Source organism: Klebsiella sp. HC6, assembly GCF_022605325.1.
In the GTDB taxonomy this organism is placed as follows: domain Bacteria; phylum Pseudomonadota; class Gammaproteobacteria; order Enterobacterales; family Enterobacteriaceae; genus Klebsiella; species Klebsiella terrigena.
The window spans coordinates 4,885,818-4,943,488 of the sequence record NZ_CP093276.1; the positions used below are offsets into that span (position 1 = coordinate 4,885,818).

50 protein-coding genes, 4 tRNA genes and 3 rRNA genes (2 of these 57 cut by a window edge) are annotated in these 57,671 nt (G+C 55.6%); 16 read left to right on the forward strand and 41 right to left on the reverse strand.

The window, feature by feature from the left end:
- Both MMW58_RS23690 and MMW58_RS23695 read right to left on the reverse strand, forming a co-directional pair.
- Positions 1-376, reverse strand: the 5' portion of a protein-coding gene (locus MMW58_RS23690; RefSeq protein WP_241722240.1) for an NADH:ubiquinone reductase (Na(+)-transporting) subunit B. It extends 863 nt beyond the left edge of the window; the window shows 376 of its 1,239 coding nt (coding positions 1-376); its start codon is at positions 374-376; its stop codon lies off the left edge, out of view.
- A gap of 3 nt (positions 377-379) precedes the next feature.
- Positions 380-1,723, reverse strand: a complete 1,344-nt coding sequence (locus tag MMW58_RS23695) for a Na(+)-translocating NADH-quinone reductase subunit A (protein WP_241722241.1) — start codon at positions 1,721-1,723, stop codon at positions 380-382.
- A 412-nt stretch (positions 1,724-2,135) separates the two neighbouring features.
- On the opposite strand from MMW58_RS23695, the gene dpaA reads away from it, so the two are divergent.
- Entirely contained in the window at positions 2,136-2,876 is a 741-nt protein-coding gene (gene dpaA, locus MMW58_RS23700; protein WP_045854098.1) for a peptidoglycan meso-diaminopimelic acid protein amidase, read from the forward strand.
- Here the strand turns inward: dpaA and MMW58_RS23705 are convergent.
- Entirely contained in the window at positions 2,847-3,614 is a 768-nt protein-coding gene (locus MMW58_RS23705; RefSeq protein ID WP_045854097.1) for a class II glutamine amidotransferase, read from the reverse strand. The two genes, dpaA and MMW58_RS23705, sit on opposite strands and share 30 nt — an antisense overlap.
- A gap of 151 nt (positions 3,615-3,765) precedes the next feature.
- Entirely contained in the window at positions 3,766-4,347 is a 582-nt protein-coding gene (lpcA, locus tag MMW58_RS23710) for a D-sedoheptulose 7-phosphate isomerase (RefSeq protein WP_004133848.1), read from the reverse strand.
- A 238-nt stretch (positions 4,348-4,585) separates the two neighbouring features.
- On the opposite strand from lpcA, the gene fadE reads away from it, so the two are divergent.
- The 3 genes from fadE (at position 4,586) to MMW58_RS23725 (ending at position 9,489) form a co-directional block, all read left to right on the forward strand.
- Positions 4,586-7,030: an acyl-CoA dehydrogenase FadE gene (gene fadE / locus MMW58_RS23715; RefSeq protein WP_241722242.1), complete on the forward strand. Its 2,445-nt coding sequence runs from the start codon at positions 4,586-4,588 to the stop codon at positions 7,028-7,030.
- A gap of 218 nt (positions 7,031-7,248) precedes the next feature.
- A complete protein-coding gene (locus MMW58_RS23720; RefSeq protein WP_133601397.1) occupies positions 7,249-8,019 on the forward strand; it encodes an amidohydrolase in 771 nt (256 codons plus the stop codon).
- A 357-nt stretch (positions 8,020-8,376) separates the two neighbouring features.
- A complete protein-coding gene (locus MMW58_RS23725) occupies positions 8,377-9,489 on the forward strand; it encodes an AI-2E family transporter (protein WP_241722243.1) in 1,113 nt (370 codons plus the stop codon).
- Positions 9,490-9,861: 372 nt separating this feature from the next.
- On the opposite strand, the gene MMW58_RS23730 is transcribed toward MMW58_RS23725, so the two are convergent.
- A tRNA-Asp gene (locus tag MMW58_RS23730) sits at positions 9,862-9,938 on the reverse strand.
- A 134-nt stretch (positions 9,939-10,072) separates the two neighbouring features.
- Entirely contained in the window at positions 10,073-10,804 is a 732-nt protein-coding gene (gene dnaQ, locus MMW58_RS23735; RefSeq protein WP_200851558.1) for a DNA polymerase III subunit epsilon, read from the reverse strand.
- Here dnaQ and rnhA point away from each other — a divergent pair.
- Positions 10,758-11,336: a ribonuclease HI gene (gene rnhA, locus MMW58_RS23740; RefSeq protein WP_166646242.1), complete on the forward strand. Its 579-nt coding sequence runs from the start codon at positions 10,758-10,760 to the stop codon at positions 11,334-11,336. The genes dnaQ and rnhA overlap by 47 nt on opposite strands.
- On the opposite strand, the gene MMW58_RS23745 is transcribed toward rnhA, so the two are convergent.
- A complete protein-coding gene (locus MMW58_RS23745; protein ID WP_041144164.1) occupies positions 11,333-12,055 on the reverse strand; it encodes a class I SAM-dependent methyltransferase in 723 nt (240 codons plus the stop codon). The genes rnhA and MMW58_RS23745 overlap by 4 nt on opposite strands.
- Before the next feature lie 33 nt (positions 12,056-12,088).
- Between MMW58_RS23745 and gloB the strand changes: the two genes are divergently transcribed.
- Both gloB and mltD read left to right on the forward strand, forming a co-directional pair.
- Positions 12,089-12,844, forward strand: coding sequence for a hydroxyacylglutathione hydrolase (gene gloB, locus MMW58_RS23750; protein WP_159237678.1), 756 nt, complete (start codon positions 12,089-12,091; stop codon positions 12,842-12,844).
- A 71-nt stretch (positions 12,845-12,915) separates the two neighbouring features.
- Positions 12,916-14,283: a murein transglycosylase D gene (gene mltD, locus MMW58_RS23755; RefSeq protein ID WP_133601331.1), complete on the forward strand. Its 1,368-nt coding sequence runs from the start codon at positions 12,916-12,918 to the stop codon at positions 14,281-14,283.
- Between the two features lie 44 nt (positions 14,284-14,327).
- Here the strand turns inward: mltD and MMW58_RS23760 are convergent, their stop codons facing one another.
- The 3 genes from MMW58_RS23760 to MMW58_RS23770 all read right to left on the reverse strand — a co-directional run bounded on the left by MMW58_RS23760 (position 14,328) and on the right by MMW58_RS23770 (position 17,272).
- A complete protein-coding gene (locus MMW58_RS23760; RefSeq protein ID WP_241722244.1) occupies positions 14,328-15,098 on the reverse strand; it encodes a class I SAM-dependent methyltransferase in 771 nt (256 codons plus the stop codon).
- Between the two features lie 85 nt (positions 15,099-15,183).
- A complete protein-coding gene (locus MMW58_RS23765) occupies positions 15,184-15,981 on the reverse strand; it encodes an endonuclease/exonuclease/phosphatase family protein (RefSeq protein ID WP_133601396.1) in 798 nt (265 codons plus the stop codon).
- Between the two features lie 103 nt (positions 15,982-16,084).
- Positions 16,085-17,272, reverse strand: a complete 1,188-nt coding sequence (locus MMW58_RS23770) for an MFS transporter (RefSeq protein ID WP_159237679.1) — start codon at positions 17,270-17,272, stop codon at positions 16,085-16,087.
- A 104-nt stretch (positions 17,273-17,376) separates the two neighbouring features.
- On the opposite strand from MMW58_RS23770, the gene yafC reads away from it, so the two are divergent.
- Positions 17,377-18,279 carry a DNA-binding transcriptional regulator YafC gene (yafC, locus tag MMW58_RS23775; RefSeq protein ID WP_241722245.1) on the forward strand — a complete coding sequence of 301 codons (903 nt, stop codon included), beginning with the start codon at positions 17,377-17,379 and terminating at the stop codon, positions 18,277-18,279.
- Between the two features lie 34 nt (positions 18,280-18,313).
- Here yafC and dkgB read toward each other — a convergent pair whose 3' ends face one another.
- The 8 genes from dkgB to gmhB form a co-directional block, all read right to left on the reverse strand.
- Positions 18,314-19,117, reverse strand: a complete 804-nt coding sequence (gene dkgB, locus MMW58_RS23780) for a 2,5-didehydrogluconate reductase DkgB (RefSeq protein WP_159237685.1) — start codon at positions 19,115-19,117, stop codon at positions 18,314-18,316.
- A gap of 162 nt (positions 19,118-19,279) precedes the next feature.
- Positions 19,280-19,356: transfer RNA gene (locus MMW58_RS23785), tRNA-Asp, on the reverse strand.
- A gap of 191 nt (positions 19,357-19,547) precedes the next feature.
- Positions 19,548-19,663, reverse strand: a 5S ribosomal RNA gene (gene rrf / locus MMW58_RS23790).
- 95 nt (positions 19,664-19,758) lie between these two features.
- A 23S ribosomal RNA gene (locus MMW58_RS23795) occupies positions 19,759-22,666 on the reverse strand.
- 205 nt (positions 22,667-22,871) lie between these two features.
- Positions 22,872-22,947 (reverse strand) — tRNA-Ala (locus tag MMW58_RS23800).
- A 110-nt stretch (positions 22,948-23,057) separates the two neighbouring features.
- Positions 23,058-23,134: transfer RNA gene (locus MMW58_RS23805), tRNA-Ile, on the reverse strand.
- Between the two features lie 71 nt (positions 23,135-23,205).
- A 16S ribosomal RNA gene (locus tag MMW58_RS23810) occupies positions 23,206-24,747 on the reverse strand.
- Together the 16S, 23S and 5S rRNA genes with 3 tRNA genes alongside form the textbook arrangement of a ribosomal RNA operon.
- Positions 24,748-25,117: 370 nt before the next feature.
- Complete coding sequence (gene gmhB / locus MMW58_RS23815) at positions 25,118-25,684, reverse strand: D-glycero-beta-D-manno-heptose 1,7-bisphosphate 7-phosphatase (RefSeq protein WP_041144156.1); 567 nt, start codon at positions 25,682-25,684, stop codon at positions 25,118-25,120.
- A 188-nt stretch (positions 25,685-25,872) separates the two neighbouring features.
- Between gmhB and metN the strand changes: the two genes are divergently transcribed.
- The 6 genes from metN to proS all read left to right on the forward strand — a co-directional run bounded on the left by metN (position 25,873) and on the right by proS (position 31,502).
- Positions 25,873-26,904 carry a methionine ABC transporter ATP-binding protein MetN gene (gene metN / locus MMW58_RS23820; protein WP_133600590.1) on the forward strand — a complete coding sequence of 344 codons (1,032 nt, stop codon included), beginning with the start codon at positions 25,873-25,875 and terminating at the stop codon, positions 26,902-26,904.
- Positions 26,897-27,550, forward strand: a complete 654-nt coding sequence (locus tag MMW58_RS23825) for a methionine ABC transporter permease MetI (protein ID WP_041144154.1) — start codon at positions 26,897-26,899, stop codon at positions 27,548-27,550. The genes metN and MMW58_RS23825 overlap by 8 nt, the downstream gene beginning before the upstream one ends.
- 85 nt (positions 27,551-27,635) lie before the next feature.
- The gene (locus MMW58_RS23830) at positions 27,636-28,451 is read left to right on the forward strand and encodes a MetQ/NlpA family lipoprotein (protein ID WP_133600591.1); all 816 of its coding nucleotides are present in this window, start codon (positions 27,636-27,638) and stop codon (positions 28,449-28,451) included.
- Positions 28,452-28,559: 108 nt separating this feature from the next.
- Complete coding sequence (gene rcsF / locus MMW58_RS23835; RefSeq protein ID WP_128879023.1) at positions 28,560-28,967, forward strand: Rcs stress response system protein RcsF; 408 nt, start codon at positions 28,560-28,562, stop codon at positions 28,965-28,967.
- On the forward strand, positions 28,964-29,671 hold the full coding sequence (tsaA, locus tag MMW58_RS23840; protein WP_241722246.1) for a tRNA (N6-threonylcarbamoyladenosine(37)-N6)-methyltransferase TrmO: 708 nt from the start codon (positions 28,964-28,966) through the stop codon (positions 29,669-29,671). The genes rcsF and tsaA overlap by 4 nt, the downstream gene beginning before the upstream one ends.
- 112 nt (positions 29,672-29,783) lie before the next feature.
- Positions 29,784-31,502, forward strand: a complete 1,719-nt coding sequence (gene proS, locus MMW58_RS23845) for a proline--tRNA ligase (RefSeq protein WP_133600593.1) — start codon at positions 29,784-29,786, stop codon at positions 31,500-31,502.
- A gap of 63 nt (positions 31,503-31,565) precedes the next feature.
- On the opposite strand, the gene nlpE is transcribed toward proS, so the two are convergent.
- From nlpE to MMW58_RS23860, 3 genes are read right to left on the reverse strand one after another with little or no spacing between them, the layout of a single operon-like run.
- Positions 31,566-32,264: an envelope stress response activation lipoprotein NlpE gene (gene nlpE / locus MMW58_RS23850; protein WP_095103618.1), complete on the reverse strand. Its 699-nt coding sequence runs from the start codon at positions 32,262-32,264 to the stop codon at positions 31,566-31,568.
- Positions 32,265-32,306: 42 nt separating this feature from the next.
- On the reverse strand, positions 32,307-32,720 hold the full coding sequence (gene arfB / locus MMW58_RS23855) for an alternative ribosome rescue aminoacyl-tRNA hydrolase ArfB (protein ID WP_095103620.1): 414 nt from the start codon (positions 32,718-32,720) through the stop codon (positions 32,307-32,309).
- The gene (locus MMW58_RS23860; protein WP_241722247.1) at positions 32,717-33,262 is read right to left on the reverse strand and encodes a YaeQ family protein; all 546 of its coding nucleotides are present in this window, start codon (positions 33,260-33,262) and stop codon (positions 32,717-32,719) included. The genes arfB and MMW58_RS23860 overlap by 4 nt, the downstream gene beginning before the upstream one ends.
- A gap of 196 nt (positions 33,263-33,458) precedes the next feature.
- On the opposite strand from MMW58_RS23860, the gene MMW58_RS23865 reads away from it, so the two are divergent.
- Positions 33,459-33,659: a YaeP family protein gene (locus MMW58_RS23865; RefSeq protein ID WP_041144146.1), complete on the forward strand. Its 201-nt coding sequence runs from the start codon at positions 33,459-33,461 to the stop codon at positions 33,657-33,659.
- The gene (rof, locus tag MMW58_RS23870; protein ID WP_041144145.1) at positions 33,646-33,906 is read left to right on the forward strand and encodes a Rho-binding antiterminator; all 261 of its coding nucleotides are present in this window, start codon (positions 33,646-33,648) and stop codon (positions 33,904-33,906) included. The genes MMW58_RS23865 and rof overlap by 14 nt, the downstream gene beginning before the upstream one ends.
- Positions 33,907-33,921: 15 nt before the next feature.
- Here rof and tilS read toward each other — a convergent pair whose 3' ends face one another.
- The 20 genes from tilS to rpsB form a co-directional block, all read right to left on the reverse strand.
- Positions 33,922-35,229: a tRNA lysidine(34) synthetase TilS gene (tilS, locus tag MMW58_RS23875; RefSeq protein WP_241723774.1), complete on the reverse strand. Its 1,308-nt coding sequence runs from the start codon at positions 35,227-35,229 to the stop codon at positions 33,922-33,924.
- Positions 35,230-35,292: 63 nt separating this feature from the next.
- The gene (locus MMW58_RS23880; protein ID WP_041144144.1) at positions 35,293-35,682 is read right to left on the reverse strand and encodes a VOC family protein; all 390 of its coding nucleotides are present in this window, start codon (positions 35,680-35,682) and stop codon (positions 35,293-35,295) included.
- A 62-nt stretch (positions 35,683-35,744) separates the two neighbouring features.
- Positions 35,745-37,883: a lysine decarboxylase LdcC gene (locus MMW58_RS23885; protein ID WP_241722248.1), complete on the reverse strand. Its 2,139-nt coding sequence runs from the start codon at positions 37,881-37,883 to the stop codon at positions 35,745-35,747.
- Between the two features lie 113 nt (positions 37,884-37,996).
- A complete protein-coding gene (accA, locus tag MMW58_RS23890; RefSeq protein ID WP_041144142.1) occupies positions 37,997-38,956 on the reverse strand; it encodes an acetyl-CoA carboxylase carboxyl transferase subunit alpha in 960 nt (319 codons plus the stop codon).
- Positions 38,957-38,968: 12 nt separating this feature from the next.
- On the reverse strand, positions 38,969-42,451 hold the full coding sequence (gene dnaE, locus MMW58_RS23895; protein ID WP_159237392.1) for a DNA polymerase III subunit alpha: 3,483 nt from the start codon (positions 42,449-42,451) through the stop codon (positions 38,969-38,971).
- Positions 42,452-42,485: 34 nt separating this feature from the next.
- Complete coding sequence (gene rnhB, locus MMW58_RS23900; RefSeq protein WP_045859735.1) at positions 42,486-43,082, reverse strand: ribonuclease HII; 597 nt, start codon at positions 43,080-43,082, stop codon at positions 42,486-42,488.
- A complete protein-coding gene (lpxB, locus tag MMW58_RS23905) occupies positions 43,079-44,227 on the reverse strand; it encodes a lipid-A-disaccharide synthase (protein WP_241722249.1) in 1,149 nt (382 codons plus the stop codon). The genes rnhB and lpxB overlap by 4 nt, the downstream gene beginning before the upstream one ends.
- Positions 44,227-45,015: an acyl-ACP--UDP-N-acetylglucosamine O-acyltransferase gene (gene lpxA, locus MMW58_RS23910; protein ID WP_045859740.1), complete on the reverse strand. Its 789-nt coding sequence runs from the start codon at positions 45,013-45,015 to the stop codon at positions 44,227-44,229. The genes lpxB and lpxA overlap by 1 nt, the downstream gene beginning before the upstream one ends.
- Before the next feature lie 3 nt (positions 45,016-45,018).
- Positions 45,019-45,474: a 3-hydroxyacyl-ACP dehydratase FabZ gene (gene fabZ / locus MMW58_RS23915; RefSeq protein WP_004098761.1), complete on the reverse strand. Its 456-nt coding sequence runs from the start codon at positions 45,472-45,474 to the stop codon at positions 45,019-45,021.
- Positions 45,475-45,625: 151 nt separating this feature from the next.
- Entirely contained in the window at positions 45,626-46,651 is a 1,026-nt protein-coding gene (gene lpxD / locus MMW58_RS23920) for a UDP-3-O-(3-hydroxymyristoyl)glucosamine N-acyltransferase (RefSeq protein WP_041144137.1), read from the reverse strand.
- Between the two features lie 3 nt (positions 46,652-46,654).
- Positions 46,655-47,140, reverse strand: a complete 486-nt coding sequence (gene skp / locus MMW58_RS23925; RefSeq protein ID WP_041144136.1) for a molecular chaperone Skp — start codon at positions 47,138-47,140, stop codon at positions 46,655-46,657.
- Positions 47,141-47,262: 122 nt separating this feature from the next.
- Positions 47,263-49,692 carry an outer membrane protein assembly factor BamA gene (gene bamA, locus MMW58_RS23930; RefSeq protein WP_041144135.1) on the reverse strand — a complete coding sequence of 810 codons (2,430 nt, stop codon included), beginning with the start codon at positions 49,690-49,692 and terminating at the stop codon, positions 47,263-47,265.
- 31 nt (positions 49,693-49,723) lie between these two features.
- A complete protein-coding gene (rseP, locus tag MMW58_RS23935) occupies positions 49,724-51,079 on the reverse strand; it encodes a sigma E protease regulator RseP (protein WP_241723775.1) in 1,356 nt (451 codons plus the stop codon).
- An 11-nt stretch (positions 51,080-51,090) separates the two neighbouring features.
- Positions 51,091-51,948 carry a phosphatidate cytidylyltransferase gene (cdsA, locus tag MMW58_RS23940; RefSeq protein WP_241722250.1) on the reverse strand — a complete coding sequence of 286 codons (858 nt, stop codon included), beginning with the start codon at positions 51,946-51,948 and terminating at the stop codon, positions 51,091-51,093.
- Between the two features lie 12 nt (positions 51,949-51,960).
- On the reverse strand, positions 51,961-52,719 hold the full coding sequence (gene ispU, locus MMW58_RS23945; RefSeq protein WP_041147522.1) for a (2E,6E)-farnesyl-diphosphate-specific ditrans,polycis-undecaprenyl-diphosphate synthase: 759 nt from the start codon (positions 52,717-52,719) through the stop codon (positions 51,961-51,963).
- A 239-nt stretch (positions 52,720-52,958) separates the two neighbouring features.
- Positions 52,959-54,161 (reverse strand): 1-deoxy-D-xylulose-5-phosphate reductoisomerase, encoded by a 1,203-nt coding sequence (ispC, locus tag MMW58_RS23950; RefSeq protein ID WP_241722251.1) that lies wholly within the window; start codon positions 54,159-54,161, stop codon positions 52,959-52,961.
- 238 nt (positions 54,162-54,399) lie between these two features.
- Positions 54,400-54,957 (reverse strand): ribosome recycling factor, encoded by a 558-nt coding sequence (gene frr, locus MMW58_RS23955; protein ID WP_041144131.1) that lies wholly within the window; start codon positions 54,955-54,957, stop codon positions 54,400-54,402.
- Positions 54,958-55,248: 291 nt separating this feature from the next.
- Complete coding sequence (gene pyrH, locus MMW58_RS23960) at positions 55,249-55,974, reverse strand: UMP kinase (protein ID WP_041144130.1); 726 nt, start codon at positions 55,972-55,974, stop codon at positions 55,249-55,251.
- Between the two features lie 147 nt (positions 55,975-56,121).
- Positions 56,122-56,973 carry a translation elongation factor Ts gene (gene tsf, locus MMW58_RS23965; RefSeq protein ID WP_095103655.1) on the reverse strand — a complete coding sequence of 284 codons (852 nt, stop codon included), beginning with the start codon at positions 56,971-56,973 and terminating at the stop codon, positions 56,122-56,124.
- A 122-nt stretch (positions 56,974-57,095) separates the two neighbouring features.
- A protein-coding gene (gene rpsB, locus MMW58_RS23970) for a 30S ribosomal protein S2 (protein ID WP_041144128.1) crosses the window boundary here: on the reverse strand, positions 57,096-57,671 show its 3' portion. The gene runs 150 nt beyond the window's last position; only the last 576 of its 726 coding nucleotides appear in the window; the start codon falls outside the window, past its right edge; the stop codon is at positions 57,096-57,098.

The window sequence follows — 57,671 nt, forward strand, 5'->3', positions numbered from 1 at the left end:
CGCCGAGGGTCATCATGCTTATCCAGCCCGCATCCGCGGCGAAGCTTACCCCCAGCCACTGCGCCAGGCCGTAGTGCCAGTCGCTGGCAATAACCTGCTGCAGCTGCTCTGCGCCGTACAGCTTGTGCAGCGCCGGGAGCGTTTGCAGGCCAACGTTATACATGCCCCAGAACATCGCCGGGAACACGGCGAGCCACACCAGGATCATCATTCGCTTCAGATCGATGGCATCACGTACGTGAGCGGCACCCCGCGTCACCTGACCGGGAGTGTAGAATAGCGTCGCCGTCGCTTCGAACAGCGGGTAGTACTTTTCCAGCCTGCCGCCGTGCGTGAAGTGCGGCTCAATTTTGTCAAACAGCTGCTTTAAGCCCATGACCTATCCTTCCTGCTCAATCTGGGTTAACACGCTGCGCAGCGCCGGCCCATATTCATACTTGCCGGGGCACACGTAGGTGCACAGCGCGAGATCTTCTTCGTCCAGCTCCAGACAGCCCAGCGCCTGCGCGCTTTCGCTATCGCCCGCCAGCAGATCGCGCAGCAGTACGGTGGGGAGAATGTCCAGCGGCATCACTCTTTCGTAGTTGCCAATCGGCACCATCGCCCGCTCGCCGCCGTGGGTATCGGTCGAAAAGTTGAATAGCTTATGCTTCAGGAAGTGCCCCACGGTGGTCCGGGTGATGGAGAACTTATCTTTCCCCGGCATCACCCAGCCAAACAGCTCTTTGTCGCGCCCCTCTTTAACCACGCTCACCTGCAGGTGGAAACGGCCGAGAAAAGCACGCGGGCCAAAGGCGTGGGTGCCGCTCAGCACCGAGCCGGAAATCACCCGGTTTTCGCCGTCCGCGAGCCCGTCCGCCAGCAGCTCATCAAGGCTGGCGCCGCAGCAGGTTTGCACCAGCCGCGGCGCCTTAACCTGCGGGCCGCCAAGCGCAATAACGCGCTCGCTGTAGAGCTCCCCGTCAAGGAACAGCCGCCCGATAGAGATAACCTCCTGATAGTTCAGGTGCCAGACCTGTTTTGTCAGGCTCACCGGCTCGAGGAAGTGGATGTGGGTTCCCGCCAGCCCCGCCGGATGCGGGCCTGCAAACTGATTAAAGGTAATTTGTCCTGAGCGATGGCCGCCCAGCTTACCGCCGCTGGCCTGGCAGACGTGGATTTTTCCGTCGGTGAGACGGGTCAGCAGCGTAAGGCCGGCGTCAAAGGCCTCGCGCTGGGCGAAGATAATGGGCTGAGGATCGGCGGCCAGCGGGTTGGTATCAATTGCGGTGACGAAAATCGCCGCCGGCACGCTGCCCGGCGCCGGCGTTTTGCTGAAAGGCCGGGTGCGCAGCGCCGTCCACTGGCCGGAGGCCAGCAGCTGACGCTGTACGTCCTCACGCGACAGTCCGGCAAGCTCGTCCGGCGCATAGCGGGGAAACTGCACCGCGTCGCTGCCCTCGACATCAATCACCACCGACTGCAGTACCCGGCGCTCGCCGCGGTGAATCGCAGTGATAACCCCGCTCGCGGGCGCGGTAAAATGGACGCCAGGGTTCTTTTTATCTTCGAACAGCGGCTGGCCTTTCTGCACCCGGTCGCCTTCCTGAACCGCCATTGAGGGGCGCATACCGACGAACTCCTCGCCCAACAGCGCAACGCGTTTGACTGCAATCTGAGAAGTCGTCTGCTGTATTGGCATGCCAGCTATGGGCAAATCCAGCCCTTTTTTTATTTTAATCATATCGTTAGCAGGTGTCCGTAATCTAAACCCCGGCTTGAGGCCGCGGCCAGCAACATTGATGGAAAGTCAGAGAAAGAAAGGAAAAGCGAAGGTCCTGCTCATTCGCAAGACGGGGGAGAAGCATCCTTTCTTACCCTGGTGACTAAGCACCATAAGTGTAACATTTTGTGAGCAGTTGCTGTAGGTAAACCCCGTTACGCGGCTCTAAAATGCGAGCTATTGCGCAAAGTTCTCACTGCGCTTTGCCGCCAGATTCGTTATAAAGGACAACTAAATTGTAAACGCGATACGCCGCGCTTGCGAAAAATTGCCGTGATGCTAATGTGAGCGCTCTAAATCCAGAAAACTCTGATTTTGGGTCTCTCTTGCCGTCCTGGCAATGTGGTTTTTGTTTTATCAAGGAACAAGCAGTATGCGCAAAATCGCATTATTTATTGCGATGCTTCTGTTGCCGTGCGTTTCATTTGCTGGGCTTCTCAGCAATAACAGCTCGACGACGCCGGTTAGCAAAGAATACAAACAGCAATTAATGGGTTCCCCGGTCTACATTGAGATCTTTAAAGAGGAGCGAACGCTCGATCTTTACGTCAAAATGGGCGAAAAATATCAGCTCCTCGACAGCTACCGGATCTGTAACTACTCCGGCGGGCTGGGGCCGAAGCAGCGCCAGGGCGACTTCAAGAGTCCGGAAGGATTTTACAACGTTGCGCGTAGCCAGCTAAAACCGGACAGCCGCTTCTATAAAGCCATTAATATCGGCTTCCCGAACGCCTACGATCGCGCGCATGGCTATGAAGGTAAATACCTGATGATCCACGGTGCCTGCGTCTCTGTCGGCTGCTATGCCATGACCGATACCGGCATTGATGAGATTTTCCAGTTCGTGACCGGCGCGCTGGTGTTTGGCCAGTCAAACGTGCAGGTCAGCATTTATCCTTTCCGCATGACCAACGCCAACATGGAGCGCCACAAGTACTCCTACTACGCGGACTTCTGGAAACAGCTGAAGCCAGGCTACGACTATTTCCAGCAAACCCACAAGCCACCGGTTATCTCGGTAACGGACGGCCGCTACGTGGTCAGCAAGCCGCTTAGCCATGAGGTTATTCAGCCGCAGCTGGCGTCAAACTACACGGTCCCCCAGGCAAAATAGCGCCCACTCGCCCGGCATGATCTTATTCCAGGTCTCATTGCCGGTTAGCGGCTGAGTGGCGATAACGGAGACCACATCGTTCGGTGTGGTCTCGCGTTGAAAGTCGATTTCCACATCCTGATCCAGCAGCGTCGCTACGCCAAACGGCGCCCGCCGCGTAATCCAGTACAGGTTCGTCGAGCAGTACGCCATCACGTAACGCCCGTCGGAGAGCAGCATGTTAAAGACCCCCTTCTCCCGCAGCTCGCCCGCCAGCTCAGCGACATAGCTGAAGACTTCAGGCATCGAGTCAGGGGTGCCGGGATAGCGCTCGGTCAGACGGTGCAGCAGCCAGCAGAAGGCCTTTTCGCTGTCGGTTTCGCCGATCGGATGAAGATTTCCCGTATCGAGAGACTCATATCCCTCCAGCTGGCCGTTGTGCGCGTAGGTCCAGTTGCGCCCCCACAGCTCACGGGTAAAGGGATGCGTGTTTTCCAGCGCGACGATGCCGCGATTAGCCTGGCGAATATGGGCGATGACCGAGCAGGATTTAATGGGATAGTCCTGCACCAGCTTAGCGATGGGCGACTGAAAGCTGGGCTGCGGATCTTTGAAGGTGCGACAGCCTTTGCCTTCATAGAAGGTGATGCCCCAGCCGTCTTTATGCGGCCCGGTGCCGCCACCGCGCTGGACCAGCCCGGTAAAGCTAAAGCAAATATCTGTTGGCACATTCGCGCTCATCCCGAGCAGTTCGCACATATCTCACCTCATACCACGCGGCTTAAATACCAAAGGCGTTACTGCGGCAGCCAGCCTGAACGCGGCCAGCGCGCAAAAACCGGATCGTACCTGAGGTACGCAAGGAGATTGAGCGCTGCCCGGGGTTCAACACCGCCAGCAATACGGCCTGTTAAGCTTTAACCATCTCTTTTTCGATCAGCATAATCAGAATATGAATCACTTTAATGTGAATTTCCTGAATACGGTCGGCATAGCCAAAATGCGGCACGCGAATTTCAACATCGGCGGAGCCGGCCATTTTACCGCCGTCTTTACCGGTCAGGGTGATCACCTTCATCCCCTGCGCGCGGGCGGCCTCGATCGCTTTGATAACGTTACCTGAGTTACCGGAGGTGGAAATCCCCAGCAGCACGTCACCGGTGCGGCCAACCGACTCAACGTAGCGGGAGAAAACGTACTCATAGCCAAAATCATTGCTGACGCAGGAAAGGTGGCTGACGTCTGAAATCGCAATGGCCGGGTAGCCCGGACGGTTTTCACGATAGCGCCCGGTCAGTTCTTCGGCAAAATGCATCGCATCGCAGTGGGAACCGCCGTTACCGCAGGAAAGGACTTTACCGCCCGCCTTAAAGCTATCTGCCAGCAGCACCGCGGCACGCTGGATCGCGTGAATATTGGCTTCGTCCTGCAGAAAGTTAGCCAGCGTTTCCGCTGCTTCGTTCAGTTCGTTACGAATAAGATCCTGGTACATGAGGATAATCCTTCAGTATTGGTGGAATAACCCTGGCAGTGTACCGGATAGCCGCTAAAGCGAGAAGCAGCAGGCGCTGTTATCCCCTGAGGTTTTGCTTTTACGTGCCGCATTTACGCACAACAATGTGAGCAAGGTTGTAATTATTTTGTAAACACATTGCTAAAACAAATTACATCCACTACAACCATATCATCACAAGTGGTCAGACCTCCTACAAGACAGGGAGCATTTCGTTATGATGATTTTGAGTATTGTTGCAACCGTTGTTCTACTCGGTGCGCTCTTCTATCACCGAATCAATCTCCTGCTCAGCAGCGCGATTTTGCTCGCCTGGACCGCCGCGCTTAGCGTGGCCGGGCTGTGGAATATCTGGCTGCTGCTGCCGTTAGCGATCGTTCTGCTGCCGTTTAACTTTGCGCCGATGCGTAAATCTATTTTTTCAGCGCCCGCGTTCCGCGCGTTCCGCAAGGTGATGCCGCCGATGTCGCGGACTGAAAAAGAAGCTATCGATGCGGGTACCACCTGGTGGGAAGGCGATCTGTTTCGCGGTAACCCGGACTGGCAAAAGCTGCATAACTATCCGCAGCCGCGCCTGACTGCCGAAGAGCAGGCGTTTATCGACGGCCCGGTGGAAGAAGCCTGCCGCATGGCGAACGATTTTGAAATTACCCACGAAATGGCCGACCTGCCTCCGCAGCTGTGGGCCTATCTGAAAGAGCATCGCTTCTTTGCGATGATCATTAAGAAAGAGTACGGCGGTCTGGAGTTCTCCGCCTACGCTCAGTCCCGCGTGCTGCAAAAAATGTCCGGCGTTTCCGGTATCCTGGCGATTACCGTGGGCGTGCCTAACTCTTTAGGCCCGGGCGAGCTGCTGCAGCATTACGGCACCGATGAACAGAAAAATCACTATCTGCCGCGCCTCGCGCGTGGTCAGGAGATCCCCTGCTTTGCGCTGACCAGCCCGGAAGCGGGCTCCGACGCCGGCGCCATTCCGGATACCGGCGTGGTGTGCATGGGCGAATGGCAGGGCGAGCAGGTTCTGGGCATGCGCCTGACCTGGAACAAGCGCTACATTACCCTGGCGCCAATCGCCACCGTCCTGGGGCTGGCGTTTAAACTCTCCGACCCTGACCGCCTGCTGGGGGGAGAAGAGGAGCTGGGCATCACCTGTGCGCTGATCCCAACCTCGACGCCTGGGGTTGAAATTGGCCGCCGCCACTTCCCGCTTAACGTACCGTTCCAGAACGGCCCGACCCAGGGTAAAGACATCTTTGTCCCAATCGACTACATCATCGGCGGCCCAACGATGGCTGGCCAGGGCTGGCGGATGCTGGTGGAGTGCCTGTCCGTCGGTCGCGGGATCACCCTGCCGTCAAACGCCACCGGCGGCCTGAAGTCCGTGGCGATGGCCACCGGCGCCTACGCCCATATTCGCCGCCAGTTCAAGATCTCCATCGGTAAAATGGAAGGCATCGAAGAGCCGCTGGCGCGTATTGCGGGTAACGCCTACGTGATGGACGCCGCCGCGTCGCTGATCACCTACGGCATCATGCTGGGCGAGAAGCCGGCGGTTCTGTCGGCTATCGTGAAGTATCACTGCACCCACCGCGGCCAGCGTTCAATCATCGACGCAATGGATATCACCGGCGGGAAAGGCATCATGCTGGGTGAAGGCAACTTCCTCGCCCGCGCCTATCAAGGGGCGCCGATCGCCATCACCGTCGAAGGCGCCAACATTCTGACCCGCAGCATGATGATCTTCGGTCAGGGCGCAATCCGCTGCCATCCGTACGTGCTGGACGAAATGGCCGCCGCGCAGAACAACGACGTTGACGCTTTCGACAAGCTGCTGTTCAAACACATCGGTCACGTCGGCAGCAATAAGGTCCGTAGCTTCTGGCTGGGCCTGACCCACGGGCTGACCAGCAGCACGCCAACCCGCGACGCGACCCGCCGTTACTACCAGCATATGAACCGCCTAAGCGCGAACCTGGCGCTGCTGTCCGACGTCTCAATGGCCGTTCTTGGCGGCAGCCTGAAGCGCCGCGAGCGTATTTCCGCGAGACTGGGCGATGTGTTAAGCCAGCTTTACCTCGCCTCTGCGGTGCTGAAACGCTATGACGATGAGGGGCGTAACGAAGCCGACCTGCCGCTGGTTCACTGGGGCGTTCAGGATGCGCTGTATCAGGCGGAGCAGGCCATTGACGACCTGCTGAAAAACTTCCCGAACCGCTTTGTCGCCGGCGTCCTGCGCATTGCCATCTTCCCGACCGGCCGCCACTACGACGCGCCGTCCGATAAGCTGGACCATAAGGTCGCAAAAATCCTGCAGATCCCGAGCGCAACGCGTTCGCGTATTGGCCGCGGCCAGTATCTGACCCCAAGCGAGCACAATCCGGTCGGCCTGCTGGAAGAAGCGCTGCTGGACGTGATGGCCGCCGACCCGATTCATCAGCGCATCTGTAAGGAGCTGGGCAAAAACCTGCCGTTTACACGCCTTGATGAGCTGGCCCGCAACGCGCTGGCGAAAGGGTTAATCAATCAGGAAGAAGCCACCGTTCTTACCCGGGCAGAGACCAGCCGCCTGCGCAGCATCAACGTTGACGACTTCGCCCCGGATGAGCTGGCCACCCGGCCGGTAAAGCTGCCGGAGAAGGTCCGCAAGATTGAAGCCGCCTGAATAATAAAATAGCCACATCACGATCGGGGCGGGGGTTTTCCTCCGCCTCTTTTTTTGCCCGCTTTGCTCCCTCTACTCTCTTTGTCCTCTGCCCTCTGGCTGCGCACAAATCGTTTCCAGCATTAGCATTTTTTTAACAAAATATTCCGCTGACTATCCAGAGACTGATATGGTGTTAAAGTGACTATAACAGCCTAATGATAATGGAGTTCACCACTGTGCCTGGCCTGAAAATTACGCTACTGCAACAACCGCTGGTGTGGATGGACGGTCCCGCCAACCTGCGCCATTTCGATCGCCAGCTGGAAGGCGTCAGCGGGCGCGATCTGATTGTTTTGCCTGAAATGTTCACCACCGGCTTCGCGATGGAAGCCGCTCAGCAGTCGCTGCCGCAGGAAGAGGTCATTGAGTGGATGCGGGCGAAAGCGCTGCAGACCAATGCCCTCATCGCGGGTAGCGCTGCGCTACAAACCGAACGCGGCCCGGTTAACCGCTTCCTGCTGGTGGAGCCCGGCGGTAAAACCCATTTTTATGATAAGCGGCACCTGTTCCGGATGGCCGAAGAGCACCATCATTATACGGCCGGCAACGAGCGGGTCGTCTTCGAGTGGCGCGGCTGGCGGATCCTGCCGCTGGTTTGCTACGACCTGCGCTTCCCGGTGTGGTCACGCAACCATAACGACTACGATTTAGCGCTGTACGTGGCCAACTGGCCGGCGCCGCGCTCGCTGCACTGGCAGTCGCTGCTGGTCGCCCGGGCCATTGAAAACCAGGCCTACATCGCCGGCTGCAATCGGGTCGGTACCGACGGTAATGGCCATCACTATCGGGGCGACAGCCGCATTATCAGCCCGCAGGGAGAGATTCTGGCAACGGCAGAGCCTCATCAGGCCACGCGCCTCGATGCGGAGCTGTCGCTCACCGCCCTCAACGAGTATCGCGAAAAATTCCCCGCCTGGCAGGATGCCGATCCGTTTAGCCTGAATTAATTCCCCTCCCCCTCGTTATCGGGGGGGGGGCACTCTCCCGTCCCGTTAACACTACGCTGCTGAATACGCGGGCAATAAATTTACGCCCCCACCAGCATCTTGTTTTCCTTTATTATTTATTTCGCCCTAAGCCCCCGGACATTCCCGTTTTGACGCCTTTCCCTGACGATAAATAATATTTTCCTGGCAGGATTATTTTCTGTTCTACACTAATAAAAGGGATAAAATTCAACAATAACTAGCACGATTTTCAAATAACTTTCAGCGATTTCTAAACGATTCCATCTCAAATACTGGCCTGGTTTGTAAAACTGGCCGGGGCGGTTGTGTGCGCATTCTCAGCGAGAACAAACCATCATGGAAAATGATAATCTGCTTATTGTTGAAAAAAGAGTGGTTGCCCGTTTTTTGGATATGTTCATTCGGTTTGGGCTTATCCTGGCATTAGCCTCCTTCTGCTATACCGTATTTTCTCCATTCCTGAATATGATGCTCTGGGCCGTCATTCTGGCGGTCACGCTCTATCCGCTCCATCAATATTTTGCCGCCCGGCTCGGCGGAAAACAGGGCTGGGCCTCCACAATACTGGTCCTGCTTGGCATTCTGCTGATCGTGGCACCGACGGTGCTGATGATAAGCTCTCTGGGAGAGAGCGTCAGCGCGCTGATTGATAAGATGAGCGGCCGCAGCTTCGCCATTCCCCCACCTTCAGCCCATATTGCCACCATCCCCGTTGTCGGGGAGAAGATCAGCGCCCTATGGCTAAAAGCGTCGATGGATTTACCCGGGCTGATAAACAACTACCGCACCCAGCTCGGCGAAATCGCCCGGCAGGTGCTGGGCATCCTGGCCAGCATGGGCGGCGGACTCATCGGCTTTATCCTCTCCTTCATCGTTGCGGGCATTATGATGACCTGGGGTAGCGCTGGCGCCAACAGCGCGAGGCGGATTGCGATTCGTATCACCGATGAGAAGAAAGGCCTGACCTTAACCCGGCTCTGTACCAGCACCATTCGCGCCGTCGCGCAGGGAGTTATCGGCGTTGCGCTTATTCAGGCGCTGCTGGTTGGCATCATCATGATTGTCGCCGGGATCCCGGCGGTCGGGATCTTCTTTATCCTGGCGCTGATCCTCGGGATCGCCCAAATCCCCGTCATTCTGGTGACCGCCCCGGCAATCGCGCTGATGTGGAGCATCGGCGACCACGGCACCGGAATGAACGTCCTCTACTCTATTGTGCTGATCGTGGCCGGCATGGCCGATAACGTCCTTAAGCCGCTGATGCTCGGGCGCGGCGTTGACGCGCCGATGCCGGTGGTCCTGCTGGGCGCATTAGGCGGCATGGCGGCCAGCGGCATTCTTGGGATGTTTATCGGGGCAACCCTGCTTTCCATCGGTTATCGCATTTTTATGACCTGGGTCGACGAGGGCCAGGCCCGCGCCAACCCAGGCAGCAAAGATGCGCAATGAGGGGAGAGCCGAGCGCTTTCTGCTGAGAGGCTAACATGCTGCTACCGCCGCTGGCGGGAGTGCCGATTATCCTGTGCAATATGCTTCTGCAGTCGATTGTTTCAGTGTGGTGTATCCGCTTCTACATCAGGCGATTTCGCAGTAAAGTTCGCCACGTTAGGCTATGGCGATATTGTGATGAGCGCCAGGTGGAAGCTTCCTGGACCGCTGGAAGCGGTAAACGGCGCGCTGATGATTGGCCTGTCCGGGGCATGCATGCTGGCTGTTTTGCAGCATCATACCCGCAAGCAATTGAAATATATGAAATGAATAAGATGGCGTCGCTAAAACGACGAAAGCCTGAATCATTGCTGATTCAGGCTTTCTGAATAGTGGCGGAACGGACGGGACTCGAACCCGCGACCCCCTGCGTGACAGGCAGGTATTCTAACCGACTGAACTACCGCTCCACTTTCACTGTTCCCTTGGGAACGAGGCGAATATTACGGATTACCGCTAACTCCGTCAACGCTTTTTCTTCACTTTTGAACCATTTGCTGTAAAAATCGCCCACCAGCCTATTTTTACAGCGTATTGCGGCCTATCAGCTCCGCCACAGGCAGCTTCCGCCTTTCTTTTGAACCAAATCGAGGCGCGATTCATGGTTTAACAGCTCGTCATCAGAGGCGTAAACGACGCGCAGCCTGCTGGCCGCCCGAACAACGCGCTGTATTCCTATCTCGCCTGCCTGCATCTGCCCTTCGCCTTCCGTCGAAAATGCCAGCGTCGTCTGACCGCCGGTCATCATCAGATAGACATCGGCCAGAATCTGGGCATCGAGCAACGCCCCGTGTAGCGTTCGCTTGCTGTTATCTATTTCATAACGTGAGCACAGCGCATCGAGGCTGTTACGCTTGCCGGGGAACATTTTCCGCGCCAGCGCCAGGCTATCGGTGACCTTGCAGAAGGTATTGGTTTTGGGAATATCGCGCTTGAGCTTGGCGAACTCGTAGTCCATAAAGCCGATATCGAACGATGCGTTATGGATGACCAGCTCCGCCCCGCGGATATAGTCCATAAACTCATCGGCGACCTCAGCAAACGCCGGCTTATCCATCAGAAACTCATCGGCAATCCCGTGAACGCCAAAGGCTTCAGGGTCCACCAGCCGGTCCGGCTTGAGATAAACGTGGAAGTTATTCCCAGTGAGGCGGCGGTTGATCACCTCCACCGCACCAATCTCGATGATTTTATGTCCTTCGTAATGCGCACCGAGCTGGTTCATACCAGTGGTTTCAGTATCGAGAACAATCTGTCGCGTAATTGCAGTGCTCATATCAGTCATTTATGTCAGACTTGCCGTTTACATATCGATGTCAATTACAGGAAGTCTACCAGAGATGCTTAAACAGGTAGAAATTTTCACCGACGGTTCATGCCTGGGAAATCCAGGACCCGGCGGCTACGGCGCTATTTTACGCTATCGCGGGAAGGAAAAAATCTTTAGCGCAGGCTATAACCTCACGACCAACAACCGCATGGAGATGATGGCGGCCATCGTTGCGCTGGAAGCGCTGAAAGAGCAGTGCGAAGTCGTTCTCAGCACCGACAGCCAGTACGTGCGTCAGGGGATCACCCAGTGGATCCACAACTGGAAAAAGCGCGGCTGGAAAACGGCGGATAAAAAGCCGGTCAAAAATGTGGATCTGTGGCAGCGCCTGGACATCGCGCTTGGCCAGCACCAGATTAAGTGGGAGTGGGTCAAAGGCCACGCCGGCCATCCGGAAAACGAACGCTGCGACGAGCTGGCGCGCGCTGCCGCCTCCAGCCCTACCCAGGACGATGTCGGTTACCAGCCGGAACGTTAATTCTGCCCGTTTCGCGACTGTCGCGTGGCCCCTACCGTCTGACGCAGCCGGGTCTTCGCTTTTCCCGACTTCAGCGGGTTGAGCGTGAGCGGGATCGTGCGCTTGCGGGCAACAATCAGCTGCAGGCAGCCCAGCGCCGGCAGGTGGGTACTGAGCATCTTGCCGCCGTGTCGGGACCAGGGCAGCACCTGATAACGGCCGTAGTGCAGCACCTCAAAATTGAGCAGCGCCAGCCAGTCCAGCTGGCGCGTTAGCGTAAACATCCGGCTGCTGTACGGCACCGTTTTGCGCAATACCGGCATCAGCTTGCGCAGGCCCATCAGGCTCACGGGGTTAAACCCGGTCATAATTATCCAGCCGTCATCAATCAGCACCCTGTCGGCTTCGCGCAGCAGGCGGTGGGGATCGCTACACCAGGGCAAGGTATGCGCCAGCAGGCAGGCGTCAACCGACTTTTCGGCAAAAGGCAGATGGAGGGGATCGGCCTGAACCTGAATCGGCGTGCCCTGAAGCGAAACGTTCACCTGATGCGAGATAGCGCAGGATTCGGTATTGATTTCCGCGCTCAGATTGCCAATCTTAAGTAAATGAAAGCCATATAGCTTGGCCAGCCACGGTTTCATCTGCCGCTCCAGCGATTCGCGATAGTATTCGCCCCAGGGCATACTGGACCAATGCTCTGGCGCTGTGACTATCTGAGATATCCTTGCCGGCTTCATCGCAACCTTCCGCTACGCTTTTAGGGGTAATAAATGAATCTTATCAGCATTCCTGCATTTCAGGACAACTACATCTGGGTTCTTAGCGCGGATAACGGCCGCTGTCTGATCGTCGATCCTGGCGAAGCGGCGCCCGTGCTGGCCGCTATCGCGGAGCACGGCTGGCAGCCGGAGGCCATTTTTCTCACCCACCACCACCACGATCACGTTGGCGGCGTGAAACAACTGTGCGAAAAATTCCCCGACATCGTGGTTTACGGACCGGCAGAAACCCAGGATAAGGGAACGACGCGTCTCGTTGCCGACGGCGATCGGGTCGTTGTTTTAGGCCACGAATTTTCTATTTTCTCCACGCCAGGTCACACTTTAGGACACATCTGTTTCTACAGTGAACCTTATCTATTTTGTGGCGATACAATGTTTTCCGGCGGCTGTGGCAGACTCTTCGAAGGGACGGCGGAGCAGATGTATCAATCATTTAAGAAAATAGCGGCGCTCCCAGACGATACGCTGGTATGTTGCGCACATGAGTATACTTTAGCAAATATGAAGTTTGCTCTGAGTATCCTGCCACAGGATATGGCTATAAATGATTACTACCATAAAGTTAATGAGTTACGTGCAAAAAACCAAATGACACTACCGGTAACTCTCAAAAATGAACGCCGTATAAATTTATTTTTACGCACGGATGATGATGATTTAATTAAAGAAATATCCAAAGAAACAAATTTGCAACACTCTACGCAGCGATTCGCGTGGTTAAGGTCAAAGAAAGATGACTTCTGACATTTAACTCTTGTCATTCGCGAACTTCACCGTTATTCTTGCTCGTCTTTTAAGCAACTATTGACACACACATGAAGGCACGAGCGATTTTACTCGTCTCTGTCCTGCTGGCGGGGTGCCAATCGTCTAAGCACGATGGCAACGTTCAACAGCACGCACAGAGCCTTTCTGCAGCTGGTCAAGGGGAAGCAGGTAAGTTCACAAGTCAAGCGCGCTGGTTAGATGATGGAACCTTCTACGCGCAAGACCAGGATCTGTGGACTTCCATAGGCGACGAGCTAAAGATGGGAATTCCGGAAAATACCCGGATTCGCGAACAGAAACAGAAGTACTTAAGTAATAAGAGCTATCTCCACGATGTAACTTTACGGGCAGAGCCGTATATGTACTGGATAGCCGGGCAAGTTAAGAAACGTAACATGCCAATGGAACTGGTATTACTACCCATAGTGGAGAGCGCTTTTAACCCGCATGCAACGTCTGGCGCCAATGCCGCAGGCATCTGGCAGATCATTCCGAGCACCGGGCGCAATTATGGTTTGAAGCAGACCCGCAGCTACGATGCGCGTCGTGACGTTGTCGCCTCTACTACGGCGGCGCTGAACATGATGCAGCGTCTGAATAAGATGTTTGACGGCGACTGGCTGTTGACCGTCGCAGCTTATAACAGCGGTGAAGGCCGGGTACTGAAGGCAATGAAAGCGAATAAATCACGCGGCAAGCCCACTGATTTTTGGTCGCTTTCATTACCACAGGAAACCCGAATTTACGTACCTAAGATGCTGGCTTTGAGCGATATTCTCAAAAACAGCAAGCGCTATGGCGTGAAGCTGCCGACGGCAGACGAAAGCCGTGCGCTGGCGCGAGTTCGCCTCGATAGTCCGGTTGATATTAGTCAGCTGGCCGATATGGCAGGAATGCCCGTCGGCAAGCTGAAAACATTCAACGCCGGAGTAAAGGGCTCAACCCTGGGTGCGAACGGGCCGAAGTACGTGATGGTGCCACAGAAACATGCCGCTCAGCTGCGTGAGTCTCTGGCCTCTGGCGATATTGCCGCCGTACAGCCAACGCAGCTCGCGGCCAACGCGCCGTTGACCAGCCGCAGCTATAAGGTTCGTTCAGGCGATACGATTTCCGGGATCGCCTCACGTCTCGGCGTATCGACGAAAGATTTGCAGCAGTGGAATAATCTGCGCGGATCCGGGCTGAAAGCGGGCCAGGAGCTGGTAGTTGGCGCCGGCAGCAGCGCGACGCGTCTTGCGAACAACAGCGATAGCATTACCTATCGCGTACGCAAAGGCGACTCGCTGTCGAGCATCGCAAAACGACATGGCGTGAATATTCGTGATGTGATGCGCTGGAACAACGGCACCGATGACCTGAAGCCGGGCGATCAGCTCACGCTGTTTGTGAAAAATAGCGACCGGCCGGATTCCTGATATACCTGATAAAAAAAGGCACCGTCTCCCGGTGCCTTTTCTTTTTATACCGCTTTATGCGCTTCAAACATGATGGTATCGCTGGTAAAGGAGCCGTCGTCCTGTAAGGCAAAGTAGGCTTTTACCTCCGCCGATGCGCTATCCTGATAGAGGCGAATCGCTGCTACCAGCGCCTCCGGCGTACGCATACGCGCCACCCATGAGCTGAACTCCAGCGGCAGGCGATCGGTCGATAAACTATTGGTGACCAGCCCGGCATCGTTCGCCAGCGCCAGCCACTCTCCGCTGGAATAGTTGCGAACGTGAGAGGTATCGCGCAGCGCTTCAACCGTTTGCAGCCACACGTCACGAACCGGATGTCCCGGTGACATGACGTCCATAATAATCAGCACCCCACCCGGCTTGAGAACGCGTTTGACCTCGCGCAGCGCCTGGCCGACATCATGCCAGTGATGGGCAGAATAGCGGCTAATCACCACGTCAAAGCTGTCCGCCGCAAAGGGCAGAGTTTCCGCATAGCCCTGCTGGGTCTTTATATTCGCAAACCCCTTATCCTGAGCGGCCTGCGCCACAACGTCCAGCATCTGGCTGGATAAATCATATGCCGTTACTCCTGCCACCTGCCCGGCCGCAGCAAAGCTGGCATGCCCGGCGCCGCAGCCCATATCGAGAACCTGTGCAGCAGGGAAATCAGCCAGCCGCTCGGCCAGCCGCTGCAGATCGCGTCCCGATGCGTGTACGGCGCTGGTCAGGTAAGCGCTGGCCTGTGAGCCAAACTGCTTTTCGACGTTGTCATGGTGAGAGCGTGTTGTCATTGTGTTGTCCTTCGGTTGTTTTGAATAATAAAGGCAGCACCTTGCTTGCGCAGGCCCGCCCCATGGCAGGCCTGACGTACCTTAATTAATCAGGCTTGCCGGGACTGAATTCGACTAGTAGCGGGTTGTGATCGGAGGCGCGGGTGACCAGCACGGAGGCATCGTGCACGCTTAATCCCCGGTAGAACACAAAATCGAGCGGGCGACCAAAAGTGCGGCGGCGCTGATCGTCGGAAAAACGAACCTCGCGCAGCGACATTTCGCGGGCAAAGCGATAGAGCGCATTCATGCGCGGTCGGCTCCATGCATTAAAATCACCGGCCATAATAACCGGGCCGCTGTGGTGCGCTATCTGGTCGCCGATAGGTAACAGCTGCTTGCTGTAGACATCAACCCCAAGGCTGAAGTTAACCGCATGGATGTTCACCACCATCAGCAAACGCATATCCGGCAGCGGGTAGACGGTCACAAGCGCCGATTTAGCCAGACGCAAAATGGGTTCGCGTTCGCGCAGAGGGCAGCAGTAGACCGGATGAGTTGAAGCCAGCGTCATGACGCCAGAGGGGTGCTGAGGTAGAACGAGTGCGGGAACCTGATCGGCGGCCAGATAGTTGGTCGTGGCGAATCTGACCAGCTCGGGCGTCGTTTGCGCCTCTTGTAACAGCACCAGATGGGCATCTTTACCGAAATTATTCAGCACAGACTTCCACTCGGCCCGCTGCTGTTTAAAGATATTCCACACCAGCACGCGGATCTTCTCATCGCTGCTTAAAGGGATGCCAGGCGGGAAACCATGGCTAAGGCTTGCAAACGACCCCGGAGGCAAAATTCTCTCCGCAGGCTGTCCGGCGACATAGCGCATAGCATAAGTATTCTTTCGCAATTTAGGCATCAAACCTCGATAACATGAAACCGGCCTGACTGCGGCCGGTTATTCTGTTATAGGGATTTTCGTATGCACTTTCAATGCAATTCGCGAGAAACCTTTATCCTTCGACGGAAACCGCCTTTGCCGGGCGAGATTTATCCAGGCGACCGCTCAGTATGACCAGCAGCAGCGCAGCCAACACAATCACCGCGCCAATCCACGGCGTCTCGGCCAGGCCATAGCGCGCTACGGTTTGTCCGCCAATAATCGAGCCTAAAGCGATACCGACGTTAAAAGCGGCGATGTTAAGGCCGGAGGCAACGTCTACGGCGCCGGGAGTATACTGTTCCGCTTTCTGTACGACATAGACCTGCAGGCCCGGCACGTTGCCGAAGGCAAAGATTCCCATCACCAGCACCGTTGCCAGCGCGGCATACTGGATACTGGCCGTCAGCTGGAACACCAGCAGCAGCACAACCAGCGCAGCAAAGATAATCTTCAGTGCGGCCACCGCTCCGTGCCTGTCGGCCAGCCTGCCGCCCCAGACGTTACCCAACGCCACTGAAACACCGTAGCCCAGTAAAATCCAGCTCACCGCAGATGGACTGAAACCGGCAAGGTCCTGCATCATTGGCGCGAGGAAGGTAAACGCCGTGAAGACGCCGCCATATCCCAGGGCGGTAATGGCATAGATGATTAGCAAGCGCGGATGGGTTAACACCTGCACCTGATCGCGCAGGCTGGCGCTGGACCGACCCGGAATATTGTTCGGCACCAGAATCAGGCTGCTCACCAGCGCAATCACGCCAAGAATGGAAACCGCAAGGAAGGTTTCACGCCAGCCGAAATGCTGGCCGATAAAGGTACCAATCGGCACCCCGGTAACCAGCGCGACGGTCAGACCGCCAAACATGATGGCAATCGCCGACGCGGCCTTCTCTTTAGGCACCAGGCTGGTCGCAATGGTAGAACCAATCGAGAAGAACACGCCGTGCGCCAGGCCGGTAAGCAGGCGGGCGAAAATCAGCGTTTCATAACCCGGCGCTTGCCAGGCAAGCAGGTTACCGGCAGTGAACAGCACCATTAGCGCCAGCAGCAGCTGCTTGCGCGGCATGCGGCCGGTCAGCGCCGTCAGCACCGGGGCGCCGATCGCGACGCCCAGCGCGTAGATAGAAACCAACAGACCCGCTGAAGGCAGTGAGATTGCCAGCTGCTCTGCGATCGTCGGCACCAGGCCAACAATGACAAATTCGGTGGTACCAATCGCAAAGGCACCGATAGTTAAGGCAAGTAGCGCCAGTGGCATAATTTACTCCGTAGCATCAGGATTAAGATGACACGTAGTATGCAGGGATGCTTAAATAACAAAAACCATCAAAGTCTCAATAGAATTTTGCTACAGGTGCAATAATGAGAGCAACATCAGAAGAGATTGCCATCTTTGTCGCCGTGGTGGAAAGCGGAAGCTTTAGCCGGGCGGCGGAACAGCTGGGACAGGCAAACTCCGACGTCAGCCGGGCGGTAAAAAAGCTGGAATCAAAGCTTAGCGTCAGCCTGCTTAACCGAACAACTCGCCAGCTAAGCCTGACCGAGGAGGGAGAACGCTACTTTCGCCGCATGCAGGTGGTGCTTCAGGAGATGGCGGCGGCGGAAAATGAGCTTCTGGAAACACGGACGACGCCAAGAGGATTACTGCGGGTAGATGCCGCCACCCCGGTGATGCTCCACTTTCTGATGCCGCTGGTGAAGCCTTTTCGCGAGCGCTATCCAGAAATGACCCTCGCGCTGGTGTCGTCGGAAACCTTCATCAACCTGATTGAGCGTAAGGTTGATGTTGCGATCCGCGCGGGTACGTTGACGGATTCCAGCCTGCGCGCCCGGCCGCTGTTTAACAGCTACCGCAAAATCATCGCCTCGCCTGACTACCTCTCCCGCCACGGCACGCCGCAGGATGTAGCCAGCCTTAAAGATCATCAGTGCCTGGGTTTTACTGAGCCCCTTTCACTAAATACCTGGCCAGTCTCCTGCTGCGATGGTCAGCTGCTGGAAGTCAGCTGCGAGATATCCTCCAATAGTGGGGAAACCATCAAGCAGCTGTGCCTGGCCGGTAACGGCATCGCCTGTTTATCGGATTATATGGTGAATCAGGAGATTGCGAGCGGGGAGTTTGTCGAGCTTCTTGCCGACAAGCGGCTGCCGGTAGAAATGCCCTTTAGCGCCGTTTATTACAGCGACAGAGCGGTCAGTACACGGATCAGGGCGTTTATTGATTTTCTCAGCGAGCACGTAAAACAGCTCCCGAAGGAGCTGTAGAGGGTTAAATAAGGGTTACAGAGGGTGGGTTATTTTAATCCCACTCGGGGGCAAGACCTTCCGGGCTAACCAGACGATCGTTGCAATCCAGCGCGGCGATCGCTTTACGATCTTCCTCATCCAGCTGCAGATCCTGAGCTTTCAGGTTGCTCGCCAGATTTTCACGTTTAGTTGAAGACGGGATCACCGCGTAGCCTTCTCCCAAAGCCCAGGCCAGTATCACCTGTGCAGGCGTTGCGCTGTGCTTCGCAGCAATACCTGAAATGACTTCGTCTTTCAGTGCCTTACCATATGCCAACGTCATGTACGACGTGATATGGATACCGTGCGCTGTCGCCCAATCCACAGTCTTGCGATTCTGCAGGTAGGGGGATAGCTCAATCTGATTGGTAGCAATGTTTTCAGCGCCGATGGCAGCAATTGCGCGTTCCATCAGCGGAATCGTGAAGTTTGAAATCCCGATCTGGCGAGTCAGCCCCAGCTTTTTAGCTTCCAGCAGCGCCGGCATAAACTCTTCAACGGCGACGGCATCACCCGGCGAAGGCCAGTGGATCAGCGTCAGATCGACATAATCAGTACGCAGCTTTTTCAGGCTCTCTTTCAGACTGGTAATAAGCGAGTCTTTGCTCAGGTTTTCGATCCAGATCTTGGTGGTGATAAACAGCTCATCACGCGCCACGCCGCTTTCGGCGATGGCCTGGCCAACGGCCGCTTCATTATCATAGATCTGAGCGGTATCAATCGTACGGTAGCCCAGTTCCAGCGCCGTTTTTACCGATGCGATAACCACATCATCTTTCAGACGGAAGGTTCCAAGACCAAATGCAGGGATTGCCATAAATTCCTCTTTTTTACTTAGTGTTAACTCATTGAGAACATTATGGCTGATGCAGCAGAGGGGAAAAAGATCGATAAATGCAGAGGATTTTTGCTGAAACAGCAATAATAGTACGACGGAAAAAGAAAAAGCCCTGAGCAAATGCTCAGGGCTTTTAATAAGTGGCGGAACGGACGGGACTCGAACCCGCGACCCCCTGCGTGACAGGCAGGTATTCTAACCGACTGAACTACCGCTCCACCGAATTTCTTTACAACAACCGGTTTATTGCCCCGGTTTACTGCTAATTTGATGCCTGGCAGTTTATGAATCACTTTGTGATTCACCCTTCGGGCCGTTGCTGCGCAACGTTCAAAAGCATTCGCTTTTGTCCTACTCTCTGTCGAGTAGTGAACTGCCTCGAAAGTCATTGCCATACTGCTAATTTGATGCCTGGCAGTTCCCTACTCTCACATGGGGAGACCCCACACTACCATCGGCGCTACGGCGTTTCACTTCTGAGTTCGGCATGGGGTCAGGTGGGACCACCGCGCTGTTGCCGCCAGGCAAATTCTGTTTACCAACACGCCTTAAGGCCTGTCAGTTAATCTGTATCAGCTGAAAATCTCTCAAATCACCACACCAAACAGCTTTGGCGTTGTAAGGTTAAGCCTCACGGTTCATTAGTATCGGTTAGCTCAACGTATCGCTACGCTTACACACCCGACCTATCAACGTCGTCGTCTTCAACGTTCCTTCAGGACTCTCAAGGAGTCAGGGAGAACTCATCTCGGGGCAAGTTTCGTGCTTAGATGCTTTCAGCACTTATCTTTTCCGCATTTAGCTACCGGGCAATGCCATTGGCATGACAACCCGAACACCAGTGATGCGTCCACTCCGGTCCTCTCGTACTAGGAGCAGCCCCCCTCAATTCTCCAGCGCCCACGGCAGATAGGGACCGAACTGTCTCACGACGTTCTAAACCCAGCTCGCGTACCACTTTAAACGGCGAACAGCCGTACCCTTGGGACCTACTTCAGCCCCAGGATGTGATGAGCCGACATCGAGGTGCCAAACACCGCCGTCGATATGAACTCTTGGGCGGTATCAGCCTGTTATCCCCGGAGTACCTTTTATCCGTTGAGCGATGGCCCTTCCATTCAGAACCACCGGATCACTATGACCTGCTTTCGCACCTGCTCGCGCCGTCACGCTCGCAGTCAAGCTAGCTTATGCCATTGCACTAACCTCCTGATGTCCGACCAGGATTAGCTAACCTTCGTGCTCCTCCGTTACTCTTTGGGAGGAGACCGCCCCAGTCAAACTACCCACCAGACACTGTCCGCAACCCGGATCACGGGTCTACGTTAGAACATCAAACATTAAAGGGTGGTATTTCAAGGTTGGCTCCACGCAGACTGGCGTCCACGCTTCAAAGCCTCCCACCTATCCTACACATCAAGGCTCAATGTTCAGTGTCAAGCTATAGTAAAGGTTCACGGGGTCTTTCCGTCTTGCCGCGGGTACACTGCATCTTCACAGCGAGTTCAATTTCACTGAGTCTCGGGTGGAGACAGCCTGGCCATCATTACGCCATTCGTGCAGGTCGGAACTTACCCGACAAGGAATTTCGCTACCTTAGGACCGTTATAGTTACGGCCGCCGTTTACCGGGGCTTCGATCAAGAGCTTCTCCTTACGGATAACCCCATCAATTAACCTTCCGGCACCGGGCAGGCGTCACACCGTATACGTCCACTTTCGTGTTTGCACAGTGCTGTGTTTTTAATAAACAGTTGCAGCCAGCTGGTATCTTCGACTGATTTCAGCTCCACGAGCAAGTCGCTTCACTTACCATCAGCGTGCCTTCTCCCGAAGTTACGGCACCATTTTGCCTAGTTCCTTCACCCGAGTTCTCTCAAGCGCCTTGGTATTCTCTACCTGACCACCTGTGTCGGTTTGGGGTACGATTTGATGTTACCTGATGCTTAGAGGCTTTTCCTGGAAGCAGGGCATTTGTTACTTCAGCACCGTAGTGCCTCGTCGTCACACCTCAGCGTTAACAAGAGTCCGGATTTACCTAAACTCTCCGCCTACATGCTTAAACCGGGACAACCGTCGCCCGGCTAACATAGCCTTCTCCGTCCCCCCTTCGCAGTAACACCGAGTACAGGAATATTAACCTGTTTCCCATCGACTACGCCTTTCGGCCTCGCCTTAGGGGTCGACTCACCCTGCCCCGATTAACGTTGGACAGGAACCCTTGGTCTTCCGGCGAGCGGGCTTTTCACCCGCTTTATCGTTACTTATGTCAGCATTCGCACTTCTGATACCTCCAGCAACCCTCACAGGCCACCTTCAACGGCTTACAGAACGCTCCCCTACCCAACAACGCCTAAGCGTCGCTGCCGCAGCTTCGGTGCATGGTTTAGCCCCGTTACATCTTCCGCGCAGGCCGACTCGACCAGTGAGCTATTACGCTTTCTTTAAATGATGGCTGCTTCTAAGCCAACATCCTGGCTGTCTGTGCCTTCCCACATCGTTTCCCACTTAACCATGACTTTGGGACCTTAGCTGGCGGTCTGGGTTGTTTCCCTCTTCACGACGGACGTTAGCACCCGCCGTGTGTCTCCCGTGATAACATTCTTCGGTATTCGTAGTTTGCATCGGGTTGGTAAGTCGGGATGACCCCCTAGCCGAAACAGTGCTCTACCCCCGAAGATGAATTCACGAGGCGCTACCTAAATAGCTTTCGGGGAGAACCAGCTATCTCCCGGTTTGATTGGCCTTTCACCCCCAGCCACAAGTCATCCGCTAATTTTTCAACATTAGTCGGTTCGGTCCTCCAGTTAGTGTTACCCAACCTTCAACCTGCCCATGGCTAGATCACCGGGTTTCGGGTCTATACCCTGCAACTTAACGCCCAGTTAAGACTCGGTTTCCCTGCGGCTCCCCTATACGGTTAACCTTGCTACAGAATATAAGTCGCTGACCCATTATACAAAAGGTACGCAGTCACCTGACAAATCAGGCTCCCACTGCTTGTACGTACACGGTTTCAGGTTCTGTTTCACTCCCCTCGCCGGGGTTCTTTTCGCCTTTCCCTCACGGTACTGGTTCACTATCGGTCAGTCAGGAGTATTTAGCCTTGGAGGATGGTCCCCCCATATTCAGACAGGATACCACGTGTCCCGCCCTACTCTTCGAACTCACAGAATGTGCATTTTAGTGTACGGGAGTATCACCCTGTACCCTGCGACTTTCCAGACGCTTCCACTAACACACAAACTGATTCAGGTTCTGGGCTGCTCCCCGTTCGCTCGCCGCTACTGGGGGAATCTCGGTTGATTTCTTTTCCTCGGGGTACTTAGATGTTTCAGTTCCCCCGGTTCGCTTCGTTAAGCTATGTATTCACTTAACGATAGTGTGTCGAAACACACTGGGTTTCCCCATTCGGAAATCGCCGGTTATAACGGTTCATATCACCTTACCGACGCTTATCGCAGATTAGCACGTCCTTCATCGCCTCTGACTGCCAGGGCATCCACCGTGTACGCTTAGTCGCTTAACCTCACAACCCGAAGCTGTTTCGTAAAACAGTCGTGTTGTGAAAATTTGAGAGACTCGAACACACCGCTTTTCCTTTCTTATTACGGAGAAAGGAAACAGTGCGTCGTTTCAATTTTCAGCTTGATCCAGATTTTTAAAGAGCAAAACTTCGCAGTGCACCTTTTCAGGAACACTCTGAAGTTTTCTTATTTTGTGCAGTAAAAGGATGGTGGAGCTATGCGGGATCGAACCGCAGACCTCCTGCGTGCAAGGCAGGCGCTCTCCCAGCTGAGCTATAACCCCATCGTAAAACTAATCTCTTGTACCGGTAATTCAGACTGAGACAAGGCGTGGGAGGACGAAGCATACTGAAGTATGCGAGTCGTTTCACAACGCAGTATTCAGGATGAATTTGGTAGGCCTGAGTGGACTTGAACCACCGACCTCACCCTTATCAGGGGTGCGCTCTAACCACCTGAGCTACAAGCCTGCAGAGATTTTTTACTGCTTATTTTTCATCAGACAATCTGTGTGGACACTACAAAGGCAGGTTCTTTCAGGTAAGGAGGTGATCCAACCGCAGGTTCCCCTACGGTTACCTTGTTACGACTTCACCCCAGTCATGAATCACAAAGTGGTAAGCGCCCTCCCGAAGGTTAAGCTACCTACTTCTTTTGCAACCCACTCCCATGGTGTGACGGGCGGTGTGTACAAGGCCCGGGAACGTATTCACCGTGGCATTCTGATCCACGATTACTAGCGATTCCGACTTCACGGAGTCGAGTTGCAGACTCCGATCCGGACTACGACATACTTTATGAGGTCCGCTTGCTCTCGCGAGGTCGCTTCTCTTTGTATATGCCATTGTAGCACGTGTGTAGCCCTACTCGTAAGGGCCATGATGACTTGACGTCATCCCCACCTTCCTCCAGTTTATCACTGGCAGTCTCCTTTGAGTTCCCGGCCGAACCGCTGGCAACAAAGGATAAGGGTTGCGCTCGTTGCGGGACTTAACCCAACATTTCACAACACGAGCTGACGACAGCCATGCAGCACCTGTCTCAGAGTTCCCGAAGGCACCAAAGCATCTCTGCTAAGTTCTCTGGATGTCAAGAGTAGGTAAGGTTCTTCGCGTTGCATCGAATTAAACCACATGCTCCACCGCTTGTGCGGGCCCCCGTCAATTCATTTGAGTTTTAACCTTGCGGCCGTACTCCCCAGGCGGTCGACTTAACGCGTTAGCTCCGGAAGCCACTCCTCAAGGGAACAACCTCCAAGTCGACATCGTTTACAGCGTGGACTACCAGGGTATCTAATCCTGTTTGCTCCCCACGCTTTCGCACCTGAGCGTCAGTCTTTGTCCAGGGGGCCGCCTTCGCCACCGGTATTCCTCCAGATCTCTACGCATTTCACCGCTACACCTGGAATTCTACCCCCCTCTACAAGACTCTAGCCTGCCAGTTTCGGATGCAGTTCCCAGGTTGAGCCCGGGGATTTCACATCCGACTTGACAGACCGCCTGCGTGCGCTTTACGCCCAGTAATTCCGATTAACGCTTGCACCCTCCGTATTACCGCGGCTGCTGGCACGGAGTTAGCCGGTGCTTCTTCTGCGAGTAACGTCAATCGACAAGGTTATTAACCTTATCGCCTTCCTCCTCGCTGAAAGTACTTTACAACCCGAAGGCCTTCTTCATACACGCGGCATGGCTGCATCAGGCTTGCGCCCATTGTGCAATATTCCCCACTGCTGCCTCCCGTAGGAGTCTGGACCGTGTCTCAGTTCCAGTGTGGCTGGTCATCCTCTCAGACCAGCTAGGGATCGTCGCCTAGGTGAGCCATTACCTCACCTACTAGCTAATCCCATCTGGGCACATCTGATGGCATGAGGCCCGAAGGTCCCCCACTTTGGTCTTGCGACGTTATGCGGTATTAGCTACCGTTTCCAGTAGTTATCCCCCTCCATCAGGCAGTTTCCCAGACATTACTCACCCGTCCGCCGCTCGTCACCCAAAGAGCAAGCTCTTCTGTGCTACCGCTCGACTTGCATGTGTTAGGCCTGCCGCCAGCGTTCAATCTGAGCCATGATCAAACTCTTCAATTTAAGTTTGATGCTCATGAATTAAACTTCGTAATGAATTACGTATGTTCACTCAGAGACTTGGTATTCATTTTTCGTCCGAGGACGTTAAGAATCCATGTCACTTTGAGTGCCCACACAGATTGTCTGATAAATTGTTAAAGAGCAGTGCAACGCGGCTTTCGCTCACCGTTGCGAGGTGGCGTATATTACGCTTTCCTCTTTCAGAGTCAACCCTTTAATTCAGGATTTTTCTCTTCAACCGAACCGGCTAGCTGCTGTGAAGTGATTCACATCCGCCGTGTCGATGGAGGCGCATTATAGGGAGCCCGCCGGGAATGACAAGCGGAAAAATACAATTTTATTTCAACCGCTCATCTTTTATACGTAACGCTTATTTTTGCTGCTTTTTGATGGCTGCCGGCAGGTCTGCGAGGCTATTAAGCACCCAGTCAGCGGCACTTTCCGCATCAGCCGTGACCGGCTTGCCGGTGCGCACCAGCACTTTAGTGCCAATATCCGCCGCCAGAGCTGCCTGCATATCTTCAACTTTGTCGCCTACCATATAAGAAGCGGCCATATCTATATTAAGGTAGTCACGCGCGGAGATGAGCATCCCCGGATGCGGCTTACGGCAATCGCAGGTCTGGCGGTATTCTTCAACGGTGCCCTGCGGGTGATGCGGACAATAGTAGATACCGTCCAGATCGACGCCGCGGTCGGCCAGCGACCAGTCCATCCATTCAGTCAGCGTTTCAAACTGCGCTTCGCTAAACTTACCGCGAGCGATACCGGACTGGTTGGTGACCACCACCAGGGCGAAGCCCATCTCCTTTAATTGACGCATTGCATCAATTACGCCATCGATAAACTCAAAATTATCGATTTCGTGGACATAGCCGTGATCGACATTAATCGTGCCATCACGGTCGAGAAAAATTGCGGGTACTGACTGTGCCACCGGTTTACTCCTGATAAAGGCTAGTCTGATTAGTATCGCATGTTTCCTGATGCAAGAAAGTGCTCATTATACAGAGTCGGATTGATTTAGACGTCTGGATGCCTTAACATCCATTTCATTGACAGGCATCGCCTGGACACGGCAGAAGAAAATGCCACGGCAAACGGCTAAACGATAATAAATAACTGATGATTAAACTTTCGAATATCACCAAAGTGTTCCAGCAGGGGAACCACACCATACAGGCGCTGAACGACGTCAGCCTGCATGTTCCTGCCGGGCAGATTTACGGCGTTATCGGCGCATCCGGCGCCGGTAAGAGTACGCTGATTCGTTGCGTAAACCTCCTCGAGCGCCCCACCCAGGGCAGCGTACAGGTGGGTGGGCAGGAGCTTACCGCGCTTTCTGAAAAAGAGCTCACCCGCGCACGCCGCCAGATAGGCATGATTTTCCAGCACTTTAACCTGCTGTCATCGCGTACCGTTTTCGGCAACGTGGCGCTCCCCCTCGAGCTCGACAATACCCCGCCGGCAGAGATTAAACGTCGCGTGACCGAGCTGCTGGATCTCGTCGGCCTGTCCGACAAGCATGATAGCTACCCCGCCAACCTCTCGGGCGGACAGAAGCAGCGCGTGGCGATTGCCCGTGCCCTGGCCAGTAATCCGAAGGTTCTGCTGTGTGACGAAGCCACCAGCGCGCTGGATCCGGCGACCACCCGCTCTATTCTGGAGCTGCTGAAGGATATCAACCGCCGCCTCGGCCTGACGATCCTGCTGATCACGCACGAGATGGACGTCGTCAAACGCATCTGCGATTGCGTCGCGGTCATCAGCAACGGGCAGCTGATCGAGCAGGATACGGTGAGCGAAGTCTTCTCTCATCCGAAAACCCCGCTGGCACAGCAGTTTATTCAATCAACGCTGCATCTGGATATTCCGGATGACTATCAGGCACGCCTGAAGCCAACCGCGCTCCCCGATAGCGTCCCGATGCTGCGCATGGAGTTTACCGGCCACTCCGTCGATGCTCCGCTGCTCTCTGAAACCGCCCGTCGCTTTAATGTGAATAACAACATTATCAGCGCGCAGATGGATTACGCCGGCGGCGTGAAGTTCGGCATTATGCTGACCGAGATGCACGGCACGCAGGAAGATACCCGGGCGGCAATCGCCTGGCTGCAGGAAAATCATGTAAAAGTAGAGGTACTGGGATATGTCTGAGGCAATGATCTGGCTGCTGTTGCGCGGCGTGTGGGAAACGCTGGCAATGACCTTTGTCTCCGGCTTTTTCGGTTTTGTCCTCGGTCTGCCGGTGGGCGTGCTGCTGTACGTCACCCGCCCGGGGCAGATTGCCGCGAACGCCAAGCTCTACCGAACCCTGTCGGCGCTGGTGAACATCTTCCGCTCGATACCTTTTATTATCCTGCTGGTGTGGATGATTCCCTTTACCCGCGTGATTGTCGGTACATCCATCGGCCTGCAGGCGGCCATTGTGCCGCTGACGGTTGGCGCCGCGCCGTTTATCGCCCGCATGGTGGAGAACGCGCTGCTTGAGATCCCAACGGGTCTTATCGAAGCATCCCGCGCGATGGGCGCCACGCCGATGCAGATCGTGCGTAAGGTCCTGCTGCCTGAAGCGCTGCCGGGTCTGGTAAACGCCGCGACGATTACGCTCATTACCCTGGTCGGCTATTCCGCCATGGGCGGCGCGGTCGGTGCCGGTGGTCTGGGGCAGATTGGCTATCAGTACGGCTACATCGGCTACAACGCCACGGTAATGAATACCGTGCTGGTATTACTGGTAATTCTGGTTTATTTAATTCAATTCTCTGGCGACCGTATCGTCCGGGCTGTGACTCACAAATAACATTATCGACACAACATCGTTCAGGGCGCCTCCGCGCGGCCTGGACGACGCGTGTACACACAGACTCTTACAGGAAGGAAATAGCATGGCCTTTAATTTTAAAACCTTTGCGGCAGTAGGCGCGTTGATCGGTTCTCTGGCTCTGGTGGGCTGCGGCCAGGATGAAAAAGATCCGAACCATATTAAAGTCGGCGTCATCGTCGGTGCTGAGCAGCAGGTTGCTGAAGTGGCGCAGAAAGTCGCTAAAGAGAAATATGGTCTCGACGTTGAGCTGGTCACGTTCAACGACTACGTTCTGCCGAACGAAGCGCTGAGCAAAGGCGACATCGACGTTAACGCCTTCCAGCACAAGCCTTACCTCGACCAGCAGATTAAAGACCGCGGCTATAAGCTGGTTGCCGTCGGTAACTCCTTTGTTTATCCGATTGCCGGCTACTCCAAGAAAATTAAAACCCTCGACGAACTGCAGCCGGGCTCCCAGATTGCCATTCCTAACGATCCAACTAACCTCGGCCGTTCCCTGCTGCTGCTGCAGCAGGCGGGTCTGATCAAGCTGAAAGAAGGCGTTGGCCTGCTGCCGACCTCTCTGGATATCATTGATAACCCGAAAAACCTGAAGATTGTTGAGCTGGAAGCACCGCAGCTGCCGCGCTCCCTCGACGATGCGCAGATTGCCCTGGCGGTTATCAATACCACCTATGCAAGCCAGATTGGCCTGACCCCGGCAAAAGACGGTATTTTTGTCGAAGATAAAGACTCTCCGTACGTAAACCTGATTGTTGCTCGCGAAGACAACAAGGACGCGGAAAATGTTAAGAAATTTGTTCAGGCTTACCAGAGCGATGAAGTTTACGAAGCCGCGAATAAAATCTTTAACGGCGGTGCAGTGAAAGGCTGGTAATCTTTTTTCACCGTAATATCATTCAGGACGGGCTTTATGCCCGTCTTGTCATTTATGCAAGCACCTGATTCAATAGCGCCCTGTTTTATTATTCATTGAGGAAATACTATGCGTGCTTTACCGGTCTGTTTGTTAGCACTCATGTTAAGCGGTTGCTCTATGCTAAGCAGATCTCCCGTCGAACCTGTACAAAGCACGGCAACGGCACCTGCCAAATCGGAACCGGCAAAACCCAAAGCCGTACGCCCGGCACCGGTAAGGATCTATACCGATGCGTCAGCGCTGGTCGGCAAGCCTTTCCGCGACCTGGGTGAAGTCACCGGTGAGTCATGCCAGGCCTCAAATCAGGATTCACCGCCGAACATCCCTACCGCCCGCAAGCGTCTGCAAATTAACGCCGCGAAAATGAAAGCTAACGCGGTCCTGCTGCACAGATGCGAAGTCACCAGCGGTACGCCGGGATGCTACCGCCAGGCCGTTTGCCTTGGCTCTGCGCTTAACGTTTCGGCGCAATGAGTTCTTTTGAGTTTGCGCAGATAGGCGTTATTCGCTCGCCGTATAAAGAAAAGTTTGCCGTACCTCGCCAGCCCGGGCTGGTTAAAAACGGCGGCGGCGAGCTGCATCTTCTGCCCCCCTATAACCAGGCCGACGCCGTGCGCGGCCTGGAAAACTTCAGCCATCTGTGGGTATTGTTTGTTTTTCATCAAACCATGGACGGCGGCTGGCGGCCTACCGTGCGCCCTCCTCGCCTCGGCGGCAATGCGCGAATGGGCGTTTTCGCCACGCGCTCAACCTTCCGGCCAAACCCCATCGGCATGTCGCTGGTCGAGCTCAAGGGCGTTCGCTGCCAGAAAGATCGGGTGATACTTGAGCTAGGTAGCCTCGACCTGGTCGACGGTACGCCGGTCGTTGATATCAAACCCTATCTGCCGTTTGCCGAAGCGCTGCCGGATGCCAGCGCCAGCTACGCCCAGCAGGCGCCGCTGGCGGAAATGACGGTCAGCTTTACGCCGGAGATGGACGCGCAGCTTACGCTGCTGGAAAAGCGCTACCCGCGGCTTAAAGCGTTCATTCGCGAAGTTCTGGCGCAGGACCCGCGCCCGGCCTATCGTAAAGAGGAAGAAGCAGGAAAAACTTACGCCGTCTGGCTGCTCGATTTTAACGTGCGCTGGCGCGTGATTGCGTCCGGTTTTGAAGTCTTTTCTCTGGAACCACGCTAATTTTATTTTCCTCTCTTTTGGCATCTTTGCCACACTGGTAAACTAAACCACTTTTTTTGTTTCAGGCTGGCCCTCCAGCCTGTTCCGATCGTCCAAATGGAACCGTAACAACATGCGTACTAGCCAATATCTGCTCTCCACCCAAAAGGAGACACCTGCCGACGCCGAAGTCATCAGCCATCAGCTGATGCTGCGCGCCGGGATGATCCGCAAGCTGGCCTCCGGATTATACATCTGGCTGCCAACCGGCCTGCGCGTTCTGAAAAAAGTCGAAAACATCGTGCGTGAAGAGATGAACAACGCCGGTGCTATCGAGGTGTCTATGCCGGTCGTTCAGCCGGCAGACCTGTGGCAGGAGAGCGGACGCTGGGAGCAATACGGTCCGGAGCTGCTGCGCTTCGTCGATCGCGGCGATCGTCCGTTCGTCCTCGGCCCAACGCATGAAGAGGTGATCACCGACCTGATCCGCAACGAGCTGAACTCTTATAAGCAGCTGCCGCTTAACTTCTTCCAGATCCAGACCAAGTTCCGCGATGAAGTTCGCCCGCGCTTTGGCGTGATGCGTTCGCGCGAGTTCCTGATGAAAGACGCCTACTCTTTCCATACGACTCAGGAATCGCTGCAGGAAACCTACGATGCGATGTATGCCGCCTACAGCAAAATCTTCTCCCGCATGGGTCTCGATTTCCGCGCGGTACAGGCTGACACCGGCTCTATCGGCGGTAGCGCATCGCACGAGTTCCAGGTTCTGGCGCAGAGCGGCGAAGATGACGTGATCTTCTCCGACAGCTCCGACTTTGCCGCCAATATCGAATTTGCCGAAGCCATCGCGCCGAAAGAGCCGCGCGCCGCCGCCGCTCAGGAAATGACGCTGGTCGATACGCCGAACGCCAAAACCATCGCCGAGCTGGTTGAACAGTTTAATCTGCCGGTTGAGAAGACCGTGAAAACGCTGCTGGTTAAAGCGGTGGAAGGCAGCGCTTATCCGCTGGTTGCCCTGCTGGTTCGCGGTGACCACGAGCTGAACGAAGTCAAAGCGGAGAAACTGCCGCAGGTTGCCAGCCCGCTGACTTTCGCCACCGAAGAAGAGATCCGCGCGATCGTCAAAGCGGGCCCTGGCTCTCTCGGTCCGGTCAACATGCCGGTTCCGGTCGTTATCGACCGTACCGTTGCGGTTATGAGCGATTTCGCCGCTGGCGCTAACGTTGATGGCAAACACTACTTCGGCATCAACTGGGATCGCGACGTTGCCACCCCGGAAGTCGCCGACATCCGTAACGTTGTCGCCGGCGACCCGAGCCCGGACGGTCAGGGTACGCTGCTGATCAAACGCGGCATCGAAGTCGGCCACATCTTCCAGCTGGGCACCAAGTACTCCCAGGCGCTGAACGCCTCGGTGCAGGGCGAAGATGGCCGCAACCAGGTGCTGACGATGGGCTGCTACGGCATCGGGGTAACCCGCGTGGTAGCCGCAGCTATCGAGCAGAACTTTGACGATCGCGGCATCATCTGGCCGGAAGCTATCGCGCCTTTCCAGGTGGCGATTCTGCCGATGAACATGCACAAATCCTACCGCGTGCAGGAGCTGGCCGAGAAGCTGTACAGCGAACTGCGCGCCCAGGGTATTGAAGTCCTGATGGACGACCGTAAAGAGCGTCCGGGCGTGATGTTTGCCGATATGGAGCTGATCGGTATTCCGCACACCATCGTGCTGGGCGACCGCAACCTCGATAACGACGATATCGAATATAAGCATCGTCGCGTCGGTGAAAAACAGCTGATTAAAACTGGCGATATCGTCAATTACCTGGTTAACGCCATTAAAGGTTAATTCCGCGCCTGAATGCAAAAAGGCCTCGCATCTGCGAGGCCTTTTTTTATCGGAGCGATTCTTTTACTGGCTGCAATCTTTGCCGGGAATAAATTTCACGTCCTTATCCGCCATCAGCGTTTTCACCATTTCACCGCTGTCAGGATTAGGCTCGAGGGTAAAGTGCCCTTCCACCACCAGCAGCACCGGACGCGTATCCGTTCCGCGCGCGGCGGCATAATCACGCTCAAGCTGGGCGTTATTGGCAACCGCAATGCGTTTGCCGGTGGCGCAATCGGTAAAGGTCGCCGCATCCGCCATATAGAAATACATCCCGCGCATCGCCATCGGCGTGGTCGGCAGGCTGGCTTTCACCGACTCGAGGGTATAGTTCAGCGTTGACTCAATCGGATTGCCTTCGCGATCGAGCATCTCCAGCTTGTCCCCTTTCGCCCGATAGTAGGATTTCTCCCCTTTGCTATCGGTCAATACCAGCTTATCTGCGGTTCGGGCCCAGGTACCGTACGACGCGAACGATGACGGCTCGCGGGTCACGCCCTGATAGCGTTCATTCATCACCCAGCTGCCGTCTTTTTCGAGAAACAGCGAGGTTTCGATACCTTCGCAATCGGCGCACGGCAATATCCCGCGCCAGCTCTGCTGCATCGGCTTCAGCTCCGTCATCGCCGCCGGCTGCAGCGTCTCAACTTCTGCCCGATGATTGCAGCCAAACAGCGCAAAGAGCGAACAGGCCGCCGCCACTGAGAATATGATTTTCTTCACTGTAAATTCCTTATAATCCATGCCACCCGTTCGTCGAGTCGCCTACTGACGAACTTTCCCACGCAGCGCTTTGACCGATGACTTTTGCGACTTAGAAGCAAGCCGACGCTCTTTTGATGCTCGGGTCGGCCGCGTTTCCCGGCGACTTTTTTGCGCTACGGTTAATTCTTTTATAAGCGCAATCAGGCGAGCAATCGCGGCTTCGCGATTCATCTCCTGGCTACGGTATTCCTGAGCCTTAATGATAACCACACCGTCGGCAGAAATTAAGTGGTGGCTGGCGCTGAGCAAACGCTCCTTGTAGTACTCAGGCAGGCTTGAAGCCTTAATATCAAAACGCAGGTGGATCGCGGTTGACGCTTTATTCACGTGCTGACCGCCCGCACCCTGCGCGCGGATCCCCGTGAGGGAGATTTCATCATCCGCAATAGAGACGCTGCGGCTAAGGGTAATCATGCCGACGGCTGCCAGGCCGTTAAATGAATTTCCAGATTATTCTTAGCGTCGGATAACCAGATGCTGCCGTCCTGAATTGTCGCCTGCAATATCATCGTGCGATCGGCAAATGCGCTAAGCTGCGCGAGCTGCGCATCGTCCAGATACCAGACCGTCAGTTTGCTGAACTGCGCCATTTTACTCTTATTCTGCTGCCACCAAACCTCGGCCGCCCGGCTATTGTAGGCAAACAATGCCACTTCCTGCGAACGCGAGCAGGCTTTTTTAATCCGCTTGTCGTCCGGTAATCCGAGCTCAATCCATAGATCGACCCCCAGATGGTCGTTGAGCAGCCACAGCTCGGCCTCGTCATCCGAGGAGAGGCCGCGGGTAAACTGCAGCCGCTCGTCGGCATACTTAATCCACGCCAGCAGGCGCAGCATCATGCGCTCCTGGGTTTCAGACGGATGCTGCGCCAGCGTCAGGCTGGCATCAATAAACCGGTTGCGATCCATATCGGCTACATTTACCGTCGCTTTATAAATCGTCGCTTTCAGCGCCATGAAAAAACTCCTGAAAAAAATGGCGTACATTGTAGCGAAACTGGCGACAAAAGGCTGTCGACAATCGAGGGATCGCTTTTCATCCTGCTGATATTGCTTAAATGACTATGGTATAGTCACCTTGCTAAACAGAGTTTATCTTCGTAGGCTTAAACTTGCATCCCACGGTTGAGTCAGAATACTGACAGGAGGGCATGTGGACCAATATTGTGAGTTAATACGCAAGCGGTATGCGGAAATAGCCAGCGGAGACCTGGGGTATATCCCGAATGCGCTGGGTTGCGTGTTGAAAGTATTGAATGAAATTGCGGCGGATGAGGCCCTTTCGGAGTCAGTCAGGGAAAAGGCCGCCTATGCGGCAGCAAACTTACTGGTGAGCGATTATGTCAATGAATGATACTTATCAACCCATCAACTGCGATGATTATGACAATCTCGAACTTGCCTGCCAGCATCATCTGGTGCTGACGCTGGCGCTCAAAGATGGTGAGCAGCTGCAGGCGAAGGCAAACGATCTTATCTCGCGCAAAAATATCGAGTATCTGGTGGTGGAACTTGGCGACAACAGTCGCGAGCTACGCCTCGATACCATCGCCAGCTTCAGCCACCCGGAAATCGGTACCGTGGTGGTGAGTGAGTCCTGAATAAAAACGGGTGGCCTAGCCGCCCGTTTTCCTCCATACCAGCCGTACGCCCTCGCTATCCTGCGCTTCCCCTTCACGGGTAATAAACAGCAAATCCGCGGCAGCAATGAGCGTTTCGCCGTAAAACAGCAGCGGCGTGGTATCGCGGCGCCAGGGCGCGATACCCAGCTCCTGCCAGATTTTCTTCAGCTTGCGCCCGCCGTGGCGCCCGACGATATGCAGATTCCCGCCGGCGCGAAAGCGCACCGTCACCGCTTCGCCGGCGAGCGGAGCGCGCAGCGGCCCTCCGGCAAGCAGCGCCAGCTCCCCCATCCCCTCCGGCAGCCGCAGCGGCTGCCGGCTATCGGGCCATGAGAGCACCGCCTCCGCCTGGCCGGGAAGATATTTCACCCACCACAGCCGCTGCCGGTAGCGGCGAACGGTAAAATCGCCGAGACGCAGGCAGGGAAACGCATCCTCCCGCGCCTGAGCAACCTCACGCCAGATCCGTTCCGGCATCTCGCGGGATGGCATCGGCGCGTTGTGCCACGCCAGCCAGCGGCGCAGCAGAGCGGCGCGGCGCGCGGCGCTGGCGGCGGCCAAAGGTTCAATCGCTAAGGTTCCGTCATCCGCCATCAGCGACGCCAGCTCTTCTGCCAGCATCTCGTCCAGCAGGCTCTCCTGTTCAGCGCAGAGGTCGGCGCTGCGGGCTACCGACTCGGCGAAGTGCGGCCAGCGGGCGCTAAGCCGAGGAATAATCTGCAAACGCAGAAAGTTGCGATCGTAGGTATCGTCCTGGTTGCTCTCATCCTCAATCCAGCTGAGCTGATGGCGCAGCGCCCACTGACGTAGCGCTTCCCGGCGGGTATTGAGCAGCGGACGCAGCAGCAGAGTATCAGAAAAGGCGGAAGACGCGGCCATCGCCGACAGCCCGGTCGGGCCGCTGCCGCGCTTGAGCGCCAGCAGGAAGGTTTCACACTGATCGTCGAGATGCTGGGCCGTCACCAGCACCTCCCCCGGCTCGAGCGCCGTGCGGAAGGCCAGGTAGCGCGCCTCCCGGGCGTGCGCCTCGACTCCCAGACCGGTATCCGCCAGCACCACGCGCTCGACCACCAGCGGGACCTGCCACTGCTGGCACAGCTGCTGGCAGTGCGCGACCCAATCGTCGGCGTTGGCGCTCAGGCCATGATGAATATGGATAGCTCGCAGCCTTAACGTCGGATCCTGCGCGCGCCAGCAGACCAGCTGGTGGAGTAGAACCGTTGAATCGAGGCCGCCGCTGAAGGCCACCAAAAACTGGCGGTGCGGCTGAAGGTTTTGCGCAATATCTGGGGTCATCTTCATGATAGTGCTGGCTGAGGGGAGATAGCCCGGCACGTTACCGGCCGGGGCCATCTCTGGCAAGGACTACTGCTGATAAATTTCCAGCGGCAGGCCGTCAGGGTCGTTAAAGAAGGTAAAGCGCTTATCGGTGAAGGGATCGATACGTATCGCTTCACACTTCACGCCGTGGGCCTCGAGGTGGGCCACCGACGCGTCAATATCATCCACGCTGAAGGCCAGGTGACGCAGGCCGCAGGCCTCAGGGCGCGACGGGCGGGCCGGAGGCGAAGGAAAGGAGAAGAGTTCAATGACATACTCCCCGTTCAGCGCCAGATCCCCCTTCCACGAGTCGCGCTCTTCGCGGTAGAACTCGCTCTGCAGCGTAAACCCGAGAATATCGCAGTAGAAGGCTTTGCTCTGCGCATAGCTGCTCGCAATAATCGCAATATGGTGAACCCGTTTTAGACCCAGCATAGTAAACATCCTCGTATTGATATCAGCCAGGTTACCCGCACCGCCCGCCGCGGCGCAAGCACCTAATCGTTTTTTAAGACCCGTACCCGATAGACGCCATCCTCGTCGCGCTTCGCTCCGTGAATGTCGGTTTCAAAGCCCGGATAATGGCGCCCAATGGAGCACAGCATCAGCAGGAAATCGAGCACCGCGCGGCTCTCCTCGGTAATCATCTCCCCGGGCATCAGCAGCGGCACGCCCGGCGGATACGGCAGGATCATGTTAGCGGATATCCGTCCGACCAGATTTTCCAGCTCAATGGTCTCCACCTCGCCTTTGATTTGCCGCTGCCAGGCCTGGTGCGGCGTCATCTTCATTTCCGGCAGGACGTCGAAGGCGCTTAGCATCAGCTGCGAAAGCTGGTGCTGACGGATCAGGCGATGGATCCCCTGGGCCAGATCCTGAATGCGCATATTGCGGTAGAAATCCGGATCTTCGGCGTAGAGATCCGGCAGCATATTCTTCACCCGCAGATTAAGATCGTAGGCGCGTTTAAACTCCGTCAGGCCGCGCAGCAGCCCCATCGCCCGGGTCTTGTCGATGCCGATGCTGAAAAGAAACAGCAGGTTGTAGGGCCCGGTTTTTTCCACCACCACGCCGCGCTCATCGAGGAATTTCGCCACCAGCGCGGCCGGGATGCCTTCGTCATCCATATTGCCCTGCTCATCCATACCCGGCGTCAGGATCGTCACCTTAACCGGATCGAGGAACATATGGTCGTCATCGGCATCCTGAAAACCGTGCCACTGCTCGCCGGCAGCGACCGGCCAGCATCGGGTCTCGGCAATATCTTCCGGCTGCCAGATATCAAAGAACCAGCCGTCTGCCTCTTCGCGCAGGCGCTGTACCTCTTTGCGGAAATCCAGCGCCCGCTCTATCGAGCGCTGGATCAGGCGCCTGCCCGAGTTCCCACGCAGCATTGCCGCGGCGGTTTCAATCGAGGCGACGATGGGATAGCTCGGCGAGGTAGAGGTATGCATCATAAAGGCTTCATTGAAGGTCTCTTCATCATAGCTACCTTTAATATGGATCAGCGAAGCCTGCGACAGCGCCGCCAGCATTTTGTGCGTCGACTGGGTTTCAAAGATAACCTTGCCCGGGACGCGATCGCCGCTCATGCCGCTCTTCCCCTGATAAATCGGGTGGAAATGAGTATAGGGCACCCACGCGGAGTCAAAGTGGATAGAGGGGACGTCGAGCGTCTCTTTTATCCAGGTGGTGTTATACAGCAGGCCGTCGTAGGTGGAGTTGGTGATCACCGCATGTACCGGCCACTGCGCCCCGCCCGTGGTGTTCACCTTGTGCTGAATGCTGTCGCGGGTAAACTCCCGCTTCGGGATGCCGCCGAGGATCCCCAGCGCATTGCGCGTCGGCTTCAGCCACAGCGGCACGACGTCGCTCATCATCAGCAGGTGCGCCAGCGACTTATGGCAGTTGCGATCGATAAGCAGCGTGCTCCCCGCCGGGGCAGAGTACATGCCGACAATTTTGTTCGACGTTGAGGTGCCGTTAGTCACCATATAGCTCTGCTCCGCACCGAAGGCGCGGGCGATATACTCTTCCGCCTCCAGGTGCGGCCCGGAGTGATCGAGCAGCGATCCCAGCTCCGTCACGGAAATAGAGACGTCGGCCTTGAGCGTATTGCCGCCAAAGAAATCATAAAACAGGCAGCCTACCGGGCTTTTCTGGTAGGCGCTGCCGCCCATATGTCCCGGCGTGCAGAAGGTATATTTACCCTCCTGGACGTAGTTGAACAGCGCTTTGGTAAACGGCGGCGTGATGTTGTCGAGATACTCGCGGGTGTACTGGCCGATGCGGGTGGCAATCTCCTGCGCCAGGCCGAGAGCATACTCGAAGAACCACAGCGTCATGCGCAGATCCTGGCCGCTGACGTCCATCGTCGAATGCGCGTTGATAAACGCGTACAGCGGCAGATATTCGTTGAGCTGATTAATATCGCTGCACAGCTCGACGTTATACTCATCCCAGTCAAAAATGACGCCGCAGATCCGCGGATTGTGTTCGATAAACTGCAGCAGGTCGGCGCTATTCTGCGGCCAGATGGTCTGAAAGCCTTGCTGTTGCAGAGCGGCTTCCAGTTCTTTAATCGGTTCGTCTTTGTGATAGACGCCGTGGGGACCCATGATGGCAATGATATTCACGCATTCCTCCTGGAATTGACCTAAGGCAGGCATCATAGCAACCGCGCCTGCGTATCGCACATAAAAAAGGGCCGGAAAGTCCGGCCCTTTTTACTGCATAACGCAAGGAATAATCAGGCGTAGCCGTAGTTCATCAGCCGCTGATAGCGACGGTTTAACAGCTCTTCTTCGCTCAGGATATCGAGGTCCGCCAGATCGGCCAGCAGCTGCGCTTTCAGGCTTGCAGCGATGGCTTCCGGATTGCGATGCGCGCCGCCCAGCGGCTCCGGAATAATGGAGTCGATAAGCTTCAGCTCTTTCAGGCGCGGGGCAACGATCCCCATGGCTTCAGCCGCCAGCGGGGCTTTGTCCGCGCTTTTCCACAGAATGGACGCGCAGCCTTCCGGTGAAATAACGGAATAGGTGCTGTACTGCAGCATATTCACTTTGTCACCGACGCCAATCGCCAGCGCGCCGCCGGAGCCGCCTTCACCGATAACGGTGCAGATGACCGGTACGCTCAGGCGCGACATTTCACGCAGGTTACGGGCAATCGCTTCCGACTGGCCGCGCTCTTCCGCGCCCACGCCCGGGTAGGCACCTGGGGTGTCGATAAAGGTGATGATCGGCATTTTAAAGCGCTCGGCCATCTCCATCAGACGCAGCGCCTTACGGTAGCCTTCCGGTGCCGGCATGCCAAAGTTGCGACGAATTTTTTCTTTCGTCTCGCGCCCTTTCTGGTGGCCGATAATCATCACCGGACGCCCGTCCAGACGCGCAATACCGCCGACGATAGCTTTATCATCAGCGTAGGCACGGTCGCCGGCCAGTTCGTCAAACTCGTCGAACGCCAGGCGGACATAATCCAGGGTGTATGGGCGACGTGGATGGCGTGCCAGCTGAGCAACCTGCCATGCGCCGAGATCGGCGAAGATTTTACGCGTCAGCTCTACGCTTTTTTCGCGCAGACGATGCACTTCTTCATCGATGTTAATATCGAGTTTCTCATCCTGACGGCTTACTGCAGTCAGGGAATCGATTTTCGCTTCCAGCTCTGCAATCGGCTGTTCAAAATCAAGGAAATTCAGACTCATAGTATTCCTGTATTAGTCAAACTCCAGTTCCACCTGCTCCGAGCCGATAAGGCCACGCAGATCGTTGAGTAAACGATCGCTCGGAGAGACGCGCCATGTTGCGCCGAAGCGCAGCCGCGCGCGCGCATCCGCCCTCTGATAGTAGAGGTGCACTGGAATAGTTCCCGAACGGTGGGGTTCCAGAGACTGACGGAGTCGGTTTAAAAGCTGGTCATCAATTTGCCTGTCCGTCAGCGAGATAGCAAGCCCGCGAGCATATTTTTCCCGGGCTTCGTCAATGTCCATCACTTCACGGGCGGTCATTTTAAGCCCCCCGCTGAAGTCATCAAAGCTGACCTGTCCGCTGACGATAAGTATGCGGTCTTTTTCCAGCAATTGCTGATATTTATCCAGAGCGTCGGTGAATAACATCACCTCCAGACGCCCGGAACGGTCATCCAAAGTACAGATGCCGATACGATTGCCGCGCTTGGTGACCATTACCCGCGCAGCAATAACGAGCCCCGCCGCCGTGGTCACTTTACCACGATCGGTCGGATGCATGTCTTTGAGCCTGACGCCACCTACGTAGCGCTCAATCTCTTTCAAATACTGGTTGATCGGGTGACCGGTCAGATACAGCCCCAGGGTCTCCCTTTCGCCATCGAGCACCACCTGCTCCGGCCACGGCTGGCAGTTCGCGTAGGATTGCTCGATTTGTTCCGGCTCTTCCGCCAGCACGCCGAACATGTCGGCCTGGCCAATGGCCTCGGCTTTTGCGTGCTGATCGGCGGCCTTCAGGGCGTCGCCAAGCGAATTCATCAGCGCCGCACGATGCGGCCCGAGGCGGTCAAACGCCCCGGACATAATCAGTTTTTCCAGCACCCGCCGGTTGAGCTTTTTGGTATCGGTGCGGGCGCAAAGGTCGAAGAGCTCGCGGAAATAGCCGCCTTCGTTACGCGCTTCAATAATCGCCTCGATCGGACCTTCGCCGACGCCTTTAATGGCCCCAATGCCGTAGACGATTTCACCCTCGTCATTAACGTGGAAATGGTACAGGCCGGAGTTAATGTCAGGCGGCAGGATTTTCAGCCCCATCCGCCAGCACTCATCCACCAGCCCAACCACCTTCTCGGTGTTGTCCATATCCGCCGTCATTACCGCGGCCATAAACTCCGCCGGATAGTGCGCCTTCAGCCACAGCGTCTGGTAGGAGACCAGCGCATAGGCCGCGGAGTGCGATTTGTTAAATCCGTAACCGGCGAATTTCTCCACCAGGTCGAAGATTTTCATCGCCAGCTCGCCATCAACGCCGTTTTTCTTTGCCCCTTCCTCGAAGGTGCCGCGCTGCTTGGCCATCTCCTCCGGCTTTTTCTTACCCATCGCACGACGCAGCATATCCGCGCCGCCAAGCGTATAGCCGGAAAGCTCCTGTGCGATCTGCATGACCTGTTCCTGGTACAGGATAATGCCGTAGGTCGGCTCAAGCACCGGCTTCAGACACTCATGCTGCCACTGCACGTCCGGATAGGAGATCTCCTCCCGCCCGTGCTTACGGTCGATAAAGTTATCCACCATCCCTGATTGCAGCGGACCGGGACGGAACAGCGCCACGAGGGCGATCATATCTTCGAAGCAGTCCGGCTGCAGACGTTTGATCAGGTCTTTCATGCCGCGCGATTCAAGCTGGAAAACCGCGGTGGTTTCCGAGCGCTGCAGCATATCAAAACTTTTCTTATCTTCCAGCGGAATGGCGGCGATATCCAGCGGCTCTTCGCCGTTCTTCGCGCGCCGCTTGTTGATCATCTCCAGCGCCCAGTTGATGATCGTCAGCGTACGCAGGCCGAGGAAGTCAAACTTGACCAGCCCCGCATATTCCACGTCGTTCTTATCAAACTGGGTCACCGGATGCAGCCCGGCCTCATCGCAGTACAGCGGGGCAAAATCGGTGATTTTGGTCGGAGCGATAACTACCCCGCCCGCGTGCTTGCCGGCGTTACGCGTGACGCCTTCCAGCTTGCGCGCCATATCGATCAGCGCCTTGACCTCTTCGTCAGCTTCGTAGATTTCCGGCAGCTGCGGTTCGGCTTCAAAGGCTTTCGCCAGGGTCATCCCCGGATCCGGCGGCACCAGTTTTGAGATGCGATCGACGAAGCCATACGGATGGCCCAGCACGCGGCCGACGTCGCGGATAACCGCTTTTGCCGCCATCGTACCGAAGGTAATAATCTGCGATACCGCATCGCGGCCGTACATGTCCGCGACGTGCTCGATAACCTGATCGCGCTTCTCCATACAGAAGTCGACGTCAAAGTCGGGCATCGACACGCGCTCCGGGTTCAGGAAGCGTTCGAACAGCAGATCGAACTCCAGCGGATCGAGATCGGTAATTTTCAGCGCGTAGGCCACCAGCGAGCCGGCGCCGGAGCCTCGTCCAGGACCAACGGGTACGCCGTTATCCTTCGACCACTGGATAAATTCCATTACGATCAGGAAGTAGCCAGGGAAGCCCATCTGGTTGATAACCTGCAGCTCAATATCCAGACGTTCATCATATTCCGGGCGCTTCTCTTTGCGCACGGCTTCGTCGGGGAACAAGAATTCCAGGCGCTCTTCCAGACCCTCTTTCGATTTCAAGACCAGGAAATCTTCAGTCGTCATCTCGCCGGTCGGGAACTGCGGCAGGAAGTATTCGCCAAGACGCACGGTGACGTTGCAGCGTTTGGCAATTTCTACGCTATTTTCCAGCGCCTCGGGGAGATCGGAGAACAGCTCGCACATCTCATCTTCGCTGCGCATATACTGCTGCGGCGAATAGTTACGCGGGCGCTTCGGATCGTCGAGGGTAAAGCCGTCATGGATCGCCACGCGGATTTCATGCGCGTCGAAGTCGCCGGTCTCGAGGAAGCGCACGTCGTTCGTCGCCACCACCGGCAGCCCGCGCTCCTCCGCCAGCTGGACGGCAGCGTGCAGATAGGTCTCTTCGTCCGCCCGACCGGTGCGGATCAGCTCCAGATAGTAGCGATTGGGGAAGTGCTCTTCGTAGAAGTCGACGCACTGTTCAACCAGCGCCGCGTTGCCGCGCGTCATGCACACGCCGACGTCGCCTTTGCGCGCGCCGGAGAGCAGAATCAGCCCTTCCTGATGCTCAACCAGCCACTCCCTGTCGATCCACGGCCCGAGAGCACCGTAACCGCGCTGATAGGCGCGGGAAATCAGCAGGGTGAGGTTTTGGTAACCGGCGTTATCGGCCGCCAGGACGGTAATTTCGGTCAGCTCATCGCCCAGCAGATCGCACTGGACGTGAAAATCTGCGCCGACGATCGGCTTGATCCCGGCTCCGTGTCCCGCTCCGTAGAACTTCACCAGCCCGCACAGGTTGGTAAAATCGGTGATCGCCAGCGCCGGCATGCCTAACGCGGCCGCCTTTTTCACCAGCGGCCCGGTTTTCGCCAGCCCATCGATCATGGAATAGTCGCTGTGCACCCTGAGGTGTACGAAACGTGGTTCAGCCATCTTCAGATTCCGCGTTACTTGATTGCGTATTGATTCAGGACGCGAGGCCCAGCGCGCGTTTTACCGGGCCGAAACTGCGCCGATGATGCTCTGTTGCGCCATGCTCTATCAGCTTTTCCAGATGGAAAGCGGTGGGATAGCCTTTATGCTGCGCAAAGCCGTATTGAGGAAATTGCCGATCCAGCGTCACCATCTCCGCATCGCGCGTGACTTTAGCCAGAATAGACGCCGCGCTGATTTCCGCCACCCGGCTATCGCCTTTAACAACCGCCAGCGACGGGGCCGGCAGCGGCGGACAGCGGTTACCGTCAATCAGCACGAACTCCGGCGCGATGTGTAAGCCGGCGACGGCGCGCTGCATGGCCAGCATCGTTGCGTGCAGGATATTCAGCTCGTCAATCTCGTGCGGCTCCGCGCGGCCAAGGCTCCATGACAGAGCCTTCTCTTTGATCTCATCGAACAGCGCCAGGCGACGCTTTTCGCTTAATTTTTTGGAGTCATTCAGGCCAATAATCGGCTTTGCCGGATCGAGGATCACCGCTGCGGTGACGACCGCACCCACCAGCGGCCCGCGTCCAACTTCATCAACGCCGGCAACAAGGTGGGTATGCGGATAGACAAACTCAATCATTTTACTAACTCCAGTACCGCGTCCGCCGCCTGCTCATCAGCATTGCAGCGAATTTGTTGATGCAGCGCGCGGAAGGTGTCGTGCATTTCATGGCTGGTTTTGCCGTCGGCCAGCAGCGGCCTCAGCGCATCGGCGAGCAGCTGCGGCTGACACTCATCCTGCAGCAGCTCTTTAACCAGCTCGCGCCCGGCCAGCAGGTTGGGTAGCGAAACGTAATCGGTTTTCACCAGCCGCTTCGCCAGCCAGAAGGTAAACGGCTTCATGCGGTAGCCAACGACCATCGGACATTTGGCCAGCATGCACTCCAGCGCCGCCGTCCCGGAGGCGAGCAGCGCGGCATCGCTGGCGATCATCGCATCACGCGCCTGACCATCCAGCAGGTGAACCGGGAGATCCGGCGCCGTTTCGGCTTTGATACGTTCAAACTGTTCGCGCCTTTTGGCGTTCACCAGCGGGACCAGCACCTGCAGATCGGGATAGCTGTCGCGCAAAATCTGCGCGGTTTTGAGGAAGTCCGCGCTGAGCATTTCAACTTCTGCCCCGCGGCTCCCCGGCAGCAGCGCCAGGCAGTGCGCGTCCCGGGCAATGCCCAGGCGGTCGCGCGCGGCGCCTTTATCCGGATCCAGCGGCATCGCATCCGCCATAGTGTGGCCGATGAAGCGGCAGGGAACGTTAAATTTGTCGTAAAACGCTTTTTCGAAAGGCAGAAATGCCAGCACCAGATCGGTCGATCTGCCAATTTTGAAAACGCGTTTTTGTCGCCATGCCCAAACGGACGGGCTGACGTAATGGATAGTCCTGATGCCCTGCTTTTTCAGGTTGCCTTCGAGGGTGATATTGAAGTCCGGCGCGTCGATGCCAACAAAAACGTCGGGACGCAGCTCGCCGAAGCGGCGGGTGAGATCGGAGCGAATGTGCAGCAGGCGGCGTAAGCGACCGAGCACTTCAACAATGCCCATCACCGCCAGCTCTTCCATTTCATACCAGGCTTCGCAGCCCTCGGCCTGCATTAGCGGCCCCGCCACGCCAACAAAGCGCGCATCGGGAATGCGCGCCTTGAGCGCGCGGATCAGACCGGCACCAAGAATATCGCCGGAGGTTTCTCCGGCGACCAGGGCAATAGTCAGGGGACGCTGTACAGCCATTAACGAATCAGGCCGCGGGTTGAGCGGGCAAAGAAGTCGTAAAATGGCTGAACTTCAGGATGCTGAGCCGCCAGTTCGGCGATTTCCGGCTTGGCTTCGTCCAGCGTTTTGCCGCTGCGGTAGAGCAGCTTATACGCGTTACGAATTGCGGTGATCGCTTCACGGCTGAAGCCGCGGCGTTTCAGGCCTTCGATGTTAACGCCAAACGGCGTCGCGTGGTTGCCCTGAGCAATAACGAACGGCGGAACGTCCTGCGCAACGCCGGAGCAGCCGCCAACCATCACGTGGGCACCGATGATGCAGAACTGATGCACCGCGGTCATACCGCCGATGATAACGTAATCATCCAGCGAGACGTGCCCGGCAAGGGTCGCGTTATTGGCCAGAATGCAGCGATCGCCAACCGTACAATCATGCGCCACGTGGGCGTTGATCATCAGCAGGTTATCGCTGCCCACCTTCGTTAATCCACCGCCCTGTACTGTACCGCGATGAATGGTGACGCTTTCGCGGATGCGGTTGCGATCGCCAATTTCCACGCGCGTCGGTTCGCCAGCATATTTCAGATCCTGGTTAACTTCGCCGATGGAAGCGAACTGATAGATCTCATTATCGCGGCCAATCGTGGTATGACCGTTAACAACAACATGAGACTTCAGTACGGTACCTTCGCCAATCACGACGTTAGCACCAACAATACAAAACGGACCAATGTGAGCGTTAGCACCGATAACGGCACCTTCTTCTACAATGGCTGAAGGATGAATAAAGGCGGTTTTATCAATCACGTATCAGGCCTCCCGGCTACGCGCACACATCATCGTTGCTTCGCAAACCACTTTCCCGTCAACCGTCGCGACGCCTTTAAAACGCGTCAGGCCGCGGCGAGTTTTCTCAAAAGTGACTTCCATAATCATCTGATCGCCTGGCACTACCGGACGTTTGAAACGCGCTTCATCAATCCCGGCAAAATAGTACAGTTCGCCCGGCTCGAGCTTACCCACGCTTTTGAATGCCAGAATGCCGGTGGCCTGGGCCATAGCTTCCAGAATCAGTACGCCTGGTAAAATCGGTTTACCAGGGAAATGCCCCTGGAAAAACGGCTCGTTAACAGAAACATTTTTTACTGCGCGCAGAAAACGACCTTCTTCAAAATCCAGCACGCGGTCTACCAGCAGGAACGGGTAACGGTGAGGCAGAAGTTCCAGAATCTCTTCAATGTGCAGAGTATGAGTGTCAGTAGTCAAAATACTCTTCCTGTCTAAATATACTAAAAGGCAATAATAACACGGCCTGCGGCAATCTTATGAATGCAACAGGCCGAAAATTTTCACGCTTCACCTTCCAGGCAGCCGCTTTATCGGCTACGTGGCATGATTTCGCGTTTGGCTGGGTGCGCTAATCTTGTTGATTAACCTTGCGCTCAACTGCTTTGAGTCGCTTGCTCATATCATCAATATTCATCACCAGCGCGGCTGTTTTACGCCAAACCTTATTCGGTTGCAGCGGGATACCCGAAGAGTAAACGCCAGGTTCGGTGATAGGACGCATAACCATCCCCATCCCCGTGACGGTCACTTTGTCACAGATTTCCATATGGCCGTTGATCACGCTGGCACCGCCAATCATGCAGTAGCGGCCGATTTTCAGGCTGCCCGCCATGATAACGCCGCCAGCAACGGCGGTATTGTCGCCAATCACGACGTTGTGCGCAATCTGGCACTGGTTGTCGATAATGACGCCATTACCGATCGAGGTGTCATCCAGCGCACCGCGGTCGATGGTAGTACAGGCGCCGATCTCCACGCGATCGCCAATAATGACGCGACCCAGCTGCGGGATCTTCACCCAGTTACCGCGATCGTTGGCGTAACCGAAACCGTCTGCACCGATCACCGTGCCGGACTGGATCAGGCAATTTTCGCCGATCTCAATCTCGTGATAAACGGTGACGTTGGCCCATAAACGCGAGCCGGCACCAATTTTTGTCTTTTTACCAACGAAGCATCCGGCGCCGATAACCACGTTATCACCGAGCTCTACGTCGGATTCGATAACGGCGTTAGGACCGATCGCTACGTTCTTACCCAGCTTCGCCGTGGCATCGATGACCGCGCTGGGCGCGACATTCTGCGCCGGCTGCGGCGTGGTATCAAGTATTTGAGCCATGCGGGCGTAGGTCAGGTAGGGATTACGCACTACCAGCGCGGCGCCGTGGGCAAAAGGTAAATCATCCTGCGTCATAACAACGGCAGAAGCCTGGCAATCGGCCAGGCGATCACGGTATTTAGGATTTACCATGAACGTAATATGGCCCGCTTTTGCGGCCTGCATGGATGCAACGCCGGTGATGACGATATCGCCATCACCGTGTAATTCTGCATCCAACTGCTGCGCAAGATCAGCCAGTCGAATTGAAGGCATTACTTAGTTAACCTGTTTCAGCACATCAGCGGTGATGTCTTTTACATCGCTGCTGTTGTATGCAACGGCATTAGAATCTACAACCAGATCGATGCTCTGGCTGTTCGCTACGCTTTTCACAGCGGTCTGGATACGGGTAACCAGCTTGCCACGTTCTTCGTTAGAACGACGTGAACGATCCTGCTCAAAAGACTGTGCCTTCTGAGAGAAAGTCTGGCGCTGAGCCATTACGTCTTTTTCCAGCTTGGTACGATCGGCGCCCGGCTTCATGGACTGCAGACGCTGCATTTTAGACTGCAGGTCACCTTCCATACGCTGCAGCTCGCTCGCGCGGCCTTTGAACTCGTTTTCCAGCGTATTAGAAACGCCTGTTTTCTGGGCAACCTGTTGGAACAGGCTGTTCATGTTTACCATTGCAATTTTATCTGCCGCCTGTGCGGAAGTTACCATTGCTAAACCCAGACCTGCAGCTAATAACCACTTTTTCACAATTAACTCCTTACCATCCCATGAGTACCCAGGGGTACCGTTATTTGCGTGGCCAGGCGACAACCGAAGTTATCGCCTAAAGTCAGCGCGATACTGCACTTACATTCCTTTGTCGCCCACAGTTACCAGGTTTTACCAATGTTAAACTGGAACTGCTCGGCTTTGTCTCCCTCGTACTTTTTAAACGGTTGGGCGTAGGAGAATACCAACGGCCCCAACGGCGACATCCACTGTACCGCAATACCTGCGGACATACGGATGTTGCTCGGATCGCCATAATCCGGATAGCCACCGTACGCGCTCGAATCCCAGTGCGTATCCCACACGGTACCCATATCCCAGAAGAAGGAGGTACGGACCGAGTTAGCATACTTATCGCTGATAAACGGCGTCGGAGCAATCAGCTCCAGGCTGGCAACCGCCATGGCGTTACCGCCGACCGCATCATCAGACTTACAAGGTGCAGATTCGGTGCTCTTACAGTTGCTGTCATAGTTGTCATCGCCATCGTGACGACTATTGGCCGGGAAATAAACCGCTTTCGGACCAATGGTGTTCGACTGGAACCCGCGCACGGTGCTTGAACCACCGGCGTAGAAGTTCTCGTAGAACGGCATCTCTTTGCCGCCAAGGCCGTCACCGTAACCGAAGCGGGTACGTCCCAGCACAACCCATTTGTGATCGTTATCGATCGGCACGTAGGTCGCGGTATCCAGCGTGGCTTTGTAGTATTCGTTGTCTGAACCCGGAATGGTCACTTTACCATTCAGGTTAACGCGTGAACCTTCCGTCGGGAAGAAGCCGCGGTCCAGCTTGTTATACGTCCAGCCGTAGTTAAAGGTGAAGTCGTTGGCGCTGAATGAGTTTTTATCGTCCGTGTTGCTCGGATATTGACCCATTGAGTTCAGGTAGCGCCACATCGACACCTGCGGCTGCATGTTAGACAGGGAGTTATGGACATAACCCACGCCCGCACGCAGCGTATTGTATTCGTTAACCGGGAAGCCCAGCGTAACGTCCGTACCGTAGCTCTTGTTGGTATAGTCGGACAGGTCCGCATCGTTCGCATCGAAGTCGTTATAGAACACACGACCACCGAGGCTAACGCCATCAACGGTGAAGTACGGGTTAGTGACCGACAGTTCAGTATAGGTCTGGTAATCGTTTTTGGTGCCGTTAATTCCAACGGAATAGCCGGTACCCAACCAGTTGTCCTGCTGAACGCCCGCCTGGAAGCTTACGCCGCTTTCAGTACCGTAGCCGATACCAAAGTTGAAGCTACCGGTGTTACGCTCCTTGACCTTATAGACCACGTCGACCTGATCCGGACTGCCCGGCACGCGCTGCGTATCGGTATCAACGGTTTCGAAATAGCCTAAACGGTTCAGACGATCTTTACCCTGGTCAACCAGGTCGCTGCCCAGCCACGCCCCTTCCATCTGGCGCATTTCGCGACGCAGAACGGAATCTTTCGAGGTGTCGTTGCCTTCAAAGCGAATTTTACGCACGTAGTAGCGGTTCCCCGCATCGACGTTAACGTGCAGCTTCACGGTCTTGTCGGCGTCGTTGATTTCCGGCTGCGACTGTACGCGCGGATAGGCGTAACCGTAGCGACCGAGGAGTTTCTTAATATCATTCTCCATTTTGGTCACTTTGGCGCCGTTATACAGCTCGCCCGGCTCGACTTTGGTCAACGCTTCGATTTCCGCCGAATGCCCCGCCAGATCGCCCGTCACCTGCACGCCCGAGAGCTTGTACTGATCGCCTTCGGTGATGTTCACGGTGATGTAGATGCCTTTTTTATCCGGCGTCAGGCTCACCTGGGTGGAGTCGATGTTGAAACGTGCGTAGCCGCGATCCAGGTAGTAGCTGCGCAGAGTTTCGAGATCCCCTGCCAGTTTCTGCTTCTGGTATTTGCGATCGCCAACCACGTTCCACCACGGCACTTCATCGCGCAGCTGGAAGGTAGAGATCAGTTCGTCCGTGCTGAATGCATGGTTACCGACGATATTGATTTGCTGGATTTTCGCCGAGACGCCTTCCTGGAACACCAGCTTCAGGTCGACGCGGTTACGCGGCAGCGGCGTGACGACAGCTTTTACGCTGGCGCTGTACTTACCGACGCTATAGTAGAAATCTTCCAGCCCTTTCTCGATATCAGCGAGCGTAGTACGGTCAAGGGACTCCCCAACGCGCACGCCGGATGCCTCAAGGTTTTGCTTGAGCATGTCATCCTTCACCGACTTGTTACCGGAGAAAGTGATGCTGGCAATCGTTGGGCGCTCTTTCACCTGCACCAGCAGGGTATCACCATCGCGCAGGACGCGAACGTCCTCAAAGTTGCCGGTGGCAAACAGAGCACGAATGGTGTTACTGATATCATCATCGGTCACCGTATCGCCAGGACGCACTGGCATACTGAGGAGGGCCGCACCAACAGCGACACGCTGCAAGCCTTCGAAATGAATGTCCTTCACCACGAACCCTTCAGCACCGTATACGGTTGCGCTGCTAAACAGCAGCGACGCTATGAGCAACTTTTTCATCGCCATCGTTATTATGCGTTCTTCCTAACAAACTCTCTTACAACCGAGAGAAATCATTGAAAAGTGCAAGCCCCATTAACAACACCAGCAGTATTGAGCCAATGCGATAACTAAAGTCTTGAACTCGCTCGGATACCGGCCCGCCTTTTAGCTTTTCAATCGCTAAAAACAGCAGGTGCCCCCCGTCCAGGACGGGAAGCGGGAACAGGTTGATTATTCCGAGGTTCACGCTTATCAGCGCAAGGAACATCAGATAGTAAATCAACCCAAACTCCGCTGACATTCCAGCCCCCTGGGCGATAGAGATCGGCCCGCTGAGGTTGTTCAGTTTGACATCACCGGTTATCAATTTACCCAGCATCCTGACCGTTAACGACATCAGTTGCCAGGTTTTATCCGTGGCTTCAGCGATGGCGGCAAACGGCCCGTACTGACGAACTGTCTTATATTCATCGGGCAGCGGGATGACCTTAGGCACAACCCCTGCAAATCCCTCAGCCTGACCTTTACTACCGGACTTCGAATCTGGTGTCAGCGTCACTGACAGAGGACTCCCCTGCCGTTCGATGTCCAGAACCAGCGCTTTACCGGGATTATCACGCACCAGATTAACAAACGTCATCCACTGCGTTAACGGTTGACCATCGACTTTAACGATCCTGTCGCCCGCTTGCAAACCCGCCTTCTGCGCTGCCGAATTCGATTGTACTTCTGCCAGAGCCGTATCAACCTGCGCGCTCCGGGGCTGAATGCCCAGCGATGTCACCGGATCCTGTTTGTCCGGTTCGAACGCCCAGTGGCGTAAATCGAGGATTTTATCCTGGCGTTGGCTGGTCCCGAAAGGGGCGACCGAAACTATTGTTTGCTGGTCTCCGATCTTCGTTACCAGCGCCATACGCACAGCATCCCAATCAGGCGTTTCGATGCCATCTATCGCTTTAAGTTCCGTTCCTTTTGCAATTTGTGCGTGTGCGGCAATCGAATCGGGCACTATTTCGCCAACAACCGGACGAACGCCAGGGACGCCGATGATAAACACCAGCCAGTAGGCAAAGATGGAAAAAATGAAGTTCGCGATCGGTCCGGCGGCGATTATCGCTGCGCGCTGACCGACGGTTTTATTATTGAAAGCGTAGTGGCGCATCTCTGGTGCCACCGGCTCGACGCGCTCGTCGAGCATCTTGACGTAACCGCCGAGTGGGATAAGGGCGATAACGAATTCCGTCCCCTGCTTGTCAGAGCGCCGCCATAGCGCTTTGCCAAAGCCGATGGAGAAGCGTTCAACGCGAACGCCGCAGCGACGAGCCACCCAGAAATGGCCAAACTCATGCACGGTGATCAATACGCCCAGCGCAATGATAAAGGCGGCCAAATTCCAGAGAACGCTTAGCATAAAACCTTCCGTCAAATCGTCCTGAAGACCAACAATAGCAGACACGCGAATACCGGTACCGCCGCCGTCAGGCTATCGATACGATCCAGAATTCCGCCGTGTCCGGGAATCAGATGCCCGCTATCCTTGATGCCGGCCTCTCGCTTAAACATACTTTCCGTCAGATCGCCGAGCACCGAAGCCAGCGCCGCAACGATAGAGCAAATGAGCAGTACCGCCGGCGTTACGTCGAGATTCGCCCACTGGCCGTACGCCCAGGAAATAACTGCTGCGGTAACCAGCCCGCCAAAAAAGCCCTGCCAGGTTTTGCCCGGTGAAACCTTCGGCGCCAGCTTGTGCTTACCGAACATTTTGCCAAACATATAGGCACCGGAGTCCGCGCCCCAAACCAGAATCATCACGTACAGTAGCCACAGCGCGCCGCTGTAGTGGTTATCCGCGTAGTGCCAGGCGCGCAGCGTCAGCATGCCCCAGAAGAACGGAACAATGGTCAGAATGCCAAAAACCAGGCGCAGCGTTTTAGAGTTCCGCCATAAGGCAGCGGAAGCCGGGTAGGAAAGGACCAGCAGCAGGGCCGCAATCCACCAGCCCAGCGATGCCCATAGCGACCCCTCAACCACCGGTTGATGGACGTCATAGTGATACTCAGGCATCAGGAAAAGCATCAGCGCCAGCAGCAGGCCGCAGAGCAGCGCCAGCCAGACGCGTTGGGTCGTTGAGGTGAAGCCGCTCAGTTGCCCCCACTCCCACGCGGCGAGCATACAAACGACCAGCGTGACGATGGCGAAACCCGCAGGCGGCAACAGGAAAAGCGCCGCAATCACCACGGGGATCAAAACAAAAGCCGATATCAGGCGATACTTCAGCAAAAGTGACCCCCATCAGGCATTGCTGCCACCCGGCTCAGTGCCGCCGAAACGACGCTCTCGATTAACAAAGGCATGGAGTGCACCTTCAAAGTCCTGTTCAGCAAAATCGGGCCAAAGAACATCGGTAAAGTAAAGTTCGGCATAGGCAATTTGCCAAATCAAAAAATTACTGATTCGATGCTCTCCCCCGGTCCTAATAACTAAATCTACAGGTGCCAGTTCATGCATACAGACCTGCTGACTCAGCATGTCTTCCGTGATCTGTTCGGGCTGAAGTAACCCGTTTTTTACCTGTTCGGCCAGATTGCGGACGCCCTGAATGATATCCCAGCGCCCACCGTAGTTCGCCGCAATATTCAGCGTTAAGCCCGTGTTGTTCTCAGTGAGCGCTTCCGCTTTGCGGATCCGCTCCTGCAGGCGAGCATTAAAACGCGTGGTTTCGCCGATGATCCGCAGGCGAACGTTATGCCGGTGCAGGCTTTTGACTTCGCTATCCAGCGCCCAGACGAACAGCTCCATCAGCGCGCTGACTTCCTGCGCCGGACGGTTCCAGTTCTCACTGCTGAATGCGTATAACGTCAACGCTTCAATACCATTGTTCGCCGCGAAGGAAACTGCGCGACGGACTGACTTCGCTCCGGCCTTATGGCCGAATGCGCGAATTTTCCCTTGCTGTTTCGCCCAGCGTCCGTTGCCATCCATAATGATGGCGACATGACGGCAGCCATGCACAGGTGATATTTCGCTGACAGTTTGATTAGCAGACAACATAACGCGTTTTAAGTCCATAATAAGGATTAGCCACGCCGCTAAACGCAAGCAACCGGTCAGCGCTATATACGCATTTTTATCCAGTGCCGAGGCCGCGGCTAATCGCAGAGAACAACCAAGAGCTTTACGCAAAAAAGCCGTGTCATGCCACGGCCACCGCAATCTTAGACAACGATCGGGTGGCGCAGACTATATCACTGAAGCCCAGCGCCCACAAATATCACAACGTATTGCGTCGGTCAGCCCCGCGCCGCCAGATGTTTCAGCTGCCGGTGAGCAGCGGCTCTCGCCTGAGCATCGATAATCAGAACTTCTTCAATGCTTTGCGGCTCATCCAGCGCCAGCTGCTCCAGCACCGCCAGGTTAACCGCCGCAATATCGGTGAAGCGAATCTCCGTAGCGAGGAACGCGGCTACCGAAATTTCATTGGCAGCATTCAGCGCCGTCGTCGCTGCCTGACCGACATCAAATGCCTCCATCGCCAGCTTCAGGCACGGATAGCGTCCGTAATCCGGCGCGGCAAAGCTCAGATTGCTTAGACGGCAGAAATCCAGCGCTTCAGCCCCGGAGTTCAGGCGCTGCGGCCATCCCATGGTGTGGGCGATCGGCGTACGCATATCCGGCTCACCGAGCTGTGCGAGAACGCTGCCATCGCGATAGCGCACCATTGAATGGATAACGGACTGCGGGTGAATCAGCACTTCCATCTGCTGCGCCGAGGCGTTGAATAGCCAACGGGCTTCGATATACTCCAGCCCCTTATTCATCATCGTGGCGGAATCGACAGAAATTTTGCGTCCCATTGACCAGTTAGGGTGGCGGCAGGCCTGATCCGGCGTCATCGCCGCCAGCTCAGAGATTGCTGTTTCCCGGAAAGGACCACCGGAACCGGTCAGCAGAATCGACGAGACGCCGTTCTGCGTTAAGTCAGCGTATCCCAGATTGTGTTGAATTGTTTCCGGCATACTCTGAAAAATAGCGTTATGTTCGCTATCAACGGGCAACAGGCGCGCGCCGGACTGCTGCACGGCGTCCATAAACAGACGACCGCAGGTCACCAGCGCCTCTTTGTTGGCCAACAGCACCGTTTTTCCGGCGCGAATGGCCGCGAGCGTAGGAACCAGCCCTGCGGCACCGACAATCGCCGCCATGACCTGGTCAACGTCATCCAGCGCGGCGACTTCCGCCGCGGCGTGCTGACCGCTCAGGACTTCGGTACGGCTGGCGCGTTCGCGCAGTGCAATACGCAGAGACTCGGCGCTTTTCGCATCCTCCATGACCGCGTAGCGGGGGGTGAATTCCAGACATTGTTCAACCATACGGTCGACATTTTTCCCCGCGACCAGCGCGGCGACGGAAAAGCGATCGGGGTTATGGCGCACGACATCCAGCGTGCTGCAGCCAATTGAACCGGTCGAACCGAGAACGGTTAAGTGCTTCATGAGGCGTCCAGAAGAAGTAAGACAGGATAAAAAAAACGCCGCCAGCAAGCCCTCGCGCATCAGCAGTCAGGAGGCGGGCAGGCAATGTATCGCCTTCAACAAGAGTGCCGAAGGCTACAGGGCCGACCTTTTCAACGCAATTCCTGGAGCTGAGCGTTCGGTCTTCTGTACGGCGTTTCAGACTGTACGTCCGTCCCGTTCATCAAACGGCAATGAGGACGGGCATAACGGCAGGAAATCAGAACTGCATCAGTTCCGCTTCTTTATCTGCCAGCGCCGCATCCACTTTCTTAATGGCGGCGTCAGTCATTTTCTGCACGTCGTCCTGAGAACGGCGATCGTCATCTTCGCTGATCTCTTTGTCTTTCAGCAGCGCTTTCACTTTATCGTTAGCGTCGCGACGAACGTTACGTACCGACACGCGAGCCTGCTCGGCTTCTGCGCGTACGATCTTGGTCAGATCTTTACGACGCTCTTCGGTCAGCGGAGGCAGCGGAACGCGGATATCGCTGCCCGCAGAGCTTGGGTTCAGACCGAGGTCAGAAGCCATGATCGCTTTTTCAACGGCCGGGCTCAGGGAGCGGTCGAACACGTTGATTTTCAGAGTACGGGAGTCTTCAACCGTTACGCTTGCCAGCTGACGCAGCGGCGTAGGCGTACCGTAATACTGCACGACGATGCCGTCCAGCAAGCTGGGGGAAGCACGACCCGTGCGTATTTTGCTGATTTGGTTTTTGAACGCTTCAACGCATTTTTCCATGCGCACTTCAGCATCTTTTCTGATGTCGTTAATCACGTTACTAATCCTTGGAAACTTGTCTCAGGCAGACTAAACGCCGCACAGCTGCTATCAGGTGAGCTAAGTATAGTCCCGTTTAATTCATGACGACGCCCTGGGCGCGTCTGAGTAAAAAGCCGCTACTAAGGTAGAGCGGAATCTTACCTTCATTTCTACACAAAATCATTCACGTTGTATCGAGGCGACGGCGGAGCGAGCTCCCCCCAGCAGCTTACTGAAGTCAGCGGCTGAGGTGAGCAAAGACGGCCAACGCAGAGACGGTCTGAACGGTGAAGCGTATTACGGAAATTATTCCGTAATTAACGTACCTTCTTTTTCGCCCATCACCACGCGGCGCAGCGCGCCGGGTTTGTTCATGTTGAATACGCGAATCGGCAATTTATGGTCACGCGCCAGGGTAAAGGCGGCCAGATCCATGACTTTCAGCTCTTTATCAAGCACTTCGCTGTAGCTCAGCTGATCGTACATGGTGGCAGACGGGTCTTTAGCCGGGTCGGCGGTAAACACGCCGTCGACTTTGGTCGCTTTCAGCACCACGTCAGCTTCAATTTCAATCCCGCGCAGGCAGGCTGCGGAGTCGGTCGTGAAGAACGGGTTGCCGGTACCCGCAGCCAGAATAACGACGCGGTTATTACGCAGCAGGCTGATCGCCTCTGCCCAGCTGTAGTTATCACAAACGCCGTTCAGCGGAATCGCTGACATCAAGCGAGCGTTCACATAGGCGCGATGGAGGGAGTCACGCATTGCAAGGCCGTTCATGACCGTTGCCAGCATGCCCATGTGGTCGCCCACAACGCGGTTCATTCCCGCTTTCGCCAGACCAGCACCACGGAACAGGTTACCGCCACCAATCACTACGCCAACCTGAATACCCAGTTCAACCAGTTCTTTGATTTCCTGAGCCATACGGTCAAGTATGCTTGCATCAATACCGAAGCCTTCCGAACCCTGCAGAGCTTCGCCACTTAACTTAAGCAGAATACGTTTGTAGACGGGTTTTGCATTGGTAGCCATGTTTCTTTCCTGAGACTGTCAACGAGTGAGATGAGTTAATTCTGGCGACATTGTATGTCGCTTTTCAGCGCAGCCACTATAAGGGTTGGCTGAATTTACAAAATGGGCACAAAAAGAAGCCGCCCTCAGGCGGCTCCTTTTAAAAAATTAAGACTGCTTGGACATCGCAGCAACTTCTGCTGCAAAGTCAGTCTCAACTTTTTCGATGCCTTCGCCCACTTCAAAGCGGATGAAGCCAGTCACGTCTGCGTTGTGCTCTTTCAGCAGCTGAGCAACAGATTTGCTTGGGTCCATAACGAAAGGCTGGCCGGTCAGAGAAACTTCGCCGGTGAATTTCTTCATGCGGCCTTCAACCATTTTCTCTGCGATTTCTTTCGGCTTGCCGGACTGCATCGCGATGTCCAGCTGAACCTGGTACTCTTTCTCTACCACTTCAGCAGAAACGTCTTCCGGCTTAACGAATTCTGGCTTGCTTGCAGCGATGTGCATAGCCAGCTGTTTAACCAGCTCCTGATCTGCGCCTTTAGCGGCAACCAGAACGCCGATACGTGCGCCGTGCTGGTATGAACCCAGAACTTCGCCTTCCAGGGCAGCAACGCGACGGATGTTGATGTTTTCACCGATTTTAGCAACCAGCGCAACGCGCTCTTCTTCGAACTGTGCTTTCAGCACTTCAACATCAGTGATTTTGCCAGCAACCGCTGCGTCCAGTACTTTGTTAGCAAAAGCCTGGAAACCGCCATCTTTCGCTACGAAGTCAGTCTGGCAGTTAACTTCCAGAATGATGCCGTAGGTACCGTCGATCTTGGTGATGATCACGCCGTCAGCAGCAACGTTACCTGCTTTTTTCGCCGCTTTGATCGCGCCGGATTTACGCATGTTTTCGATTGCCAGCTCGATGTCGCCGTTAGCTTCAGTCAGCGCTTTTTTGCAATCCATCATGCCTGCGCCAGTACGTTCGCGCAGCTCTTTTACCAGGGATGCGGTAATTTCAGCCATTCTTTAATCCTCGGGAGAGATATGACCTGCCTGGTTCCAGGAACCAAACAGGTTTAAAAGTGAAAAAGGGGCCAAATATAGGCCCCTATTTATACACGGTACTAAATAAGGGCTAGACCTTATTATTCAGCTTCTACGAAGCTTTCTTCCGCTTGAGAAGCCAGATCCTGAGAACGACCTTCACGCACGGTTGCAGCTACTGCACCCAGGTACAGGCTAACAGCGCGGATTGCATCGTCGTTACCCGGGATAACGAAATCTACGCCGTCCGGATCGGAGTTAGTATCAACGATAGCAAATACCGGGATACCCAGGTTGTTTGCTTCTTTGATAGCGATGTGTTCGTGGTCTGCATCGATAACAAACAGTGCGTCCGGCAGGCCGCCCATGTCTTTGATACCGCCCAGGCTGTTTTCCAGCTTGGCCAGTTCACGAGTACGCATCAGCGCTTCTTTCTTGGTCAGCTTCTCGAAAGTACCGTCCTGGGACTGAGTTTCCAGGTCTTTCAGACGTTTGATGGACTGACGAACGGTTTTCCAGTTAGTCAGCATACCGCCCAACCAGCGATGGTTCACGAAGAACTGATCGCAGCTGTTAGCAGCGTCTTTTACCGCTTCGCTTGCAGCGCGCTTAGTACCAACGATCAGGATCTTGCCTTTACGAGCAGAGATCTTGTTCAGTTCAGCCAGAGCTTCGTT

What these genes read in the sequence shown, in the direction of transcription:
- gloB (WP_159237678.1), top strand. Translation starts at nt 12,089, where the DNA reads ATGAATCTTATCAGCATTCCTGCATTTCAGGACAACTACATCTGGGTT.
- MMW58_RS23725 (WP_241722243.1), top strand. Translation starts at nt 8,377, where the DNA reads ATGGAAAATGATAATCTGCTTATTGTTGAAAAAAGAGTGGTTGCCCGT.
- lpxB (WP_241722249.1), bottom strand. Translation starts at nt 44,227, where the DNA reads ATGGCTGTACAGCGTCCCCTGACTATTGCCCTGGTCGCCGGAGAAACC.
- pyrH (WP_041144130.1), bottom strand. Translation starts at nt 55,974, where the DNA reads ATGGCTACCAATGCAAAACCCGTCTACAAACGTATTCTGCTTAAGTTA.
- rseP (WP_241723775.1), bottom strand. Translation starts at nt 51,079, where the DNA reads ATGCTAAGCGTTCTCTGGAATTTGGCCGCCTTTATCATTGCGCTGGGC.
- metN (WP_133600590.1), top strand. Translation starts at nt 25,873, where the DNA reads ATGATTAAACTTTCGAATATCACCAAAGTGTTCCAGCAGGGGAACCAC.
- mltD (WP_133601331.1), top strand. Translation starts at nt 12,916, where the DNA reads ATGAAGGCACGAGCGATTTTACTCGTCTCTGTCCTGCTGGCGGGGTGC.
- lpcA (WP_004133848.1), bottom strand. Translation starts at nt 4,347, where the DNA reads ATGTACCAGGATCTTATTCGTAACGAACTGAACGAAGCAGCGGAAACG.
- MMW58_RS23695 (WP_241722241.1), bottom strand. Translation starts at nt 1,723, where the DNA reads ATGATTAAAATAAAAAAAGGGCTGGATTTGCCCATAGCTGGCATGCCA.
- dkgB (WP_159237685.1), bottom strand. Translation starts at nt 19,117, where the DNA reads ATGGCAATCCCTGCATTTGGTCTTGGAACCTTCCGTCTGAAAGATGAT.
- dnaE (WP_159237392.1), bottom strand. Translation starts at nt 42,451, where the DNA reads ATGGCTGAACCACGTTTCGTACACCTCAGGGTGCACAGCGACTATTCC.
- ispU (WP_041147522.1), bottom strand. Translation starts at nt 52,719, where the DNA reads ATGTTGTCTGCTAATCAAACTGTCAGCGAAATATCACCTGTGCATGGC.
- ispC (WP_241722251.1), bottom strand. Translation starts at nt 54,161, where the DNA reads ATGAAGCACTTAACCGTTCTCGGTTCGACCGGTTCAATTGGCTGCAGC.
- dnaQ (WP_200851558.1), bottom strand. Translation starts at nt 10,804, where the DNA reads ATGAGCACTGCAATTACGCGACAGATTGTTCTCGATACTGAAACCACT.
- rof (WP_041144145.1), top strand. Translation starts at nt 33,646, where the DNA reads ATGTCAATGAATGATACTTATCAACCCATCAACTGCGATGATTATGAC.
- bamA (WP_041144135.1), bottom strand. Translation starts at nt 49,692, where the DNA reads ATGGCGATGAAAAAGTTGCTCATAGCGTCGCTGCTGTTTAGCAGCGCA.
- fadE (WP_241722242.1), top strand. Translation starts at nt 4,586, where the DNA reads ATGATGATTTTGAGTATTGTTGCAACCGTTGTTCTACTCGGTGCGCTC.
- arfB (WP_095103620.1), bottom strand. Translation starts at nt 32,720, where the DNA reads ATGATTACCCTTAGCCGCAGCGTCTCTATTGCGGATGATGAAATCTCC.
- MMW58_RS23830 (WP_133600591.1), top strand. Translation starts at nt 27,636, where the DNA reads ATGGCCTTTAATTTTAAAACCTTTGCGGCAGTAGGCGCGTTGATCGGT.
- MMW58_RS23880 (WP_041144144.1), bottom strand. Translation starts at nt 35,682, where the DNA reads ATGCTGGGTCTAAAACGGGTTCACCATATTGCGATTATTGCGAGCAGC.
- rnhB (WP_045859735.1), bottom strand. Translation starts at nt 43,082, where the DNA reads ATGATTGAGTTTGTCTATCCGCATACCCACCTTGTTGCCGGCGTTGAT.
- tsf (WP_095103655.1), bottom strand. Translation starts at nt 56,973, where the DNA reads ATGGCTGAAATTACCGCATCCCTGGTAAAAGAGCTGCGCGAACGTACT.
- MMW58_RS23860 (WP_241722247.1), bottom strand. Translation starts at nt 33,262, where the DNA reads ATGGCGCTGAAAGCGACGATTTATAAAGCGACGGTAAATGTAGCCGAT.
- MMW58_RS23760 (WP_241722244.1), bottom strand. Translation starts at nt 15,098, where the DNA reads ATGACAACACGCTCTCACCATGACAACGTCGAAAAGCAGTTTGGCTCA.
- MMW58_RS23825 (WP_041144154.1), top strand. Translation starts at nt 26,897, where the DNA reads ATGTCTGAGGCAATGATCTGGCTGCTGTTGCGCGGCGTGTGGGAAACG.
- MMW58_RS23705 (WP_045854097.1), bottom strand. Translation starts at nt 3,614, where the DNA reads ATGTGCGAACTGCTCGGGATGAGCGCGAATGTGCCAACAGATATTTGC.
- tsaA (WP_241722246.1), top strand. Translation starts at nt 28,964, where the DNA reads ATGAGTTCTTTTGAGTTTGCGCAGATAGGCGTTATTCGCTCGCCGTAT.
- tilS (WP_241723774.1), bottom strand. Translation starts at nt 35,229, where the DNA reads ATGAAGATGACCCCAGATATTGCGCAAAACCTTCAGCCGCACCGCCAG.
- yafC (WP_241722245.1), top strand. Translation starts at nt 17,377, where the DNA reads ATGAGAGCAACATCAGAAGAGATTGCCATCTTTGTCGCCGTGGTGGAA.
- lpxD (WP_041144137.1), bottom strand. Translation starts at nt 46,651, where the DNA reads ATGCCTTCAATTCGACTGGCTGATCTTGCGCAGCAGTTGGATGCAGAA.
- MMW58_RS23745 (WP_041144164.1), bottom strand. Translation starts at nt 12,055, where the DNA reads ATGAAGCCGGCAAGGATATCTCAGATAGTCACAGCGCCAGAGCATTGG.
- dpaA (WP_045854098.1), top strand. Translation starts at nt 2,136, where the DNA reads ATGCGCAAAATCGCATTATTTATTGCGATGCTTCTGTTGCCGTGCGTT.
- rcsF (WP_128879023.1), top strand. Translation starts at nt 28,560, where the DNA reads ATGCGTGCTTTACCGGTCTGTTTGTTAGCACTCATGTTAAGCGGTTGC.
- proS (WP_133600593.1), top strand. Translation starts at nt 29,784, where the DNA reads ATGCGTACTAGCCAATATCTGCTCTCCACCCAAAAGGAGACACCTGCC.
- accA (WP_041144142.1), bottom strand. Translation starts at nt 38,956, where the DNA reads ATGAGTCTGAATTTCCTTGATTTTGAACAGCCGATTGCAGAGCTGGAA.
- MMW58_RS23770 (WP_159237679.1), bottom strand. Translation starts at nt 17,272, where the DNA reads ATGCCACTGGCGCTACTTGCCTTAACTATCGGTGCCTTTGCGATTGGT.